Source organism: Kocuria sediminis (assembly GCF_009735315.1).
Lineage (GTDB): Bacteria > Actinomycetota > Actinomycetes > Actinomycetales > Micrococcaceae > Kocuria > Kocuria turfanensis.
Genome location: NZ_WOGU01000008.1, coordinates 56,190 through 112,565, shown reverse-complemented (window position 1 = coordinate 112,565; position 56,376 = coordinate 56,190). Strand labels below are relative to the sequence as shown.

The following is a 56,376-nucleotide window of genomic DNA, read 5'->3' as shown; positions in this document are numbered from 1 at the left end:
GCGCCGCCAGCGGCTGCTCGACGCGCACAAGGTCGCGGCCGAGTTCTTCCAGCGCCACCTCTACACGCGCCAGGCCGCACCCGCCCAGCAGTTCCTGGGGGAGCGCGGCTTCGACGGCGAGGCGGCCAAGCGCTACGGGGTGGGCTACGCCCCGCGCGGCTGGGACCATCTGCTCAAGCACCTGCGCGAGCGCGGCTTCACCGACCAGGAGCTCAAGCTCACGGGGATGTTCTCCGAGGGCAACCGCGGGCTCTACGACCGCTTCCGCGGGCGGCTGGTGTGGCCGATCCGCGCGGTCGCCGGCGAGGTCATCGGCTTCGGCGCCCGCAAGCTCTTCGACGACGACCCCGGCCCCAAGTACCTCAACACCCCCGAGACGGCGCTCTACAAGAAGTCCCAGGTGCTCTACGGGATCGACCTCGCCAAGCGGGAGATCGCCAGGCAGCGCCGGCTCGTCGTCGTCGAGGGCTACACGGACGTCATGGCCTGCCACCTCGCCGGGGTGACCACGGCCGTGGCCACGTGCGGCACCGCCTTCGGTCCTGAGCACATCAAGATCGTCCGCCGGTTCCTCTCCGACGACGGCGGCGGGGGCGAGGTGGTATTCACCTTCGACGGCGACGCCGCCGGGCAGAAGGCGGCCCTGCGCGCGTTCGAGGAGGACCAGAAGTTCGTGGCCCAGACCTACGTGGCGGTCGAGCCCCACGGGATGGACCCGTGCGACCTGCGGCTGGCCCGCGGCGACGCCGCCGTGGCCGAGCTGGTGGAGAACCGCCGGCCCCTGTTCGAGTTCGCCATCCGGGCCACGCTGAAGAACTACGACCTCGACACCATCGAGGGCCGGATCCGGGCGATGCGGGCGTGCGCGCCCATCGTCGCGCGGATCCGGGACCGCTCCCTGCGCCCCGCCTACGCCCGCCAGCTCGCGGGCTGGCTCGGCCTGGACCCCGCCGAGGTCCAGCGCGCCGTCGACGCCGCCGGCCGCGCCCCCCGGGAGGGGCGGGCGGAGCCCCCGCGGCAGGAGCCGGAGACCTCCGGCCCGCCCGCGGTCGAGCTGCCCGACCCGCGCGAGCCGGTGGCCCGGATGGAGCGCGAGGCGCTGGAAGTAGTCATCCAGTGTCCGGACCTTCTGGGGGAAGAGCACTGGAAACAGTTTGGGATGTACACCTTCCGATACCCAGTCCATGCCGAAGTGCGTGACGCCGTCTTCACGGCACGCACGGACATGGAGCACAATCCCGGGGCGGTCGTTGGTCAACCATGGGTCGACGCGATCCGCCGGGGTCTGCCCGAGCCACTGCACGGGTACCTGGCCGAGCTCGCAGTGGCACCCCTGCCGGCGGCCAACCAGAAGCAGTTAGAAGGATACGTGATCGGCATCCTGATCCATCTTTTCGAACTGCAGATCGACCGTCGTCGTTCCGACCGCATGTCAGAGATGCAACGCATGGACATCAATGCCGATCCGGAGCGTTATCGACAACTGCACCGGGAGCTTCTGGAGCTGGATGCCCAGCGGCGCAGCCTGCGCCAGGACTGAGCGGCGCGCCGCGCGCGCAATTTGTCGAACCCTGCCCGGGACGGTACAGTAGTGGCTCGTTGCATGCGTGCGTGCACGGTCCCCCGTAGCTCAATTGGCAGAGCATTCGACTGTTAATCGAAGGGTTACTGGTTCGAGTCCAGTCGGGGGAGCCACCCGGAAGGCCCTCGTCGGCGGAAACGCCGACGAGGGCCTTCGTCGTTCCCGGAGATCGCCGGACCAGGACCCGCCGGTGTCGGGCAGGTGCTGCTGGTGCATCCTGTCGTCGTCGAGGCACCGGAGCCTCCGGGGGGGGGGCGGCAGTGGGGGAGGCCGGGGCGGGGAACTTCACGGCCGACGTGCTGGGGGCCGGGGTGGACCCTGGTCCGGCGTCGTCTGCTGGGTCGCGGGGTTCGTGGTCCTGGCCGTCGGGTACCCGCACGTGTTCGTGATCGGTCCCGTCGTCGGCACCACCGCTGTCCTGGCCGGTCGGATGGAGTTCGCCCACGCCCGCGCCATGGACGCCCGCCGTGGAATGCCGCCGTCGACCGCCCACGGTTGAGGGGTCGGACCGACCCGGCCGCTTCGTGGCAGGATGCGAGGACCACCACGGCGATCCAGGAGGTCCACGTTGTCCGGACGGGCCAAGCTGCTGACGCTGGACGTTGCCGTCCTCATCGCCTGGGTGATCGGGATCCGGCTGATCCTCGGGGAGTGGAACTGGTTCATCACCGGCATCGGCATCGTGTTCCTGGGCACCCGCATGGCCTGGGACGCCCGGCCCCGCCGCGACCCCGGGACGGAGATGGCGCGATGAGCCAGGACCGGCATTGACCAGGCGCCGGCTCGCGGCCGGGCTGCTGGTGGCCATGTGGCTGGGTGCTGCCGGGATGATCGTCGTCCTTGTCGCCACGTGGCCGCCGGACCTGCCCTGGGAGCTGGTGCGCTGCGCCCTCATCGCCCTGTGGCTCGCATGGCTCACCGGGACGTCTCGCACCTTCCTCCGGCAGGCACAGCCGCGCGGCGACGGCCGGCGGGAGTAGGTCGTGTCGACGGTGACGACGTGGCGGGTGCTGCAGGTGCTCCTCGGCATGGGCACGGTGGCGGCGCTGTGGTGGGCGCTGCGCAGCGGCGAGTCGGCCGGCTGGGCGATCTTCTTCTGTCTGGGCTCGATCAACATCTCGGTGGCTGTTGTGGCCGGCCGCGCGGCCCGGGGCCAAGGAGTAGGCGGTGTCGCGAAACGGTCCGGGTCTCCTGACGGGGCGCCGAAGAGGTCTCCAGCAGGGGGCCAGGCGTCATGAACCCACCACGAGTCACGAGCCGGCGACGATCCGGACACACCCGTTGGTCCCGTCGTCGGGCGGTGCCTACCGTCGAGTGCCGGCGCCGCCGTGCGGGTGGAGGCGGTGCACAACAGAAGGGGGATCACCATGAGCGACACCCACACCTCCGTCGTCGGACCGATTCCTGGCGCGGGCGGCGACCGCCGGGAACAGGTCGAGCAGACCATCGCGGCCCTCAACGCCCACGACGCCGCGGGATTCGCGGCCACCTACAGCCCGGACGCGATCGTCTACACCGCAGCCTCACCGGAACCCGTGCGCGGCCGAGCAGCCATCCAGCAGGACACCCAGCAGTGGATCACCGCGATGCCGGACATGACCATAGAGATCGAGGAGGTGGCGGTCGACGGCCCCACGGCAGCGATGCGGCTGCTGTTCGTGGGCACCCACACCGGCCCGCTGGTGACGCCGTCCGGGGAGGTCCCGCCCACCGGCCGACGGGTGTCCGTGCCCATGGCGGTGTTCAACCGGCACGACGGGAGCGGAACGACCGAGGTGGAGCACAGATACCTCGACATGATGTCCATGGCCCAGCAGCTCGGCCTCGTCTGAGCCCGGGGCGGCGCAGGCCCCGGGCTCCGTCGTGATGCCGAGCAGCTGGAGGAGCGGTACTACCGCCAGGACTGAGAGGCGCGGCCGGCGACCTTGCCTGCCCCGCGGCCCTCGAGCACGTGGCAGATCTCCACGTCGTCCCCGTGGGAGCGCGGGAACACCTCGCTGCCGAGGTCGCGCTCCCCGCCGGTCAGCGCAGCGGCTCGGACCGCCCCGGAGGCGCGGATGCCCGCCGGCTGCCGGAGGAGATCGAGGAGCCGCCCACCCCGCTGGCCGACGAGCCGCCCGACGGGGTGGGCGGCCTCTCGCCCGGACCACGACGCACCGTGCTCGACCTGTGGCACGTGCTGGTGGTCGCGGAGGCGGGCGGCACGACCCGCTGATGCCGGTCGACGAGATCCTCCGGCCGGCCGGCTGCCCTCTGCTGCTGGCCGGGTTCTTGTTCACCGTCCGCCGGTGGGTGGAGACTCGCGGCAAGGACCGCCACAGCCGGGACCGGCGGATCGCGCTCGTGCTGCTGACCGCCTCGATGCTCTGCGCGCTGTTCGCGATCCTCCTCGGCGGGAAGGGCGGCAGAACGGAGGCACCCGGTGCGGACATCAATGGGGCTCCACCTGATCGCCCTCGGGTTCCTGACCGTGGGACTGGCCTACCTGGCCCGCGGCATGGCGCACGGGAAGGGCACGATGCCCAAGGGCCGTGACCGGCGGGTCGCCGCAGCGCTGCTGGCGGTGGCGGCCGCGCTCTTCCTGGCCGCCGGCGGATTCCTCATGGCCGGGGACTGAGCGCCTGTGCTGCCGCGGCTCCGTGGCGGCCCCGCTGCAGGTCGGGGCCGCCACGGGCGGCGCGCGCCGACAGGGGCGCTGCGAGAGTGGCGGAGCCACGCCCCCCGACGTGGCCCCGCGCTGTCGGGCCGCCACGAGGCGGCTCTCCGACAGGAGTCAGCCTACGGAGCGGGCCGTGTCTTCAGCAGCCCCACTTCTGTGCACAGACATGGGTTCAGCGGCGCACCGTCTCCCCGGTGTCGTCCTCGGGGTGGGCGGCGGCGGTGATCCGAGGCCGAGCGGCCGTGGCCCGGCTCCTCCGGTGCGGCGCCGTGACGGGCTCTGCGCCGAGGACCCGCATCGTCGACCAGGGGCCTCGGGACCCGTCGTGACGCCGGGGGCCTTCCTCGTGCCCGCCGCCGGACGGTCCTTGACGCGGAAGCCGTCCCACCACAGTCTGTAGGCTGATGAACGGTAGCGCAGCACGAAGGACCGCGGGGGATGCGGAACTCGTGCCCGGACCGAGGATCTGGGGGAACGTTGGGGGAAACGGAACTTCTGCGGGCAGTCCCTGCCCGAGGACACGGGGAGCGCCGGACCGACGTCCTGCGCGAGGCAGGACTGCTGGGTACGTTCCCGGAGGAGCGGTTCGACCGCATCGTCCGGCTGGCGGCGAGGCTCACCGGCGTCCCGATGGCGATGATCAACCTGGTCGGTGAGCAGCAGTGGACGCGCGCCAGTCACGGGATCGACGGGGGCGTCACCCCGCTGGTCGACAGCATCTGCCGCCACGCGGTCGACCAGGGCAGCCGCCTGGAGGTGCCGGATCTGCGCCGCGACGACCGGTTCGTGGAGAACAGGTTCGTCACCGGGAGCCCAGGAGTCCGCTTCTACGCCGCGGAGACCCTCCAGGTGGCCGGTGAACCGGTCGGCACCCTCTGCGTCCTCGACACGCGGCCGCGCGAGCTCAGCAGGGACCAGCACGAGGTCCTGGGGGAGCTCGCGGCGTGGGCCGAGGCGGAGCTCAACAACAAGGCCCTCAACGACGCGGCCCGCGAGGCCCAGCAGAGCGACGCGCTGACGCGGGCGATCCTGCAGAGCGCGGGCGACGGCATCGTGGCCAGCGGCCCGGACGGCTCCGTCCTCCTCGTCAACCAGGCAGCGGCCGACATGCTCGGGTGGAGCCCCGCGGACCTCGAGGGACGCACCCTCCACGAGGTGGCCCACCACACCCGGCCGGACGGAACGACGTACCCGGTGACGGAGTGCCCCAGCCACCGGGCGATCGACGAGGGCCTGTCGCTGCCGCCCCACGAGGACCTGTTCTGGCGGCGCACGGGAGAAGCGCTGCCGATCGAGATGACCGTGACGTGCCTCGAGGACGTCACCGGCCACGGCGGGGCGGTGTCGGTCTTCCGGGACATCTCCGGACGCCGCGAGGTGCAACGGCTCAAGGACGAGTTCGTCGGCGTGGTCTCGCACGAGCTCCGCACCCCGTTGACGTCCATCGTGGGCAGCCTGAAGCTGCTCCACGCAGAGGTCGCGGCGCCCCTGGACGAGCGGCAGCGCCCGCTGGTCGACATGGCACTGCGCAACGCCCAACGGCTCGGCACGCTCGTCGACGACATCCTCGACATGGACCGGCTCGACGCGGGGCGCATGCCGCTGCGCGCCGTCGTGGTCGACGCCGTGGACCTCGCCCGCGGCGTCGTCGAGCAGCTCCAGGGCACCGCCGCCCTGGAGCAGGCCGAGCTCGTGCTCGATGCGCCCGCCACAGGGCTGCTCGTCCGGGCGGACCCGGCACGCCTGACCCAGGCCGTCACCAACCTGGTCGGCAACGCCCTCAAGTTCACCACCGGCGGCCGGGTGCGGGTCGGGGCACGCCGTGCAGGACCCGAGGTCCGGATCGAGGTGGCCGACACCGGGGTCGGCATCGCTCCCGAGGACATCCCGCTGCTCTTCGAGCGCTTCCGGCAGGTGGGCGGTGCGGATTCCGGCCCGCGCAAGGGCACCGGACTCGGACTCGCCATCACGAAGGCCATCGTGGAGCAGAGCGGGGGGCGGATCGAGGTGGTCAGCGCGGTCGGTGAGGGCAGCGTGTTCACCGTCGTCCTCCCCGCCGCGGAGCCGGGCACCGCACCGAAGGGGGGACGCGACGCATGACACGCACTCTTCTCGTCGTCGACGACGAGGCCGACATCCGTGAGCTCGCGAGGATGAGCCTCGAGCTCGTCGGCGGCCACCGTGTGCTCGTGGCGTCGTCCGGCCCGGAGGCTCTGGCCGCGGTCGCGGCGCACCGGCCGGACGCCGTGGTGATGGATGTGCAGATGCCGCACATGGACGGTCCCGCGACCTTGCACGCTCTGCGCGCCGCGGGGGGCCACGTGCCCCCGACCGTCTTCGTCACCGCGTCGGTGCTGGAGAACGAGCTGGCCGCGCTGCGGCAGATGCCGGTGGCCGGCGTGCTGACCAAGCCGTTCGATCCGATGACCTTCGCGGCGGAGCTCGAGCAGCTGCTGGGGTGGAGCCGATGACCGCGGTGAGCAGCCGCCCGGAGGAGCGGCTTCCGTACGGCGGCCGCCGGGCTCTCGTGGTCGACGACGACGACATGGTCGCCGAACTGGTCCGGCTGGGCCTGGAGACACAGGGCATCGAGGTGGTCACCGCGGCCGACGGCCACGAGGCGGAGGAACGGCTCACGGAGATGGTGCCGGACGTGGTCGTCTCCGACATCAACATGCCCCGCATGGACGGGTTCGCCCTCGTGAGCAGGCTGCGCGCCGATCCGCTCACGCGCAACGTCCCGCTCATCTTCCTCACCTCGCTCGACGGCTCGGAGGACGTGGCCCACGGCCTGCGTCTCGGGGCGGACGACTACGTCCGCAAGCCGTTCTCGCTCGACGAGGTCGTCGCCCGGGTGGTCGCCAAGCTGGACCGGCCCTCCGTGTCGGTGGACACCATGGTCAACGATGTGCGCACCAGCCTGCTCGGCCGCGCGGCGATGGAGAACGAGGTGCACCGCGAGATCGAGCGCGTCCGCCGCACCGGTCGCCCCTCGGCCCTGGCGCTGATCGACGTCGACGAACGGGCGCTGCTGCGCGAGCGACTGGGGCAGCGGGCCGACGAGGAGCTGGGGATGCAGATCGCGGAGGCGGTCACGAACGCGGCCTCCCCGCTCGACCGGCTGGGGCGCGACGAGGCGGGACGCCTGCTGTTCCTGGTGTCCGACGAGCACGAGTCCGGCACGCGGACCAGGCTGCGGGACCTGGCCGAGGCACTGGCGGGGCAGCGCCTGGTGGTGGCCGGGGAACCGGTGCGGGTCACGCCCGTGGTCGGCTGGGTGAGCCTGGACGACGCGAGCTCCGAGCTCGCCGCTGCGGAGGTCCTCGACAGGGCCCTGGCCGCCGCCGACGCCGCGAGCATGCACCTGGACCTCCAGCCGGTGCGGTGGAGCACCGATCTCGTGCCCACGGAGCCCCGGCAGCCCGGTGGCCTGCGTCGACGGATGACCGCTCTGCGCGCGACGCTCCGCACCCCGGCCCAGGTGCTGCTGTCGTTGCTGCTGGGCGTCGTGGCCCCGTTCTTCCTCTACACAGGCCTGTACCTGCTGGGCCTGGACGTGAGCGGTGTCATGTACCCGGCCGTGGTGGCGGCTCTCCTCATCACCGCGGTGTCCATCTGGACGGAAGGATTTCTCGCGCTGAAGCCGGACCGGCCGCCGGAGGAGCCCGCGACCCCGTACCCTGCCGCCTCCGCCGTCATCGCCGCCTACCTGCCCAACGAGGCGGCGACGATCGTGGAGACGGCCGAGGCCTTCCTGCGCCAGGACTACCCGGCCGACCTGCAGGTCATCGTCGCCTACAACACGCCTCGCCCCCTGCCGGTGGAGGAAACCCTGCGCGAGATCGCCGCCCGCGACCCGCGGCTCGTGCCCTACAAGGTGGAGGGGTCGACCAGCAAGGCGCAGAACGTCAACGCCGCCCTGGCGCGGGTCACCGGGGAGTTCGTGGGTGTCTTCGACGCGGACCACCATCCCGACGTCACGTCCTTCCGCCGCGCGTGGCGCTGGCTCTCCTCCGGCTACGACGTCGTGCAGGGGCACTGTCTGATCCGCAACGGCGACGCGTCCTGGGTGGCGCGCACCAACGCCGTCGAGTTCGAGTCCATCTACGCGGTCAGTCATCCGGGCCGCGCCCGGCTCCACCGGTTCGGGATCTTCGGCGGCTCGAACGGCTACTGGCGCACGAACCTGCTGCGCATGATCCGGATGCACGGGTCCATGCTGACCGAGGACATCGACTCCAGCCTGCGGGTCGTGGAGTCGGGGGGACGGATCGCCAACGACCCCGGCCTGATCTCGCGCGAGCTCGCACCGACCACGCTGCAGGCGCTGTGGAACCAGCGGATGCGCTGGGCACAGGGCTGGTTCCAGGTCTCGATGAAACACATGTCGCGGGCCTGGCGGTCCGATGCCCTGACCCTGCGGCAGAAACTGGGCATGAGCTTCCTGCTCGGGTGGCGGGAGGTGTACCCATGGATCTCGTTGCAGATGTTCCCGCTGCTCGGGTTCCTGGCCTGGCGCGAGGGCGGGCTGGCGGACCTGGACTGGCTCATCCCGTTGTTCGTGCTCAGCACGCTCTTCACGCTGTCGGTGGGACCGGGCCAGACCGTGTTCGCCCGGAAGCTGGGCGCGCCGGAGATCAAGCGGCAGCGCTTCTGGTTCCTGCGCTATCTGATCGTCTCGTCGGTCTTCTACACCGAGTTCAAGAACGTCATCGCCCGGGTGGCGCAGCTCAAGGAGTTCTCGGGCGAGCGGGAGTGGAAGGTCACGCCCCGTCCCGTCTCCCGCCCGGCACAGGGGGTCGAGGATGACTGAGCAGCCCGTTCATGACGCCGTCGCGGCGCTCTGGGAACGCTTCCGTCCCCTGGTGAGCTCACGCATCGAGACCCTCGAACGCTTCGCGGAGGGCGATCCCCGCCTCGGGGCGGGAGAGGCGGCGCGGGCGGCGCACAACCTGGCCGGCGCGCTGGGCAGCTACGGCCGCCACGACGGCTCCCGGACCGCGCGGCGGATCGAACAGGCCCTGCGCGCCGACACGCCGCTGCCGGAGGCATGGCTGCGCAACGAGGTCGCCCGTCTTCGGGCGGAGGTCCAGTAGGCGGTCGGTCACCAGGTGGCGGTGGCCACCGATTCCGCCGGCAGGTGCAGTCGGGCGGCCTGGCCGTTCCACCGCACGGTCACGGTCCGGGCGACGGCGGTGTCGTTGAGCAGCAGCAGCACGCGGCGGTCGTCGGGGGTGACGAACGCGGCCGTCTCGACGCCGTGGGGGCCGCCGGTGCTCTCCACCCGCTCCGAGCCCCGGGGCAGGTGGGCTCCGACGTGGGCCAGCAGCCAGAACTCCGTGGTCGGGGTGACCTCGGCCGTGCCCGGGTCGACGGTGAGCACGCCGCGGCAGTCCTGGCAGCCGCCGTTCCTCGGCCCGGCGGCCGGGTCCAGGGCGAGGTTCCACCACAGCACGGCCTGGGAGTGGTTGCGGAAGGCGCCGATGAGCATGTGCCGCATGCCCCAGCGCAGGTCCCCGGAGAACCCGCTGGTGCCGTCCCGTCCCGTGCACTCGGTGGTCCAGACCCGTGCCCAGGGGTATGCGCGAGCCACTGCCGACTGCTCCGAGACGTCCCCGGCGTAGCAGTGGAAGCCCGCCCCTGCGTAGGTGCCCGCCGGGGCGGTGGCGAGAGCCTCGACAGGTGCGGCGGCGTCGGCCCAGTTGTCGTCGTGGGCCAGGATCCCGACCGTGCTCAACCCGCGGGCGTCGAGCTCGGCACGCAGCCTGGTGGCGACGCGGACCTGCTGGTCGACCGGCATCCGGGTGGAGGGGTAGTCGGCGGTGGAGTGGCCGGGCTCGTTGACCACCGTCATGGCCGCGACCTCGAGACCCGCGGCGTGGAAGCCCGCGGCGGCCCGGGCCAGGTACACGGCGTAGAGCGACTCGTGGTCGGACAAGAGGCGGCCGCCGTGCGTGGTCCCGGAGTCCTTCATCCACGCGGGAGGGCTCCAGGCGCTCAGCACCAGGCGCAGGGAGGGATTGACGGCCTGGGCCTCGCGCAGCAGGGGGACGACGTGCTCGTGCTCCCGGGCGATGGAGAAGCCGTACAGTCCCCGGTCGGCCTCACCGGCCGGGAGGTCGTCGTAGGTGTAGTCGTCCAGGGCGAAGTCGCTGGCCCCCAGCGGGACGCGCACCACCGAGATGCCCGCCCCGTCGGTGGGGTGGAAGAGGTCGCGCAGGGCCGCCGAGCGGGCCTCGGCCGGCAGCCGGGAGAGCAGCCAGGCGGAGGACTCCGTCATGGCCGCCCCGACTCCCACGAAGCGCTGGTGCCTGGTGCCGTCGTCGACCACCACCGCGGCGGGGTTCTGCTCGTCCCGGCCGAACGCCACGCCCGGTTGCGTGGCCGCGCGTTCCTGCTGATCCCCGGTGGTCACCACCCAGCTGATCTCCGTGGACGAGGAGTCCCCTCGGGGCTCCGGCGGTGGCGTGGAGCAGGCTGCGGTCAGCAGCACGGTGCACAGCAGGACCGTGACGGTCCTCCTCCGGATCCTGATCAGCCGTCCGCCCACCGTGCCCTCCTCCGCCCACAGGAGTCTAGGCGCCCGGGCCGCCGCAGCCGGAACGGTCGGGACCGTGCGGTTCAGCCGCCGATGTACTCCCCGGTGATCGCGTCGACGGTGCCGGCCTCGATGCCCTCGCACTGGGAGACGCCTGCGGGGGTGACGGGGGTGTAGTTGAGGCAGAAGGCGTCGTAGTAGGGCATCCCGGACTGCCAGGCGGCGTAGGCCTCGTCGTAGCTGAAGTCCTGGGCCGGGAGCGCCCCGGGGCCGGGGTTCGCGCCGGGAGCGGTGGCGCAGGCGGCCGGGTCGGCGCTGTTGGTGGCGAGGTACTGGCCGAGGGCGTCCACGACGTCGACCTGCTGGCGGCCGGTGCCCATCTCCGTGCGGTAGCTGTCACAGAGCGCCACGGCCACGCCGGGGTCGTAGAGGTTCGTGCTCAGCCGGTGCACCGTGGGCCCGTCGCCGGTCCCGCCCAGGATGTCGATGCCGGTGAGCGCCCCGGCGAACCTCGCGCCGGCGTCCGTGCCCGTGAAGGCCGCCAGCGGATCGGCCGCCGGCGGATCCGCCGGCGGGTTGTTCGCGGAGCCGGCCTGGGTCGGCTCCGGCTCGGGGGCCGGGGCGGCCGCCTCCTCCGTGGGCTCCGAGGCCTCGGAGGTCTCGGTCGCCTCCGGGGTCCCCGAGGCCTCGGGGGCCGTGGCGGATGCGGACGGCGGCGCGGCCGGGGTGCTGGAGGAGCTCGCCTCGTTCCCCGGCTCCTCGGCTCCGTCGGAGCAGGCGGTCAGGGCGAGGCCGGTGGCGAGGACCAGGGCGACGAGGGGGGCCTTCTTGCGCACGGAGGACTCCTGCAGGGGCGGGGGCGGGGGACGTACTGCACACTGTAGGGCGCGCCCGCCCGGCAGCGGCGGAGGACGCCCCGCCTCCGTGTCAGCCGTCGAAGCGGATCCGGACCCCGTCGACCGGCTCGGGGAGCCCGTGGACGGCCGTGTGGTTGAGCACGGTGTTCCACACGGCGATCCGGACCTCCGTCTCCGTCAGGGCGGCCGGGCGGCCGGAGACGACCACGGCCCACTCCCGGCCCTCGCAGAGCACGTCGGCGCTGGCCACGGCGATGCCCCGGGCGGACAGGGAGCGGAGGACGTCGTCGCGCACCGGGGTCGCGGCGGTACGGGCAGTGCGGGCGATGACGGTCATGGCGGGTTTCCTTCCGGGAGAGCACGAGACGGCGCACTTCCTATTCAGCCGCATGGAATCGATTCTGTGATGCCCGCTCTTTGCAGGACAGCGCGGGGACACCGCTGTGGGCCCCTCGGCGGACGGGCGCACCGCGGAGCCGAATCCGAGCCGTTCGGCCCCGGTGGGCCGGGGAACCGCAGGGGCGTCTGGCCCGCGCCCGGGACCCGGCGGTCTGCCGACCCCGCGAGCGCCCGCCGGCGGGCGGCCCGATGGTAGCTTGGTGCTCAGTCCACGTACTTTTTCTCATCATCAACGGAGGCGGGCATGAGTCATTCGGTAGGCCCCAGCACGGGCGGCACCTCGGGAGCGGGGGCGGAGCGCACCGACCCCGGGACGGCGTCGATCCTGGATGTCGTCAAGGTCTTCGGCCGCCTGCTGCCCAAGCAGCTCAAGGACGAGGCGCAGCTCGCCAAGATCGAGCTCACGGAGAAGGCCAAGACGCTCGGGAAGGGCGCGGCCTTCGTCGTCGTCGGCCTGGTCTTCCTGCTGCTGGCCACCATCGCGCTCGTCGGCGCCGCCATCGCCGGCCTGTCGCAGGTGATGCCGGCGTGGCTGGCGGCGCTGCTGCTGGGCGTGCTGTTCCTGATCGTCCTGGTGGTCGCGGCGCTCATCGGAGTGGCCACGATCAAGAAGGCCATGCCGCTCGTCCCGCGCAAGGCCGTCTTCGGGCTGAAGTACGACCTCGGGGTGGTCAAGGAGGGCTCCGCCTACACGGAGGGCCGTGTCCAGCGCGAGGAGCAGCTGGCCCGCGAGCGCAAGGAGCAGGAGCGGCGCGAGGCGGCCCAGGACCCGTCCCGCCAGAAGCCCCCGGCGCCGACCGAGGAGCAGCTGCGGCACCGGCTGAAGCTGCGCCGCGAGCACCTCAAGACGCTGCGTGACGACGTCCAGGGCCGCGCCGAGACGATCCAGTCCACGACCAAGGGCTTCGTGGACCGCACGAGCCGCACGGTCCGGACCACGCCCAAGGACGTCAAGAGCCTCCTGGCCCAGGGCGGCGGGACCCGGTCCGGCGCGGGTCAGTCCGGTCTGGGGGAGCGCTGGCAGCCGCTCACCGTCCTGGCCGTGGCCGGCAGCGCGTTCCTCGTCTTCCTGCGCAGACTGTTCCGGTGACCACGGCGTCCACGGCCACCCCGTGGGCGCGGACACCGGCCGAAGGCCCGGAAGCCACCGGCTTCCGGGCCTTCGCCGTGCGTTCACCCGGCGGCCACGCGCCACGCGGACGGTCTCCGGCGGGCCTCGCTAGAATTCCGGGCGTGAGCACAGGTCGGTGGAAGTGGTGAGCCAGTGGTTGGCCGTGGTGCTGGCGCTGCTCTCGGCCCTGTGCCTGGCCGTCGGCACGCAGAAGCAAGGCAGCGCCGTGTCCGACCGCGCGCACGGCCGGCTGACCCCGCGGACCCTGGCGGCGCTGCTGCGCAACCACCGCTGGCTCCTCGGGCTGGGCCTGCTCGGGCTCGGCACCGCCCTCAACGTGGCGGCCCTCGGCCTCGCCACCGTGACGGTGGTCCAGCCGATCGGCGTCGTCGCCCTGGTGGTCACCACCTTGCTGCACGCCCGCCACCGCCGGCTGCGGATCAACCGGCGGACCTGGGCGGCGATCGGTCTGTGCACCGCCGGCGGCGCGGTCTTCGTCACCTGCGCGGTCGCGGCGACGGATCCGGCCCACGGGATCTCGGCGTGGGCGGAGCGCACCGTGGTCGTCATGCTCGTGGTCCTCGTCTGCGTCCTCGGCGTCGCCGCGGCGCTGTTCCGCCACGGCCTCGGCGGGACGTTCTACGTGGTGGCCGCCGGCATCCTCTACGGGTTCGTGGCGGTGCTGGTCCGGCTGACCATCACCCGGATCCAGGGCAGCACCGGTGGCCCGCTGGACGACGTCAACTGGCTCGCGATCGGCGCCGCCGCGGCGGCCGCCGCGCTGGGCGGGTGGTTCGTGCAGATCGCGTTCGCCTCCGGACCCCCGGACCTGGTCATCGCCGGTCTCACCGTGATCGACCCGATGGTGGGCGTTCTCCTGGGGCTGCTGGTGCTCGGCGAGGCCGGCCCCGGCTTCTCCGTGCTGACCGGCGTGCTCATGGCGCTGGCGGGAGGCGTTGCTATAGTCGGGGTCGCCGTGCTCTCGCAGCACCACCCGGAGGTGCTCGCACGCCGTGCAGAGCTCGCGCACCGGGACCGGCGCGCACCCAGCCGGCCGGGGCCGTGACCCGCAGGACCTGACCGACCAGCCGACCATCGACCGGGAAGCCACGCTTGAGCGCCGAGACCACGACCACCGACCGCCCCCTGACCGTGCTGCTGGGCGCCGAGACGTACCCGCCGGACGTCAACGGGGCCGCGCAGTTCGCCCACCGGCTCGCCCGGGGCCTGCACGAGCGGGAACACCGGGTGCACGTGGTCTGCGCCCGGACGGGCCGTGGGCCGTCCGTGCGCGCCGACGACGACGGCGTCGTCGAGCACCGCCTGCGCTCCCACCGCGCCTTCACCCACCCGTACTTCCGGCTCTGCTTCCCGTGGCAGGTGGCGGGGGACATCCGCCGGGTGTTCGACGAGGTGGCCCCCGACGTCGTGCACGTGCAGTGCCACTACATCCTGGGCCGGCTGCTCGTGCGCGAGGCCCGGCGGCGGGGCATCCGGACGGTGGGCACCAACCACTTCGTCCCGGAGAACCTGGAGCCGTTCCTGCCGTTCCCGCAGTGGTTCCTCGACCTCTACCGCAAGGTCTCCTGGCGGGACATGGTGCGGGTCTTCCGCCGGTGCGACGTGGTGACCGCCCCCACGCCGCTGGCCGTGCAGACCATGGTCCGCAACGGCTTCCCGGACACCGTGCTCGCCGTGTCCAACGGGATCCGGATCTCCGACTACGAGGCCCACCCCGGGGAGGGTGCGCACCGCGGTGCGCACCCGACCGTCCTGTTCACCGGCCGTCTCGCGGTGGAGAAGAACGTGGACGTCCTCATCGAGGCCATGTCCCTGCTCCCGGCCGAGCTCGGCGCCCATCTGGAGCTCGCCGGGGACGGGGAGCAGCGCGCAGGGCTGGAGAAGCTCGCGCGGGCCCTGGGCGTCGGCGACCGGGTGCACTTCCTCGGCTACGTCTCCGACGAGGAGCTGCGCGCCGCCTACCTGCGGGCCGACATCTTCTGCCAGCCCGGAACGGCCGAGCTGCAGTCGCTGGTCACCCTGGAGGCGATGTCGGCGTCCCGCCCGGTCGTCCTGGCCGACGCCCGGGCCCTGCCGCACCTGGCCGAGGACGGCGTCAACGGCTGGCTGTTCCGCCCCGGGGACGCCCGCGACCTGGCGCACAAGCTGGGCCTCGTGCTCGGGGCCGGCGCGGAGGAGCGGGCCCGGATGGGGCGGGAGAGCCGCCGCAAGGTGGCCCAGCACAGCTTCCCGCGCACGCTGGAGACCTTCCAGCGGATCTACCGCGGGGAGCAGCCCGATTCCGGTTCCGACCGCGGCGGGCGGCCGCGCCGGCTGCGGACCCGGCTGGGCGCCCTGGTGCGGTAACGTGGTCTGCGCCGCCGGCCCGCCCGGCGCGGGGCCGTAGCTCAGCTGGTCAGAGCAGAGGACTCATAATCCTTCGGTCGTGGGTTCAAGCCCCACCGGCCCTACTCCCGCACCCCTGTCACCGCGTTTCGCCGGTGGGAGGGGCGCTTCGCCGTCCCCGGCCGGGTGCGCGCCGCGGCCGGATGTGGTGCACTGGTGCTGCGAAGCACGCACCACCGACCGAGGGGATGACCGGATGACCCGCCACAGGCTGTGGAGGCCCCTGTCCCTCGCGGCGCTCGCGCTCGCCGCGCTGACCGGCTGCGACCTCGGCGCCGAGGAGATCCGGCAGGACGTCGAGCAGGGCGCCGAGGAGATCCAGCAGGAGGTCGAGCAGGGCGCGGAGGACGTCCAGCAGGGCGCCGAGGAGGGCGTCGAGGACGTCCGGCAGGGCCTCGAGGACGCCCAGGACGAGATCGGACAGAACGGGGGCGCTCAGGACCAGGGCGGCGACGACGGCTGAGCCGCCGCGCGCGGCCGCTCGGGAACGGGCAGCAGCACCGAGGGCTCCAGCGCACCGACGAACTGCAGCGGATTGAGATAGTCCCCGCCCCGGCGCACGCCCCAGTGCAGGCAGACTGCGGCCCCGCAGTGGTCGCGCCCGCGCAGCACGCCCAGCACCTGCCCGCGGCGGACCCGTTCCCCGCGCAGCAGAGCCGACTCGACGGGCTCGAAGCTCGAGCGCAGGCCGCCGCCGTGGTCCACCGTGAGCACCGGGCGGTCCACCACGAACCCCACGAAGCTCACGGTGCCGTCCGCGGGGGAGCGCACGGCCGCGCCCGGGGCCGCGGCCAGGTCCACGCCGCGGTGCCCCCGGCCCCAGCGCTGCGCCGGGGCGGCCCACTCGCCCACCACCGCCGGCCGCGGCACCAGAGGCCAGGCCCAGCTCCGCTCCCCGGAGGCCGGCAGCGGTGTCCCCACCAGGACGACGACGAGGGCCAGGACCACGGCGATCGGCAGGCGCGGCCGGCGGGTCGTGCGGGACCGGGGCGGGACGGGTGTCATGACCCCACCCTCGGCCGCGACGGCGCCGCGCGCGGGCCCACCCCGCCGCCTGTGGACGGTCCCGGGCGAAGCCCCGTCCGCGGCCGTGGGTGTGCAGGGGCAACGGGGCCCGTGTAGTACAGTTGACCCCGCAGTGTGCTCTCTGCGCCCCTCGCGGCGCGCCCTCGTGACCACTCCGGACCCGGCTCCGCGCCGGACCCGACGGCGCGGTGGCGAGCAGCTGACTTCGCGCGCAGCGCCGCCGGGATCTCCTGTCCCGGCCCGGCCGCCCCGGTCCGCGTTCCCCGTCCCGGCGGGGTGCGGTACGGCGGCCCGGCAGCGGATCCGCCTCGGTTCCGCTCACCGCTGCGCCAGGGGCTCGTCCGCCGGACGCAGCCGATAACCGTACCCGCGGGCCGGGCGTCGTCGCACGCCCTCCCGCACGAGAACAAGGAGACGACATGTCCGTCGTTACCATGCGCCAGCTCCTCGACAGCGGCGTGCACTTCGGCCACCAGACCCGCCGCTGGAACCCGAAGATGAAGCGCTTCATCTTCACCGAGCGCAACGGCATCTACATCATCGACCTCCAGCAGTCGCTGTCCTTCATCGACCGCGCCTACGAGGCCGTCAAGACCACCGTGGCCCACGGCGGCACCATCCTGTTCGTCGGCACGAAGAAGCAGGCGCAGGAGGCCATCGCCGAGCAGGCCACCCGCGTCGGCATGCCCTACGTGAACCACCGCTGGCTGGGCGGCATGCTCACCAACTTCACCACGGTCTCCAAGCGCATCGAGCGCATGAAGGAGCTCGAGGAGATCGACTTCGACGACGTCGCCGGCTCGCAGTACACCAAGAAGGAGCTGCTGCTCCTGCGCCGCGAGAAGGAGAAGCTGGAGCGCACCCTCGGCGGCATCCGCAACCTGACCAAGGCCCCGTCCCTGGTCTGGATCGTGGACACCAAGAAGGAGCACCTGGCCGTGGACGAGGCCCAGAAGCTGGGCATCCCGGTCGTCGCGATCCTCGACACCAACTGCGACCCCGACGAGGTCGCCTTCCCGATCCCGGGCAACGACGACGCCATCCGCTCCGTCAACCTGCTGACCCGCGTGATCGCCGACGCCGTGGCCGAGGGCCTCATGGAGCGCCACAACAAGAAGTCCGGCGGCGCCGAGCAGGCCGCCGAGCCGATGGCCGAGTGGGAGCGCGAGCTGCTCGAGCAGCACGCCGCCGAGCAGACCGCCGCCCCGGAGGCCTCCGCCGAGGCCCCGGCCGAGGCCGCCGCTCCCGCCGAGACCGCCGCCGAGACCGAGACCGCCGCCGAGTAGTCTCCGTTCATCGTCCGTTTTCCCCGGTGGGGCACCATCTCCACCGGACGCCGGCCGGGGCGCCCGCGCGCCCCGGCCGGCACCACCGACTACGTGAGGAGTTCACATGGCGAACTACACCGCCGCTGAGATCAAGGCCCTGCGGGAGCGCACCGGCGCCGGCATGCTCGACGTCAAGAAGGCCCTCGACGAGGCCGACGGCGACCTGCAGAAGGCCCAGGAGATCATCCGCGTCAAGGGCCTGAAGGGCGTCACCAAGCGCGAGGGCCGCGCCACGGCCGAGGGCCTCGTGGCCGCGCGCGTCGAGGGCAAGGTGGGCTACCTGGTCGAGGTCAACTCCGAGACCGACTTCGTGGCCAAGTCCGCCCCCTTCGTCGAGTTCGGCAACAAGGTCCTCGAGGCCGCCGTCGCCGCCGACGCGAGCTCCCTCGAGGAGCTCATGGAGGCCCAGGCCGACGGCAAGGCCGTCTCCGAGCTCGTCACCGAGACCGGCGCGCTGCTCGGCGAGAAGGTCGTCGTCCGCCGCCTCGCCCGCGTCGAGGGGGAGAACGTGGCCGTGTACCTGCACAAGACCTCCAAGGACCTCCCGGCCCAGGTCGGCGTGCTGCTGGCCGCCTCCGGCGCCCAGGCCGACCAGGTCGCCCACGACGTGGCCGTGCACATCGCCGCGATGTCCCCGACCTTCCTCTCCGAGGAGGACGTGCCCGCCGCGACCGTCGAGTCGGAGAAGCGCGTGGCCGAGGAGACCGCCCGCGCCGAGGGCAAGCCGGAGAAGATCATCCCGAACATCATCAACGGCCGCCTGAAGGGCTACTACAAGGACGTCGTCCTGCTCGACCAGGACTTCGCCAAGGACTCCAAGAAGACCGTCGGCAAGGTGCTCGAGGAGGCCGGCGCGACCGCCACGGCCTTCGCCCGCTTCCGCGTCGGCGCCTGACCGGACCCGTCCGGGCGCCACGGCGCCCCGCCGGAGGGAGGCGACCCTGCACCGCAGGGTCGCCTCCCTTCGTCATACTCGCTCCCACCTGCGGCGATGTCCCGGTGACCGCCGGCACCGGCGGAGGGGGAGCCGGGGGTTCTGTATGCTGAGGGAGGCCCGGGTCCGCTCCGCCCCACCCACGCGGGACCGTGCCCGTCCAGCAGCACCGTCGTCGCCGGGAGGAACCATGCCCACCACTTCAGCGTCCGAGATCCAGGACGAGGCCCTGCGCCTGAGCCGTGGCCCGCGGGTCACCCCCACGCGGCGCCGGGTCCTGCTGAAGCTCTCGGGCGAGGTCTTCGGCGGCGGCTCCATCGGCGTGGACACCCGGGTGATCCGCGACATCGCCGAGCAGATCGCCGCGACGGTCGGTCGGGTGGAGACCGCGATCGTCGTCGGCGGCGGCAACTTCTTCCGCGGTGCGGAGCTCTCCCAGGCCGGCATGGACCGCTCCCGCGCCGACTACATGGGGATGCTCGGCACCGTCATGAACTGCCTGGCCCTGCAGGACTTCCTCGAGCAGTGCGGGGTCGACACGCGGGTGCAGTCCGCGATCAAGATGGAGCAGGTCGCCGAGGCGTACATCCCGCGGCGCGCCATCCGCCACATGGAGAAGGACCGCGTGGTGATCTTCGGCGCCGGGGCCGGGCTGCCCTACTTCTCCACCGACACCGTCGCCGCCCAGCGCGCCCTCGAGGTGCACGCGGACGAGGTGCTGATGGCCAAGAACGGGGTGGACGGCGTCTACACGGCCGACCCGCGCACGAACCCGGACGCCCAGCGGCTGTCCGCGCTGACCTACGACGAGGCCCTGGCCCGCGACATCCGCGTGATGGACCAGACGGCCTTCAGCCTGTGCCGCGACAACGACGTGACGATGCGCGTGTTCGGCATGCAGGGGGAGGGCAACGTCTCCCGCGCGATCCTCGGGGAGCAGATCGGCACCCTCGTCACCGCCTGATCCGGCGCCCCGCGGCCCGACGCTAGACTGGGGCCAGCATGCCCGGGACGGGCGCCCCCGGCGCCGTTCCCGGCGGAACCGACCCCGCGCGGAGGACTCCGTGCGACCCGACGAAGGAGCTCCTACGTGATCTCAGACATCCTGTCCGAAGCGAAGACCAAGATGGGCAAGGCCGTGGACGGCGCCAAGGAGGACTTCGCCGGCATCCGCACGGGGCGGGCCAATCCCTCCCTGTTCTCCAGCGTCCTCGTCGAGTACTACGGCACGCCCACCCCCCTGCAGCAGCTCGCCTCCTTCCAGAACCCCGAGGCCCGCACCCTGCTCATCACCCCCTACGACCGCTCGGCCCTGACGGACATCGAGAAGGCGCTGCGCAACTCGGACATCGGCGCCAACCCGGCCAACGACGGCAACGTGATCCGTGTGGTCATGCCGGAGCTGACCCAGGAGCGCCGCAAGGAGTACGTAAAGATCGTCGGGCACAAGGCCGAGGAGGCCCGGGTGTCGGTGCGCAACATCCGCCGGCACGCCAAGGACCAGATCGAGAAGACCGTCAAGGACGGCGACATCGGCGAGGACGAGGGCAAGCGCGCCGAGAAGGACCTCGACGCCGTGACCAAGAAGCACATCGAGCAGATCGACGAGATGCTCAAGAACAAGGAAGCGGAGCTGCTGCAGGTCTGATGCCGGACCCGCGACCCCCGCACCAGGAGCTGAAGGCTTCCCCGGGACCCGCCGGGGAGGCCTTCCCCTCTCGTGCCCCCGGCACCCGCGGCGCGGCGCCGGGGCCGGGCCACCACCGGGAGCGGCGGCACACCGCCCCCTCGCGCGCCGGACGGAACCTGCCGGCCGCCGTGGGCGTCGCCGTGGTGCTCATCGGGACCCTGCTCGTGGGCCTGTTCGTCCAGCCCGTCGTGCTCGCCCTGCTCGCCGGCACGGCCGCCGGGATCGGGGTCTGGGAGGTCGGGCGGTCGCTGCGCTACCGCGGCATCTCCATCCCGCGCGTCCCGGCGGTCACGGCCGGGGTGCTCATGCCCCTCGCCGCGTTCGCCGGCGGGGGAGAGGCCCTCATGATGGCCGTGGTCGTGGGCCTGACCCTGGTGATCGTGTGGCGGGCGCTGGGTGACCGGGACGGGATGATCCTGTCCATCATGGGCTCGGTCTTCGCCCTCGTCTGGGTCGGGTTCCTCCTCAGCATCGCCCTGCTGCTCTACCACACGGACACCGGGGCCCTGAAGGTGCTCACCGTCATCCTGCTGGCCGTCGGCTCGGACACGTGCGGCTACGCCGTGGGGGTGGTCTGGGGCCGCCATCCCATGGCCCCGAGGATCAGCCCGAAGAAGTCCTGGGAGGGCTTCGCCGGCTCCCTGGGCGGCTCCGTGGTCATCGGGATCCTGTGCGCCGTGCTGCTGCTCGACCACGCCTGGTGGGAGGGCGCCGTCCTGGCCGTGGCCCTCGTGCTGGCCGCGACCCTCGGCGACTTCTCCGAGTCCATGGTCAAGCGCGAGCTGGGGATCAAGGACATGGGCACGCTGCTGCCCGGCCACGGGGGCGTGATGGACCGGATCGACTCCATCCTCTTCGCGGTTCCGGCCGGGTACCTGCTCTTCGAGCTCTTCGCCACGAGCGCCTGACCGGGCTTCCCAGGACCGCCCGCCCATGCCCCCCGAGCAACCAGCAGCCCGCATCCCTGCGACCCGCATCCCCCGCTGCGCCGAGGGCGCCCCGGGCTACGACGTCGCCGAGGTGGACGCCTTCCTGACCCGCGTGCGGGAGACCCTGGAGGCGCCCGGCCCCGCCCCGGGGGAGGAGCGGGCCCTGCTGCTGAGCACGCAGGTGCGCGCGGCCGTGTTCTCCAGGGCGCGGGGCGGCTACCGGCCGGAGGCCGTCGACGAGGTCCTGGACACCGCCGAGGACGCCCTCGCGGCCGCCGAGCGCGAGCAGGTCCTGCGCCTGCGCGGGCCCGAGGCCTGGCAGCAGCACGTCGACGCCCTGGCGGGGCTGCTGCGCGGGCGGATCGAGCGGCCGCGCACCCAGCGCTTCCGGCACCCGGCGCGGTCCCGGGCGCAGGGCTACTCGGCCGCCCACGTCGACGTGCTCTGCGAGCGCCTCGGCGCCCGGCTCAGGGACGCCGCCCCGCTGGCTCCGGCCGAGCTGCGCGGTGCCGTCTTCCCGCCCGCGCACGGCGAGCGCAGCTACGAGGAGCAGCAGGTGGACGCCTTCCTGGACCGCGCCGTCCAGCTCCTGCTGGCGCTGCGCTGACCCGACCGCCGCGGACGGCTGTGTATACAGCTTGCGACACGAATCGGCCGGATTGCCGCTCCCGTGTCACATTTCCACCCCATTCTGGGAATTCCCGGTGCTTCGTCTTGCCCCTCTGCATACAACGGCCTAGTGTGGTCCGCATCACATGAGGAGGTAGCCCATGTCCAACCAGCCACCCATCGACGCCGACGACCTCGTCGCCGACGTCGACTTCCCTGCGGCCCAGAGGTCGCCCGAGTTCCAGGAGCTGCGCCGGACCCACCGCGGCTTCGTCTTCCCGCTCACCGTCGCCTTCCTGGTCTGGTACCTGCTGTACGTGGTGCTCGCCATGTACGTCCCGCAGCTCTTCGCGATCCAGGTGGTCGGCAACGTCAACCTGGGCGTGATCCTGGGGCTGCTCCAGTTCGTCACCACCTTCGCGATCACGGGCGCGTACGTGTCCTTCGCCAACCGCAAGCTGGACCCGAAGGCCGAGGCCATCCGGGAACGCCTCGAGCCCAGCCTCGGGACCACCCGCGGCGTCCACGGACAGGAGAACTGACCGATGCACCACCTCCCCACCGCGCTCGCGCCCATGGCGACCGCCACCACGGAAACGGTCGGCACGCCCTGGATCAACATCTCCATCTTCGGGGCGTTCGTCGTGGTCACCATGGTGATCGTGCTGCGGGCCTCCAAGTCCACGGCCACGGCCGCCGACTACTACGCCGGCGGCCGTGGGTTCAGCGGCACGCAGAACGGCCTGGCCATCGCCGGCGACTACCTCTCGGCGGCGTCCTTCCTGGGCATCGTCGGCGCGATCGCGATCCAGGGCTACGACGGGTTCCTCTACTCCATCGGCTTCCTGGTGGCCTGGCTCGTGGCACTGCTGCTCATCGCCGAGCTCCTGCGCAACACCGGCAAGTTCACGATGGCCGACGTCCTGTCCTTCCGGCTGCGCCAGCGGCCGGTGCGCGTGGCGGCGTCCATCTCCACCCTCGCGGTCTCCGCGTTCTACCTGCTGGCGCAGATGGCCGGCGCCGGTGCCCTCGTGTCCCTGCTGCTGGGCATCGGGTCGCGGGCGGGGCAGTCCCTCGTGATCGTGGTCGTGGGCGTGCTGATGATCGTCTACGTGCTCGTGGGCGGCATGAAGGGCACCACCTACGTGCAGATCATCAAGGCCGTGCTGCTGATCTCGGGCGTGGCGCTGATGACCGTCTGGATCCTGGCGCTCTACGGCTTCAACTTCTCCTCCCTGCTGGGTGACGCGGTCGCCGTCTCCGGCAACCCCGCCATTCTGGAGCCCGGGCTGAAGTACGGCGTGAGCGAGACGAGCAAGCTGGACTTCATCTCCCTGGGGCTGGCCCTGGTCTTCGGCGCCGCCGGCCTGCCCCACGTGCTGATGCGCTTCTACACGGTGCCCACCGCCAAGGAGGCCCGCAAGTCCGTGGTGTGGGCGATCGCGCTGATCGGCCTGTTCTACCTCTTCACCCTCGTCCTGGGCTTCGGCGCGGCGGCCCTCATCGGCGCCGAGCGGATCCAGGCGGCCCCCGGCGGCGTGAACTCCGCGGCTCCGCTGCTGGCCTTCGAGCTCGGCGGCTCCCTGCTGATGGGCATCATCGCCGCCGTGGCGTTCGCCACGATCCTCGCGGTCGTCGCCGGCCTGGCCATCACGGCCTCGGCGTCCTTCGCCCACGACATCTACACCAGCGTCCTCAAGAAGGGGAACTCCGACCCCCGCCAGGAGCTGCGGGTCGCCAAGACCACCGTGGTGGTCATCGGCATCGTCTCCATCGCGGGCGGCATCGGGGCGCAGGGGCAGAACGTCGCGTTCCTCGTGGCGCTGGCCTTCGCGGTGGCGGCCTCGGCGAACCTGCCGACCATCGTGTACTCCCTGTACTGGCGGCGGTTCACCACCCGCGGCGCGGTCTGGTCCATGTACGGCGGCCTGCTCATCTCGGTGGGCCTGATCATCTTCTCCCCGGTGATGTCCGGCGCCGAGACCTCGATGATCCCCACGGCCGACTTCGCGTGGTTCCCGCTGCAGAACCCGGGCATCGTCTCCATCCCGGCGTCCTTCCTCCTGGGCTTCATCGGTTCCATGACGGAACGGCGCCTGGAGGACCCGGTCAAGCAGTCCGAGATGGAGGTGCGTTCGCTCACAGGCATCGGTGCGGAGAAGCCCGTCGCCCACTGACGCCGACCCCGCTCCCACCTGGGAGGACCCTCGGCCCGTCCGAAGCTCCGGCTTCGGGCGGGCCGAGGTCGTTCTCCGGAGCCGCACCGGGGATTCACGAAAGGGAAAAGACAGAGGCCTGACGGTCCGGTAGGGTGGCTGCAGAAGCCGGCTCAGGGTATTCCTGGGAAACTCGCCGGTTGCTTACAATGAAAGTCCCTCCCGGGACGGATAAGGAGCAATCATGGGAATCATCAGCTGGATCGTTCTCGGTCTCATCGCGGGCGCACTCGCGAAGCTCATCATGCCGGGCAACCAGGGTGGCGGCATCATCGTCACCATCGTCCTGGGCATCGTCGGCGCCCTCCTCGGAGGCTTCCTCGGCTCGCTGATCGGCATCGGTGACCTCGAGTCCGTGTTCGACATCGGCACGATCATCACCGCCGTCGTGGGAGCGCTCATCGTGCTCTTCATCTGGGGCGCGGTCGCCGGCCGCCGCGGCCGCACGCACTGACCCGCACCCCAGCGCCACCCGAGGCCCCGGCCACCGGAAACGGTGACCGGGGCCTCGGTCCGTCCGGACCCGCCGCGCCCGGGCGCCGGTCCGGCTGGGGGATACTGGGGCCATGATCTCCCCCTCCACCGCCCCCCGACCCCGTCCGACCCCCGAGCCGACCCCCGAGCTGCGCGCGCTGGCCGCCGCCGGCCCCCGCCGGGTCGTCGTGCTGGGCTCGACGGGCTCGATCGGCACCCAGGCGCTCGACGTCGTGCGGGCGGCGAACGGGCTCGACGGCGGGGCGCCGTTCCGCGTGGTGGCCCTCGCGGCCGGCCGGGGCCGGCTGCCGCTGCTGGCGGAGCAGGCCGTGGAGACCCGCGCCGCCGTGGTGGCGACGAGCGGCGGCGGGGGGGACGCCCGGGAGCTGGCCCGGCTGATCGGTGCGCGCGCCGCGGCCGCCGGCGCCGGGGACTACCGGCCCGAGATCCTGCACGGCCCCGAGGCCGCCACGGCGGCCGCGGCGCACCCCGAGGCCGACCTCGTGCTCAACGGGATCACCGGCTCGATCGGTCTCGCCCCCACCCTGGCGGCCCTGCGGGCCGGGCACCGGCTGGCGCTGGCGAACAAGGAGTCGCTGATCGCCGGAGGAGTCCTGGTGAAGGAGGCGGCCGCGGCCTCGGGCCGCTCGGACGCGCTGATCCCCGTGGACTCCGAGCACTCCGCCCTGGCGCAGGCGCTGCGCGGCGGGAGCGCCGCCGAGGTGGACCGGCTCGTCCTGACGGCCTCGGGCGGGCCGTTCCGCGGACGCACGCGGGCGCAGCTGGAGGCGGTCACCCCGCGCGAGGCCCTGCGCCACCCCACCTGGGACATGGGCGTGATGGTCACCACGAACTCGGCCTCCATGGTGAACAAGGCCCTGGAGGTGCTCGAGGCGCACCTGCTCTTCGACGTGCCCCTCGAGCGCATCGACGTGGTCGTCCACCCCCAGTCGGTGGTGCACTCCATGGTCCAGTTCGTGGACGGGTCGACGCTGGCCCAGGCCTCGCCGCCGGACATGCGCCTGCCCATCGCCCTCGGCCTCGCCTGGCCGCACCGGGTGCCCGGTGCCGCCGCCGCGTGCGACTGGACCCGCGCGACCGAGTGGACCTTCGAGCCGCTGGACCGGGACGCGTTCCCCGCCGTCGAGCTGATCAAGGCCGCGGGGGAGCGCGGGGGCACCCACCCGGCCGTGTTCAACGCCGCCAACGAGGAGGCGGTGCACGCCTTCCACGACGGGCGGATCCGGTTCCCGGCGATCGTGGACACGGTGGAGACGGTCCTGGGCGAGCACCAGGACGGCGGCGGCCTGGACCTGGACGCCGTCCTGGAGGCCGAGCGCTGGGCCCGGCGGCGGGCCCAGGAGGTCCTCGCCCGCTGACCGGACCCTGCCCGGCTCCCGGCGCACGTGCTAGTCTGTCGGGCGGATGACGAGTCCCAGCGTGCAGCCCTGGCTTGCTGGGCGGCAACCCTCTCCCGTAGTGGGGTGCCCCAGGTGAACCATCCGGCACCGGCCATCGTGGGCCGGCGGCAAGTACGGTTCGACCGCGGACGCGCCCTCCGGCGCGCCCTCGACCGTGGCCGTCGGGCCCGGTGGTCCCGGTGGGAACTCCCGACATCCTGGATCCACGGAAAGGCACGACATGCGATCGCAGCGCCTCACCCTCCTCGCCCTGGCCACCACCCTCGGCCTCACCCTCACCGCCTGCGGCGGCTCCGACCAGGCCGCCGGCGAGGGCGCCCTGGCCGACGGCAAGGTCAGCATCGGCGTCGTCGGCTCCCACCCGACCCACGACGTCCTCAAGCAGCTGGCCGAGGAGCAGGGCATCACCGTCGAGTACGTCGACTTCTCCGACTACAACCAGCCCAACCCGGCCACCGAGTCCGGCGACGTGGACATGACCTGGTTCCAGCACGTCCCCTTCCTCGCCGACTACAACAACTCCGCCGGGGGCTCCATCACCCCGATCGGCTCGACGTCGATCTACCCGCTGGGCCTGTACTCCAACGGGTACGACTCCGTGGACCAGTTCCAGAAGGGCGACGAGATCGCCGTGCCCAACGACGCCGTGAACCTCTCCCGGGCCCTGCTCGTGCTCGAGTCGGCCGGTCTCGTGGAGCTGAAGAGCGACACCCTCATCCCCACCGAGCTCGACGTCGACACCGATGCCTCCACGGTGCGGGTCACCCCCGTGTCGGCCGAGCAGACGGTGCTCTCCCTGGACTCCGTGGCCGGCTCGGTGATCAACAACGACTTCCTCGCCCGCGCCGACATCGACCCGAAGTCCGCCCTGGCCCAGGACGACCCCGAGGCGGAGGGCTCCCGCGCCTACGTCAACCTCTTCACCACCACCGAGGAGCTCGCCGACGACGAGACCCTCCGGAAGGTCGCGGACCTCTACCACGAGCAGGCCGTGATCGACGCCGAGATGGAGGAGACCAAGGACACGGCCGTGCCGCTGCAGCTGGAGCCGGAGGAGCTGCAGGAGCTGACCGCGCGCTACCAGCAGGAGCTGAAGGACCAGGACCAGTGAGCGCGGCGGTCCCCTCCGGGCCGCCCGCACGCGGGCGCCCGGACGAGGTGCTCGTCTCCTTCCGCAACGTCTCGAAGTCCTTCCGCACCGGCTCCGGGCGGGCCGCGCGCGAGGTGCTGGCCGTCGACGACGTCAGCCTCGACGTCCACCGCGGCGAGATCTTCGGCGTGATCGGCTACTCCGGGGCGGGCAAGTCCACCCTGGTGCGGCTGATCAACGGGCTCGAGCCCGTCTCCTCCGGGTCCCTGACCGTGGAGGGCTTCGAGGTCGCCGGCCGCAAGGAGACCGAGCTGGCGCCCGTCCGGCGGGAGATCGGGATGATCTTCCAGCAGTTCAACCTGTTCACGTCCCGGACCGTGGCCGGCAACGTCGAGTACCCGCTCAAGCGGGCCGGCTGGCCCAAGGAGAAGCGGCAGGCGCGGGTCGCCGAGCTGCTGGAGTTCGTGGGCCTGTCCGCGCGCGCCGGCAACTACCCGGAGCAGCTCTCCGGCGGGCAGAAGCAGCGCGTGGGCATCGCCCGCGCGCTGGCGACCAGCCCGAAGCTGTTGCTCGCCGACGAGTCGACGAGCGCCCTGGACCCGGAGACCACTCAGGAGGTGCTGCAGGTGCTGCAGCGGGTCAACCGGGAGCTGGGCATCACGATCGTGATCATCACCCACGAGATGGACGTGGTCCGGGCGATCGCCGACCGCGTGGCCGTGATGCAGGACGGCAAGGTGGTGGAGCACGGCTCGACCGTGGACATCTTCGCCCGGCCGCGCACCGAGACCGCACGCCGCTTCGTCTCCTCCGTCCTGCACTCGGTGCCGGACGAGCGCGAGGTCGAGCGGCTGCGCCGGGCCCACCACGGGCGCCTGGTGATCGTGGACGTCGGCGACGGCGTGGACATCGGCGGGGTGCTCTCCGACGGCGCCGCCCGCGGGGTCCGCTTCACCATCGCCTACGGCGGGATCAGCGTGCTCCAGGAGCAGTCCTTCGGGTCCCTGACCTTCGAGCTGACCGGTGAGGACGCGGCCGTGCAGGCCGTGGTCGACGAGCTGTCCCGCATCACGACCCTGAGAGAGGTGGCCGCGTGAACGACTGGTCCGTGCTGGGCCCCGAGCTGCTCTCCGCGCTCGGCGAGACCCTCTACATGGTGTCCGTCACCCTCGTCCTCGCCGGGTTCCTCGGGATGCTCGTGGGCGTGGGCCTCTACGTGACCCGCCGGGGCAACATCCTGGAGAACCGCGTGGTGCACGAGGGGCTCAACCTCGTCGTGAACTTCGTCCGGCCGATCCCCTTCATCATCCTCCTGGCGGCGCTCGGGCCGCTGACGCAGCAGGTCGTCGGGACCCGTCTGGGCCCCAACGCGGCGATCTTCGCGATGACCATCGGGGCGATGTTCGCGGTGGCCCGCATCGTCGAGCAGAACCTGATGAGCGTGGACCCCGGCGTGGTGGAGGCCGCCCGCTCGATGGGCGTCTCGCGGGGGAGGATCATCACCACCGTGATCCTGCCCGAGGCCCTCGGGCCCCTGGTGCTCGGCTACACCTTCCTGGTCATCGGCATCACGGACATGTCCGCGATGGCCGGGGCCATCGGCGCCGGGGGACTGGGCGACTTCGCCCTGCGCCTGGGCTACCAGCGGTTCAACGACGAGGTCACGTGGGCGGCGGTCGCCGTGATCGTCGTCCTCGTCCAGCTCGTCCAGCTGGTGGGCAACCGGCTGGCCCGGCGCATCCTGCGCCGCTGACGCCCCGGCGCCCCGGCGCTGCCCGCGACGGCCGGTCCCTCCCCGGAGGCGACCGGCCGTCGTCGTGCGCGGGACCGTGACACCGTCCGTCCAGGATCGTGGTGCACACTGGTCCTCGCCGCGCACGCGCGGCCCTGCCGTCCCCGGCGCCCGCCGGGGACGACCCGACGATCCCCGGAGGTCCCCGGATGGGCGTGGTCCTGTTCCTGGTGGGCGTGCTGCTCGCCGCCGTGGCCATCGCGGTCTCCATCGCCCTGCACGAGCTCGGCCACCTGGTCCCCGCCAAGCTCTTCGGCGTGCGCGTCACCCAGTACATGGTCGGCTTCGGCCGCACCGTGTTCTCCCGCCGCCGCGGGGAGACCGAGTACGGGCTCAAGGCCGTGCCGCTGGGCGGCTACATCTCCATGGTCGGGATGTACCCGCCCGCCCGGGCGGGGAGCACAGCGCGGACCGCCGGCACCGGGGTCCTCCAGCAGCTCGCCGCCGAGGCCCGCAGCGCCTCCGCCGTGCAGCTGGCCCCCGGGGACGAGGCCCGCGTCTTCTACCGCCTGCCCGTGTGGAAGCGGATCGTGATCATGCTCGGCGGGCCCGTGATGAACCTGCTGCTGGGCACCGTGTGCCTCGCCGTGCTGCTCACCGGGTTCGGCACGGCGACCCCGACCACGACGGTCGCGTGGGTCTCGGAGTGCGTGGTGCCCGCCGAGCGGCAGGCCGCCGGGCAGAGCGAGTGCCGTGCGGAGGACCCCGAGGCGCCGGCCAACGCGGCCGGACTGCGCCCCGGGGACGTCGTCACCGCCGTCGCCGGCGCCCCCGTGGCCACGTGGGAGGAGCTCACCGCGCGGATCCGCGACCGCGCCGGGGAACGGATCCCCGTGGTGGTCGAGCGCGACGGGGCGGAGGTGCGGACCGCGCTCACCCCGATCCTCACCTCCCGGCCGGTGGTCGACGACACCGGCGCCGCCGTGACGGGCCCCGACGGCGCGCCCCGCTACGAGGAGGTGGGGTTCATCGGGATCAGCCCCACCGCCGTTCCCGTCCGGCAGCCGCTCACCGCGGTGCCCGGCGCGGTGCTCGACGGCCTGGAGCAGATCGCCGGGGTCGTGCTGCACCTGCCGCAGCGGATCTACGAGGTGGGGCAGGCGGCGTTCTCGGACGCGCCGCGGGACCCGGACGGGCCCATCTCCGTGGTCGGGATCGGCCGGATCTCCGGGGAGATCGCCGCCCACGAGGAGATCGAGCTGCGGGACAAGGCGGCCTCCCTGGTCGGGCTGATCGGATCGGTGAACCTGGCGCTGTTCGTCTTCAACCTGCTGCCCCTCCTGCCCCTGGACGGCGGGCACGTGGCCGGCGCCCTGTGGGAGGGCCTGCGGCGGGGCGTCGCCCGGCTGCTGGGCCGCGCCGACCCGGGCCCGTTCGACCCGGCGCGGCTGCTCCCGCTGACCTACGCCGTGGCCGTGCTGATGATCGGGATGTCGGTCCTGCTGGTCTACGCGGACATCGTGAAGCCCGTGCAGCTGTTCTGAGCCGTTCGGCCACGGCGGAATCCGGGGACCGCGCCCAGGAACCGTCCCGGGGCATGGGGCACAATGGGAGGCGACGACGGACCCGGCGACCGGGTCCGCCCGCCACCGTTCCCGCACCTGTCCGCGAACTCCTCGGAGGAACCCTTGACCCCGGTCAGCCTCGGCATGCCCGCCGCACCCCCGCCCGTCTTGTCCCCGCGCCGGAAGACCCGGCAGATCCGGGTCGGGTCCGTGGGCGTCGGTTCCGACTCGCCGGTGAGCGTGCAGTCCATGACGACCACCCCGACCACGGACATCAACGCCACCCTGCAGCAGATCGCCGAGCTGACCGCCTCCGGGTGCGACATCGTCCGGGTGGCCTGCCCGTCCCAGGACGACGCCGACGCCCTGCCGATCATCGCCATGAAGTCCCCGATCCCGGTGATCGCCGACATCCACTTCCAGCCGAAGTACGTGTACAAGGCCATCGAGGCCGGGTGCGCCGCCGTGCGCGTGAACCCGGGCAACATCCGCAAGTTCGACGACCAGGTCGCCCAGATCGCCCGCGAGGCCAAGGCCGCCGGGGTGTCCATCCGGATCGGGGTGAACGCGGGCTCCCTGGACCAGCGGATCATGGACCGGTTCGGGAAGGCCACCCCGGAGGCGCTCGTGGAGTCCGCGGTGTGGGAGGCGTCCCTGTTCGAGGAGCACGACTTCCACGACTTCAAGATCTCGGTCAAGCACAACGACCCCGTCACCATGGTCCGGGCCTACCAGCTGCTGGCCGAGCGCGGCGACTGGCCCCTGCACCTGGGCGTGACCGAGGCCGGCCCGGCGTTCCAGGGCACCATCAAGTCCGCGACCGCCTTCGGCGCCCTGCTCTCCCAGGGCATCGGCGACACCATCCGGGTCTCGCTCTCCGCGCCCCCGGTCGAGGAGGTCAAGGTGGGCAACCAGATCCTGCAGTCCCTGGGCCTGCGCCCGCGCAAGCTCGAGATCGTCTCCTGCCCCTCGTGCGGACGCGCCCAGGTGGACGTCTACACGCTCGCGGACGAGGTGACCGCGGGCCTGGAGGGTCTCACGGTCCCGCTGCGCGTCGCCGTCATGGGCTGCGTCGTCAACGGCCCCGGTGAGGCCCGCGAGGCCGATCTCGGGGTGGCCTCCGGCAACGGCAAGGGCCAGATCTTCGTCAAGGGCGAGGTCGTGAAGACCGTTCCCGAGGACCGGATCGTGGAAACCCTGATCGAGGAGGCCAACCGCATCGCCGCCGAGATGGACGCGGACGGGGACGGGGAGAGCGCCGCCGGCAGCCCCGTGGTGAGCGTCAGCTGACGGGCCGGTGACGATCGGGTGAGGACGCAGCGGAGGACGGCGCCGCGGCTCGTGCCGGCGGGGGAGGTCGACCCCGCCGACCTGGACCGCCTGCTCGGGGCGGACCCCGTCGCCCACGCCTTCGTGGCCGCCCACGTGGAGTCCCACCGCCGCGGCAGCGGCTCCCGGGTGCCGCCGGTGGTCGGCACGGCGGGCCCGGACGGGCAGCTCACCGGGGCCTGCTGGACGGGCACCAACGTGGTCCCCATCGCCCTCGACGAGCCGGGCCTCGACCTCGTGGCCGGGCACCTGCGCCGGGGCGGGGCCCGGTACGCCTCCGTCTTCGGCCCGGCCGAGCCGGTGCTCGGACTGTGGTCCCGGCTCGAGCGCTCGTGGCCGCGGCCCTTCGACGTCCGCCCGGTGCAGCCCCTGCTGGCGATCGACCACGACCCGGCGCCCGCGCCGCACCCCGGCGTCCGGTTCGCCACGAGCGCCGACCTGCCCGCCGTGCTCCCGGCCAGCGCCGCGATGTTCGAGGAGGAGGTCGGCTACTCCCCGTACTCCGGCGGGGACCGCGGCTACCGCGACCGGGTGGCCGCCCTCGTCGGCTCGGGACGCTGCCTCGTGCTGACCGACGAGCGGGACCGGGTGGTGTTCAAGGCCGACCTCGGCTCGGTCGCCCGCGGGGTCGCCCAGGTGCAGGGGGTGTGGGTCGACCCGGCGCACCGGGGCCGGGGGCTGGCGGTGCCGTGCATGGCCGCCGCGGTGCGCCTGGCCCGCCGCACCACCCCGGTGATCAGCCTCTACGTCAACGACTACAACACCCGCGCCCTGGCCACCTACGAGCGGGTCGGCTTCCGCCGGGTCGGGACCTTCGCGACCGTCCTGCTCTGAGCCCGGCACCGGGCGAGCCGTCCGGTGCGGCGCCGGGGGTGTAGATTTGACCGGAATCCGCGGCGCCGTCGGTGCCGCACCCCCTCTCGACGCCCCGGGCCCGGCCGCACCTCGCCGCGCTCCCCGGGAGAAACGGAGCCCACGTGGCGCTGCGCCTCTCCTCCCTGTTCCTGCGGACCCTCCGCGAAGACCCGGTCGACGCCGAGGTGGACAGCCACCGGCTGCTCGTGCGCGCCGGCTACATCCGCCGCGCCGCTCCGGGCATCTACACCTGGCTGCCGATGGGCCTGCGGGTGCTCGCGAAGGTGGAGCGGGTGGTGCGCGAGGAGATGGACGCGATCGGCGCCCAGGAGGTGCACTTCCCGGCGCTGCTGCCGCGCGAGCCCTACGAGGTGACCAACCGGTGGACGGAGTACGGCGAGAACCTCTTCCGCCTGAAGGACCGCAAGGAGGCCGACTACCTCCTCGCGCCCACGCACGAGGAGATGTTCACCCTGCTCGTGAAGGACCTGTACTCCTCGTACAAGGACCTCCCGGTCACCCTCTACCAGATCCAGGCCAAGTACCGTGACGAGGCCCGCCCGCGCGCCGGCCTGCTGCGCGGGCGCGAGTTCGTGATGAAGGACTCCTACTCCTTCGACGTCGACGACGCCGGCCTCGACGAGTCCTACGCCCGCCACCGCGAGGCCTACGTCCGGATCTTCGAGCGCCTGGGCCTGCCCGTGGTCGCCGTGTCGGCGCAGTCCGGGGCCATGGGCGGCTCCCGCTCCGAGGAGTTCCTGCACCCCACGCCGATCGGGGAGGACACCTTCGTCCGCTCGGCCGGGGGCTACGCGGCCAACGTCGAGGCGGTCACCACGGTGGTGCCGCCCGAGCGCGCGCTCGACGACGCGCCCGAGGCGCGGGTGCTCGACACCCCGGACAGCCCCACCATCGACACGCTCGTGGAGCGCTCGAACGAGCTGCACCCGCGCGCCGAGGGTCCCTGGACCGCCTCCGACACGCTCAAGAACGTGGTGCTGGCCGTCGTCCTGCCCGACGGCGGGCGCCGGCTCGTGGCGGTCGGCCTGCCCGGGGACCGTGCGGTGGACCTCAAGCGCATCGAGGCCGGCGTGGGCGCCGCCCTGGAGGTCTCCGGGGAGGTGCTGGTGGAGCAGGCCACCGACGAGGACCTGCGCACCTGCCCGCTGCTGGTGAAGGGCTACATCGGCCCGGGCCTGGGTCTCGACCAGGCCGTGCTCGGCGAGGACTCCTCCACCGGGATCCCCTTCTTCGTCGACCCGCGGGTGGTCCGCGGCACCCGCTGGATCACCGGGGCGAACGTGGCCGGCAAGCACGTCTACGACCTCACGGCCGGGCGCGACTTCGCCTGGGACGGCGTCCTCGAGTGCGCCGAGGTCCGGGCCGGCGACCCCGCGCCGGACGGCTCCGGCCCGCTCGAGGCGGCCCGCGGCATCGAGATGGGCCACATCTTCCAGCTGGGCCGCAAGTACGCCGAGGCCCTCGGGCTGAAGGTCCTGGACCGCAACGGCAAGCTCGTCACCGTGACCATGGGCTCCTACGGGATCGGCGTGACCCGCGCGGTGGCCGCCCTGGCCGAGGCCTACCACGACGACAAGGGCCTGCTCTGGCCCCGTCAGGTCGCCCCGGCCGACGTCCACGTGGTCGCCACCGGCAAGGGGCCCGAGGTGCTCGAGGAGGCCGAGCGGATCGTCGCCGAGCTCGAGGCCGAGGGCATCGAGGTGCTCTTCGACGACCGCCCCAAGGTCTCCCCGGGCGTGAAGTTCGGCGACGCCGAGCTGCTCGGCGTGCCCACCGTGCTGGTGGTCGGCCGCGGGCTCAAGGACGGCCTGCTGGAGCTCAAGGACCGCGCGAGCGGCACCAGCGAGGACGTGGCCCGGGACGGCATCGCCGCGGTGGTCTCCGCAGCCGTGCGCGGCTGAGCCCGTGGACCAGCTCGAGGGCTGGCTGGGGGCCTCCGGCCTGGAGCAGGTGGAGCCCGGCGTGGTGGTCCTGCTGGTCGCCGCCGGGCTCGCCGCCGGGTTCATCGACGCCGTGGTCGGCGGCGGCGGGCTGCTGCAGCTGCCCGTGGTGCTCATGGTGCCCGGGATCAGCCCGGTCCAGGCGCTGGCGACCAACAAGATGGGCTCCGTGTTCGGCACGGCCACCAGCGCGCTGACGTTCTACCGCCGCACCTCCCCGGACCTGCGCACGGCCCTGCCCATGGCCGGGGTCGCGCTGGCCGGCAGCTTCGGCGGCGCGGCCCTGGCCGCGTCCCTGCCGGAGGAGGTGTTCCGGCCCATCATCCTCGCGGCGCTGGTGGCCGTGCTGCTCTTCACCGTCGCCCAGCCGACCGTCGGTCAGCTCACCGAGCTGCGCCACAGCGGGGCGCGGCACTACGGGACGGCCATGGTGATCGGCACGGTCATCGGCTTCTACGACGGCGTGATGGGCCCGGGCACCGGGTCGTTCCTGGTGATCGCCATGATCACGCTGCTGGGCTACAGCTTCCTGGCCGCGAGCGCGAAGGCGAAGATCGTCAACCTGGCCACCAACGTGGGCGCCCTGCTGTTCTTCTTCGGGCACGGCTCGGTGCTGTGGGGCCTGGGGCTGCTGCTGGGCCTGTCCAACATGGTGGGCGGCTACCTCGGGGCGCGCACCGCCGTGGCCCGCGGCAACCGGTTCATCCGGGTCGTGTTCCTGAGCGTGGTCTCGCTGCTGATCCTCAAGCTGGGCGTCGACGTGCTCCGCGGGGCCTGACGCCCGGGCCTGCCTCCCTGGCCTGATCCCGGGGGCCTGATCACCGGGTCTGCCCCCGGCGGGGCGGTGGCCCGGCCGGCTCCCTGCGGCGGGACACCCGGGCCGCCCCGGGGCGATGCCGGGGCGAGGCCTGCCGCGCGTCACGGTGCGCGGGACGCGGTGGAACGGTCGTCGGGGAGCACCCCGGGCAGGGCGTCCACCTCGCCGCCGAGCTCCGCGCGGAGCGTGCCGGCCCGCTCGAGCGCCTGCAGCGCCCAGCAGCGTGTCGCCGGCTCGCCCTGGGCGAGGGCGTGCGCGGCGGCCTCCTGCACGTCGCCGGCCGCCGCTGCGGCACCCCGCAGGGGGTCCTCCGCGATGTCCCCGGGCAGGACGTAGGCGCCGGCCCGCAGCCCGGGCTCGGCCGCGAGCACGCCGCGCGCCACGGGTGCCCCCAGCAGGTCCGCCACGTCCGCGCGGGCCTGCCGCAGCGGACCGTCCGCCGGCGCGCCGGCCGGCGCGGCGCGGGCGGCCAGCGCCTCGAGGGTGTAGCCGGCCCGGTCCAGCGCGGACCACAGTGCCGCCGCGGCGGGCGTCGTCGCCCCGGAGCCGGGGTCCGCGCCGGGCGTGCACAGCTCCGGGGCCCCGGCGTCCCCGCCCAGCTGCCCGGCCGTGGTCGCCCGCGAGGCCGCGACGGCGCCGAGGACGCGGGCCAGGGCGGGGTCCTCGGCGTCCAGGGCGTCCCGGGCCAGGGCGCCGGCCGAACGCGCCAGGGCGCCGGCGAGGTCCTCGGTGTCCGCCGGAGCGCCGGGTCCGGCGGCGTCCGCGGGGGCGAGGTGCGCGGCCCGGCCCCCGGGCGCCGGGCCGAGGGCGGCGAGCTGGCGGTCCAGGTCGGCGCGCACGGCAGCCCCCTCCTCGAGGGCCTCCAGGGACGGGTGCGCCAGCAGCGCCTCCGTGCGCGACCACGCGTCCGCCCGCGCCACCTCGTCCGGGGGCACCGGCCGCGCCGCGCCGAGCCACCAGCCGCCGACCGCGGCGAGGAGCACCACCAGCACCGCGAGCAGCGGCGGGAGCGCCCGGCGGGCGGGCGTGCGGGGATCGGTCACCGGGGGCTCCTGGGCGGGGGGAGGGGGAAGGGCGGGGTCCCGGTTCATCATAGGATCTGCAGGAGCGACCCCGCCCGACCCGACAGCACCAGGAGATCCCCGTGAGCGAGCAGAGCAGCACCGGACCCGACGACCGCCGGCGGCTGGCCGAGCTGATCGGACCGGTCGTGGAGGAGGCGGGCCTGGTCCTGGAGGACGTCGCCCTGAAGCCGAGCGGGACCGGGCTGGTGCTGCAGGTGCTCGTCGACCTCCCCGAGGACCGCACCGACAGCGTGGACATCGACCGGATCGCCGAGGTGGCCCGCGCGGTCTCGGACGCGCTGGACCGCGACGACCCCGTGCCCGGGTCCGCCTACGAGCTGGAGGTCTCCTCCCCGGGGGCCACCCGGGAGCTCACCGAGCCCCGGCACTGGCGGCGCTCGCTCGGGCGGCTGGTGCGCGTCACCCCCCTGGAGGGGGAGAAGTTCACCGCCCGGCTGCTGGAGGTGGCGCCGGACGGCGTGGTCCTGCAGCGCAGCCACCAGGCGAAGAAGGGCATGCCCGCCCGGCTGCTCGACCCGGAGCGGTGGCCGTTCGACCGCGTGCGCCGGGCCAAGGTGGAGGTCGAGTTCACGGACTGAGCGCCCCGGAGCACCCCCGGGCGAGTGTAAGATGTGCCGTTGACGCCGCGGCGCCCACCGGCGCCGCGGTCCGCAGTGCGACGACAACCGAGTACAACGAACGAGTGTGCGAACACGACCCGTGGCAGCGCTCCGTCCTCACCGACGGCGCGCTGTTTCGTCCCCGGGGTCGACACGTGAGGAAGGCCGGACATGGACATCGATATGAGCACCCTCCGACTGCTGGAGCGTGAGCGCGACATCCCCGTGGACCTGCTCATCCCCACGATCGAGCAGGCCCTCCTGCTGGCCTACCAGAAGAGCCCCGGGGCGCTGCCGGGCGCCCGCGCCGAGATCGAGCGCCGGACCGGGCACGTGACCATCTGGGCCCCCGAGCTCGACGAGGACGGCGAGGCGATCGGGGAGTTCGACGACACCCCGGCCGGCTTCGGGCGGATCGCGGCCTCCACGGCCCGCCAGGTGATCCTGCAGCGCCTGCGCGACGTCGAGGACGACGCCGTGCTGGGTCACTTCAAGGGCCGCGAGGGCGAGATCGTCTCCGGGCAGATCCAGCAGGGCCACAACCCGCACATGGTGCAGGTGGACCTCGGCACCGTGGAGGGCGTGCTGCCCCCGCACGAGCAGTCCCCGGGCGAGAAGTACCTGCACGGGTCCCGGATCCGGACCTTCGTGGTGGAGGTCAAGCGCGGTATGAAGGGCCCGTCCATCACGCTGTCCCGCTCCCACCCCGACCTCGTGCGCCGGCTCTTCGAGATGGAGGTGCCGGAGATCGCCGACGGCTCCGTGGAGATCATGGCCGTGGCCCGCGAGGCCGGGCACCGCACCAAGATCGCCGTGCGCGCCACCCAGGGCGGGATCAACGCCAAGGGCGCCTGCATCGGCGAGATGGGCTCCCGGGTGCGCGCGGTGATGAGCGAGCTGCACGACGAGAAGATCGACATCGTGGACTGGTCCGACGACCCGGCCCGCTGCATCGCCAACGCCCTGTCCCCGGCCAAGGTGTCCCGGGTCACCGTGCTGGACGAGCGCGCCCGCTCCTCCCGCGCCGTCGTCCCCGACTCCCAGCTGTCCCTGGCCATCGGCAAGGAGGGGCAGAACGCCCGCCTCGCCGCGAAGCTCACCGGCTGGAAGATCGACATCGTCCCCGAGTCGAAGGCGGCAGCGCGGGCCTGAGCCCGCCCCCGGGGACGGGCCGCGCGCCGCCGTGCGGGGTCCCGTCCCGGGTCCTCCCCCGCCCGGTTTCGGCTCAGGGCCGTCCCCGGGATAGACTGGTCCACGGTCAGATCGTTGGTGGTCCCTGTCCGGCGCCGGATCCCCGGCCCGCGCGAGCCGTCCCGACGTCCCGCCGCGAGACGAGGAGCCCTGAGTGAGTGCGGACTCCCGTCGCACGTGCATCGGATGCCGGGCCACCGACCACCCTGACCAGCTCGTACGCGTGGTGACCGAGCCGGACGACGGCGGCCGAAAGGCCGTGCTCGACCGGACCGGGCGCCTCGGCGGTCGTGGAGCCTGGCTCCACCCCTCACGCGAGTGCCTGGACACGGCCCTGCGCCGGCGCGCCTTCCGGCGCGCGTTCCGGGCCCCCGTGGACACCGAGGGGATCGCCCCCGAGCTGGACGCCCTGCTGTCCTCACGGACGGCCCGGCGACCGGGCGCACGAGTGCCGACCACAGCCGTCCCCGGACGGCAGCCCGCGCGGTCCGACCGGACCGGTGACCACGTCCGCACGCGGGTCAGAACTGGAAAGCGAGTCAGAGAACCGATGGAAAACCGATGAGTGCCCAGCGATGAGTGCTTCGTTGTGCTCTGCCTACGGCCTCCTGGGCCGGCGCGCCGTCGTCGACGGCCGACACCCCGGGAGCCTCAACGGAAAATAAGTGGTTCGTGCCTGTTTCGGTGCGGACCGAGACAGGAGAGAAGTGGCCAAGCCCCGCGTTCACGAGCTCGCGAAAGAGCTCGGAATAACGTCCAAGGAAGCGATCACCACGCTTCAGACCCTGGGTGAGTTCGTCCGAGGCGCGTCCTCGACCGTCGAGCCCCCCGTCGCCAAGAAGCTGCGCTCGGCGTTCGCCGACAAGGCGGACAAGGCCGCCGCGGCCCCCGCCCGCCCGGCCGGCGGCAGCGCGCCGTCCCCCGCGAAGTCGGGCCGTCCCGCACCCCGGCCCGGCACGCCCGCCAAGCCGGGCTCCGCCGCGCCCAGCCCGGGCACGGCCGCCGAGAAGCCGGCCGAGAAGCCGGCCGCCAGGCCCGCCCAGCAGGCCCCCGCGCAGCCCCAGCAGCCGGCGGCCCGCGCCGAGCAGCCGCCCGCCGCGGAGCGTCCCGCGCCGCAGCGTCCCGCCTCGCCGGGCGCCAAGGCACCCAGCCCCGGGCCCCGCCCGGGCAACAACCCGTTCGCCACCCAGCAGGGGATGTCCCGCGGCGGGGCGCCCCGTCCGGGCGCTGCCGCGCCGCGCCCCGGCGCCGCCGCTCCCCGTCCGGGCTCGGCCGGGCCCCGTCCCGGCGGGCCCCGTCCCGGCGGTCCCCGCCCGGGCAACAACCCGTTCGCCGCCCAGCAGGGCATGCGCACGGGTCGCCCCGAGCGCCCGGGCGGTCCGCGCCCGCAGGGCCAGGGCGGTCCCCGTCCGCAGGGCCAGGGCGCGGCCGGCCCGCGTCCGCAGGGCCAGGGCGGTCCCCGTCCCCAGGGCGGCCCCCGCCCCGGCGGCGCCCGTCCCAGCCCGAACATGATGCCCGGCCACACCTCCGGCGTGGCCCCGATCGGCTCCCGGCCGGCCGCCGGCGGAGCCGGCCCCCGGCGCGGCGGTCCCGGCGGCGGCGGCGGGTTCTCCCGTCCCGGCGGCGGCCCCGGCCGCGGCGGCCGCGGCGGCACCCAGGGCGCCTTCGGGCGCGGCGGTGCGCGCGGCAAGCAGCGCAAGTCGAAGCGGGCGAAGCGCCAGGAGCTCGAGCAGATGAAGGCCCCGTCCGTCGGTGGCGTCTCCGTGCCCCACGGCGACGGCACCACGGTCGTGCGGCTGCGCCGCGGCGCGTCCCTGACGGACTTCGCCGAGAAGATCAACGCGAACCCGGCCTCCCTCGTCACGGTGCTCATCCACCTCGGCGAGATGGCCACCCAGACGCAGTCCCTCGACGAGGACACCTTCCAGCTGCTGGGCGCCGAGCTCGGGTACAAGATCCAGGTCGTCTCCCCGGAGGACGAGGAGCGCGAGCTCTTCGAGTCCTTCGACATCGACCTGGAGGCGGAGGCCGCGGCCGAGGGCGACGACGTGCTCGAGGCGCGCCCGCCGGTCGTGACCGTCATGGGCCACGTCGACCACGGCAAGACCCGCCTGCTCGACGCCATCCGCAACACCAAGGTGATCGAGGGGGAGGCCGGTGGCATCACCCAGCACATCGGCGCCTACCAGATCGAGACCGAGGTGGACGGCCAGGAGCGGCAGATCACCTTCATCGACACCCCGGGCCACGAGGCGTTCACCGCCATGCGTGCCCGTGGCGCCCAGGTGACGGACATCGCCGTGCTCGTGGTCGCCGCGGACGACGGCGTCATGCCGCAGACGGTCGAGGCGCTCAACCACGCCCAGGCCGCCGGTGTGCCGATCGTGGTGGCGGTCAACAAGATCGACAAGCCCGAGGCGAACCCGGAGAAGATCCGCGGTCAGCTCACCGAGTACGGCCTGGTCCCGGAGGAGTACGGCGGCGACACCATGTTCGTCGACGTCTCGGCCCGCCAGAACCTGAACATCGACGACCTGCTGGACGCGATCGTGCTGACCGCGGACGGTGCGCTCGAGCTGCAGGCGAACCCCAACAAGGACGCCCGCGGCGTGGCCATCGAGGCGAACCTGGACAAGGGCCGCGGTGCGGTCTCGACCGTGCTCGTGCAGTCCGGCACGCTGCGCGTCGGCGACGCGATCGTCGCCGGCGCCGCGTACGGCCGCGTGCGCGCCATGTTCGACGAGAACGGCAAGTCGGTCGAGGAGGCCGGTCCCTCGCGGCCGGTTCAGGTCCTCGGTCTGGACTCGGTGCCCCGCGCCGGCGACACGTTCCTGTCCACCCCGGAGGAGCGCACCGCCCGGCAGATCGCGGAGAAGCGCCAGGCGGCGGACCGCAACGCGCTGCTCGCCAAGCGCCGCAAGCGGATCACCCTGGAGTCCTTCGACGAGGCCGTGGCCGCGGGCAAGATCGACACGCTCAACCTCATCATCAAGGGCGACGTGTCCGGTGCCGTCGAGGCGCTGGAGGACTCGCTGCTCAAGATCGACGTGGGCGAGGAGGTCCAGCTGCGCGTCATCCACCGCGGTGTGGGCGCGATCACCCAGAACGACGTCAACCTGGCGACCGTCGACAACGCCATCATCATCGGCTTCAACGTCCGTCCCGCCGAGCGCGTGACGGAACTGGCCGACCGCGAGGGCGTCGAGATGAAGTTCTACTCGGTGATCTACAACGCCATCGACGACGTCGAGAGCGCGCTCAAGGGCATGCTCAAGCCGGAGTACGAGGAGGTGGATCTCGGCACCGCCGAGATCCGCGAGGTGTACCGCTCCTCCAAGTGGGGCAACATCGCCGGTGCCTACATCACCAAGGGCACCATCCGCCGCAACTCCAAGGCCCGGCTGGTCCGGGACGGCAGCGTCGTGGCGGAGAACCTCACGATCGACTCGCTGCGCCGGTTCAAGGACGACGCGACCGAGGTCCGCGAGGGCTACGAGTGCGGTATCGGGCTCGGCTCCTTCAACGACATCCGTGAGGGCGACCTCATCGAGACGTGGGAGATGCGCGAGAAGCCGCGCGCCTGACCCGTCCCCGGCCCCGCGCCCCGCGCGCGGGGCCGCCGCGGCGGCACGGACGGGCCCCGTGCCCGTCCGTGCCGCCGCCACCGTGTGCACCACAGCACCACTGAGCGACGGCACACCGAACGACAGCACCCCCGAGGAACCGAGGAGCACCCACCATGGCTGACGCAGCACGCGCCGCCCGACTCGCCGACCGGATCAAGGTGGTCGTGGCCCAGGCGCTCGAGCGCCGGGTCAAGGACCCCCGGCTCGGCTTCGTGACCATCACGGACGCCCGGGTGACCAACGACCTGCAGCACGCGACGCTGTACTACACGGTCTTCGGCACCGCGGAGGAGCAGGAGAGCACCCGCGCGGCCCTGGAGTCCGCCAAGGGCGTCCTGCGCAGCGAGGTCGGCCGCAACATCACGGCCCGCCTCACCCCGACCCTCACGTTCGTCCCGGACGAGATCCCCGTCAACGCCTCCCACCTGGAGGAGGTGCTGCGCGCCGCCAAGGAGAAGGACGCCGAGGTCGCCGCGCAGGCCGCCTCGGCCACCTGGGCGGCGGGGGAGGACCCCTACCGCAGGCCGGCCGAGGAGGACGACGAGTCCTCCCCGTCCCGCTGAGCGCGGCAGGCACCGGACCGGTGGCCCGCGCCCCGCACGACGTCCCGAGCCCGGACCCGTCCCTGCCGACGGTGTCCGGGCTCGTGGTCGTGGACAAGCCCACCGGCTGGACCAGCCACGACGTCGTCGCCCGGATGCGCCGGCTCGCCGGCACCCGGAAGGTCGGCCACGCCGGGACCCTGGACCCCATGGCCACCGGGGTCCTGGTGGTGGGCGTCGAGAAGGCCACCCGGCTGCTGACCTGGGTGGTCGGCCAGGACAAGACCTACGAGGCCACCCTGCGGCTGGGCCAGGCGACGGTGACCGACGACGCCGAGGGCGAGCTGGTCGCCGCGGCGGAGCCCGCCGCCGTCGAGGCCGTCACCGACGAGGCCGTGACCGCGGCGGTCGCCCGCCTCACCGGTGCCATCGAGCAGGTCCCCGCCAAGGTCAGCGCCATCAAGGTCGACGGCCGGCGGGCCTACGCCCAGGTGCGGGCCGGGCGGGACGTGGAGCTCGCGGCCCGTCCCGTGACGGTCTCGGCCTTCGACGTGCACCGCATCACCCGGACCCGCGACGACGCCGGCCGGCCCGTCCTCGACGTTGACGCCACCGTCTCCTGCAGCACCGGCACCTACGTGCGCGCCCTGGCGCGCGACCTCGGCGAGGCCCTGGGGGTCGGCGGGCACCTCACCGCCCTGCGCCGCACCCGCGTGGGCGCGCTGACCCTCGAGCACGCCTCCACCCTGGACCAGCTCGCGGCCGACGTCGCCGCGGGCCGCCCCCTGCCCGTGACCACCCTGGAGCAGGCCGCGGCCGGGCTCTTCCCCGTCCGCCGGCTCACGGCCGCCGAGGCCGGGGACCTCGCCGACGGGCGCCGGATCGGGCCCTCCGCCGGGGACCCGGAGGAGGGCCCCCTCGACAACGACGCCGTCACCGCCGGCCTCGCCCCGGACGGACGGCTCGTCGCCCTGCTCCAGGACCGGGGCGACCGCGGTGCCCGCATGGCCAAGCCCGTGCTCGTGTTCCTGCCGGGGGAGCGGTTTTCCGCCGCCCCCGGGACGACCGCCCGGCCGGGGCGGGACCGCTGATGCTGTGGGGCTACGACGGCTGGTTCTGGGCCGCGGTCCTGCTCGGCGGGGCGTCCTTCCTGGTGTGCGTGGTGCAGGCCCTGCGGGGCCGGCGGCCCGACGACTGGACCCAGGGCTCCGTGCTGCTGCTGGAGGCCTTCCTGCTCGCCTACGCGGTGGGCTCGGTCGTCATGCACGTGCTGGGCCCCGCGCCCACCGGCTCGGCCCTGGAGTACTGGGGCTACCTGCTGACCGCGCTGCTCATCCCCGCCGGGACCTTCGTGTGGTCGCTCGTGGAGCGCTCGGCCTGGTCCAACTACGTGCTCGCCGCCGCAGGGCCCGTGGTGGCGATCATGGTCTACCGCATGAACTTCATCTGGTACTACCAGTGAGCCCCCGCCCACCGTCCGCCCCGCCCGACCAGGAGACCGCCCGATGACCCACCACCCCGAGCCCGGCCGCACCCGGCTGCAGCAGCGCTTCGGCCCCCGGGAGGGCGGCGTGCGCGCCGACCGGAAGTCCTCGGGCTTCGGCCGTCTCGTCGTGGTGGTCTACGCGGTGTTCTCGCTGTCGGCCGGGGTCCGGTCCCTGTACCAGATCCTCACCGACTTCGGCGCCGCCCCGCTGCCGTACCTGCTCTCCGCCTTCGCCGCGGCGGTGTACGTGCTGGCCACGGTGGCCCTCGCCCGGCCCGGCGCCCGCTGGCACCGCGTGGCCGTGGCGGCGGTGCTGGTCGAGCTGTGCGGAGTGCTCGGCGTGGGGCTGCTCTCGGTGCTCGCCCCGCAGCTCTTCCCCGAGGCCAGCGTGTGGTCGCACTTCGGCCAGGACTACGGCTACGTGCCCCTGGTCCTGCCCCTGGTCGGCCTCGCGTGGCTGTGGCGCTCCCGTCCCCGGGCCGGCGCCCCGGGGGCCTGAACTCCCCGCCGGGGGCGCCCGGCCCGACCCCGCGCCGGGCGGCCGCCGGCAGCGGGTAGGCTCGTGCGCGGGCCGGAGCGCCCCGCGCCGCACCCCTCCCGAAAGGACCACGCCCATGCCCGCACGCCCCGACGGCGCCGGAGACTACGACGTCCCCGTCCTCACCGACGGGACCGTGGTCCTGCGCCGGCTCGACGAGCGCGACGTCCCGCAGCTGGCCCGCAACTGCGCGGATCCCGCGGCCGCCGAGTTCACCACCGTGCCGCTGGGCTACACGGAGTCCGACGCCCGCTGGTACGTCGAGCACTTCGTCCCCGAGGCCTGGCGGGCGGGCCGCGAGTACAACTGGGCCGCCGCCGACGCCGCGACCGACCGCCTCTACGGGACCGTGGGGTTCAACGCGCTGCGCGGCACCACCGCCGACGTCGGGCTCAACTTCGGCCCGCACGCCCGGGGCACCGGGGCCGCCGAGGCCGCCTGCCGGCTGCTGCTCGAGCACGGCTTCGAGCACCTGGGCCTGACCTATGCTTACTGGGTGGCGAAGGTCCCCAACTGGGCCAGCCGCAAGCTCGCGTGGAAGCTGGGATTCCGCTCGCCGGTGCGCATCGACGGGTTCATGGAGCAGCGCGGCGCCTCCGTGGACGCCTGGATCCTCACCCTCGGAGCCGACGACCCCCGCGCCCCCCGCACCCCCTGGGACGGCCCGCCCCCGCCCGGCGCCCCGCGCTGACCCCCGTCCCGTTCCTGCCTGCCCCGATCCTGCGAGGAGAACCGTGTTCCGCTGGCGAGATCTCTCTGACGTCCCCCCGGGCTTCGGCCCGTCGGTGGTCACCCTCGGCAACTTCGACGGCGTCCACCGGGGCCACCAGCAGGTGATGTCCCAGCTCGTCAGCTCCGCCCGCGAGCGCGGCTGGGCCTCGGTCGTGGTGACCTTCGACCCGCACCCCGCCCAGGTGCACCGGCCCGACAGCCCGCCGGGGCTGATCATGGGCACCGAGGACAAGCTCGACGCCCTCGAGCAGACCGGGGCGGACGCCGTGCTCGTGCTGCGGTACACCCTGGAGTTCGCCGAGCAGACCACCGAGGAGTTCGTGCTGGGCACCCTCGTCGGGCCGCTCGGCGCCCGCTGCCTGGTGGTCGGCTCCGACACCCGCCTGGGCCGGGGCAACTCCGGCAACATCGACACGCTGCGGGAGCTGGGGGAGCGGCACGGCTTCGAGGTGCGGGTGGTCGACGACCTGCTCGACCCGCTGGACGGCGAGGACTCCCGGCACGCCCCGCCGGGGGAGCGGCGCTGCTCGTCGACGTGGATCCGCTCCTGCCTGCAGGCCGGGGACGTGCGCGCCGCCGCCCGGCTGCTCGGGCGCAACCACCGGGTGCGCGGGGAGGTGGTGCACGGGGCGGCCCGGGGGCGGGAGCTGGGCTACCCCACGGCCAACCTGTCCGCGGCGACGGCCGGCTTCGTCCCCGCGGACGGCGTCTACGCCGGGTGGCTGGTCGACGCCCACGGCACCCGCTGGCCCACCGCGATCTCCGTGGGCTCCAACCCCACGTTCGAGAACGTCCCGCGCCAGGTGGAGGCCCACGTCATCGACCGCCCCGCGGAGCGGGTCGAGGACTTCGACCTCTACGGCCAGGACGTGGTCGTCGAGTTCGTGGAGCGGTTGCGCGGGATGGTCGCCTACGAGGGCGTCGACAAGCTCGTGGCGCAGATGGACGAGGACGTGGCCCGCACCCGGCGGATCCTGGCCGCCGAGAGCTGAGCCCCCGGCGGCCCGGCCCTACATCTCCTCGTGGGTGTTCGGGTCGAAGCCCGAGCCGCTGATCCCGGTGTGCAGCATCCGCAGCCGCTGCATCTGCTTTTCGTCGAGCTCCCAGTCGAAGACGTCCAGGTTCTCGGCCATCCGCCGGGTGTCGGAGGTCTTCGGGATCGGCACGGTCCGGGACTGCAGGTGCCAGCGCAGCACGACCTGCGCCGGGGTGCGCCCGGTCCGCCGGGCGATCCGCGCGATCCACTCGTGCTGGAGCACGTCCGTCTTGCGGCCCAGCGGCGACCAGGCCTGCGTGACGATGCGGTGCTCCTCGTGGAACTCCCGCAGCCGCTCCTGCTGGTACTGCGGGTGCATTTCGACCTGGTTCACCGCCGGGGTCGTCCCGGTCTCCGTCACGAGGCGGCGGATGTGCGCCGGGGTGAAGTTGGACACCCCCACCGAGCGGACCAGGCCCTCCTCCTGCAGCTCCAGCATGGTCCGCCACGTCTCCACGTACCGGTCCACCGACGGGTTCGGCCAGTGGATGAGGTAGAGGTCCACGTGGTCGGTGCCCAGCCGCCGCAGCGACCCGTCGAGGGAGCGGCGCACGGCGTCGGTGCCGTGGTCCCGGCCCGGCAGCTTGGTGGTCAGGAACAGCTCGTCGCGGGGCACTCCGGAGGCGGCGATCCCGCGGCCCACCCCGGTCTCGTTGCCGTAGTTCACGGCCGTGTCGACCATCCGGTAGCCGAGCATGAGCGCCTCGGCGACGTTGGCCTCCGCTTCGGCGTCGTCCATGGGGTAGGTCCCCAGGCCGATCGCGGGGATGCGCCGGCCGTCCCGCATCGTGTGCGTGCGGCCGGCGGGCTCGAGGCCCCGGCCCTCGTGGGTGTCCTTGCTCACGGGCTGCTCCTGGTGCTCCGTGCCCGGGCGCGCGTGCGCGCCGGGCCCTGGTCGTGGTGTCCCTCCCATCTTGGCCCACGGCCCCGGGAGCACCCAGCCCAGCGCGCCGCGGGCCGCCCCGCTGGGGTGATCTGCGCGCGTCCGGTAGACTTGACGGCGGTCCGACTGCAGTCCGTGGTTGTCGGACCCCCGGGAGCTCCCGGGACCCGGTGGCGAACCCGCCGACCGGGCCGCACGGTACTGACTCGAACGGAGTTACACGTGGCACTCGACGCCGCCGTCAAGCAGCAGATCATCCAGGACTTCGCCACCCACGAGGGCGACACCGGTTCGCCCGAGGTGCAGATCGCGGTCCTGACCCGCCGGATCGCCGATCTGACGGAGCACCTGAAGCAGCACAAGCACGACCACCACACCCGCCGCGGCCTGATGGCCCTGGTCGGTCGCCGTCGCCGCATGCTGACCTACCTGCACGACACCGACATCACGCGCTACCGCACGCTCATCGAGCGCCTCGGCCTGCGCCGCTAGTCGGCCCCCGGCGGCGTCCCCCCGGTCCCCGGGAGGGCGCCGCCGAGCACCACCCCCGTCCGCCCCGGACGGGTGAGCACCACCGCACACTGCACCACCGAACCCCAGACGGGGCCACCGCGCCGATCATTCGCGGTCCTCGGTAGTGATCTCCGGAAACCGGACGCCCCGCGGGGCCCCGGCGGTCCGTGGATCTCGATCGAAGACCGGGTGGCGCGCGGACCGCCCCGCCGACACGAAACGGAGGTGACCCTTGGAGGGTCCCGAGATCCAGTACGCCGAAGCCGTCATCGACAACGGCTCCTACGGAAAGCGCGTCGTGCGCTTCGAGACCGGCCGCCTCGCCAAGCAGGCCGCCGGCTCCACCCTCGTCTCCATCGACGAGGACACCACCATGCTCTCGGCCACCACGGTGGGCAAGTCCCCCCGCGAGGGCTTCGACTTCTTCCCCCTGACGGTCGACGTCGAGGAGCGCATGTACGCCGCCGGGCGCATCCCCGGCTCGTTCTTCCGCCGCGAGGGCCGCCCCTCCACGGACGCGATCCTCACCTGCCGCCTCATCGACCGCCCGCTGCGCCCGGCCTTCGGCAAGGGCATCCGCAACGAGGTCCAGGTCGTGGTGACGATCCTGTCCATCAACCCGGACGAGATCTACAACACCGTGGCGATCAACGCCGCGTCGATGTCCACGACCCTGTCCGGCATGCCCTTCCAGGGCCCGGTCGGCGGCGTGCGCATGGCCCTGATGGCGGGGGAGAACGGCCAGCACCAGTGGGTGGCCTTCCCGAAGCACTCCCAGCTCGAGAACGCCGTGTTCGACATGGCCGTGGCCGGCCGCGTCGTCACCGGCAGCGACGGCACCGAGGACGTCGCGATCATGATGGTCGAGGCCGAGGCCACCGACAACTCCTGGAACCTGATCAAGAACAACGGCGCCGTGGCCCCCACGGAGGAGCTCGTGGCCCAGGGCCTCGAGGCCGCCAAGCCCGCGATCAAGGCCCTGTGCGACGCCCAGGCCGACCTCAAGGCCCGCGCCGGCAAGCCCGCGATGGAGCTGCCGCGCTTCGGCGGCTTCGGCGACGACGTCAAGGAGGCCGTGGCGGCCGCCGTCGGCACCCGGCTCGCCGAGGTCTACTCGATCGCCGGCAAGCAGGAGCGGGAGGCCGCGACCGACGAGCTGCACCAGTCGACCCTCGCGGAGCTGACCGGGGAGGGCAAGCCCTTCGCGGACCGCAAGGACGAGGTCAACGGCGCCTACCAGGCCCTGACCAAGCAGACCGTGCGCCAGCGGATCCTCACCGAGCAGGTGCGCATCGACGGCCGCGGCCTGACCGACATCCGCCAGCTCACCGCCGAGGTGGAGGTCCTGCCCCGGGTCCACGGCTCGGCGATCTTCGAGCGCGGGGAGACCCAGATCATGGGCGTCACCACGCTGAACATGCTCAAGATGGAGCAGCAGATCGACTCGCTGTCCCCGGTCAAGCACAAGCGCTACGTGCACCACTACAACTTCCCGCCCTACTCCACCGGCGAGACCGGCCGCGTGGGCTCCCCCAAGCGCCGCGAGATCGGCCACGGGGCGCTGGCCGAGCGGGCCATCACCCCGGTGCTGCCCTCCCGCGAGGAGTTCCCCTACGCCATCCGCCAGGTCTCGGAGGCGCTGGGCTCCAACGGCTCCACGTCGATGGGCTCCGTGTGCGCCTCGACCCTGTCGCTGCTCAACGCCGGCGTGCCCCTGCGCGCCCCGGTGGCCGGCATCGCCATGGGCCTGGTCTCGGACGAGGTGGACGGGGAGACCCGCTACGCCGCGCTGACCGACATCCTGGGCGCGGAGGACGCCCTGGGCGACATGGACTTCAAGGTCGCAGGCACCGCCGAGTTCGTGACCGCCATCCAGCTCGACACCAAGCTGGACGGCATCCCCTCCTCCGTCCTGGACGCGGCCCTGACCCAGGCCCGCGAGGCCCGCCTGCACATCCTCGGGGTGCTCAACGCCGCCATCGACCAGCCGGACGAGATGAGCGAGTTCGCCCCGCGCGTGATCTCCGTGACGGTGCCCGTCTCCAAGATCGGCGAGGTCATCGGCCCCAAGGGCAAGATGATCAACCAGATCCAGGAGGACACCGGCACCGACATCTCCATCGAGGACGACGGCACCGTCTACATCGGCGCCACCGACGGCCCCTCGGCGGAGGCGGCCCGCGCGGCGATCAACGCGATCGCCAACCCGCAGGTCCCCGAGGTCGGCGAGCGCTACCTGGGCACCGTGGTGAAGACCACGACCTTCGGCGCCTTCGTCTCCCTGACCCCGGGCAAGGACGGCCTGCTGCACATCTCGGAGCTGCGCAAGCTCAACGAGGGCAAGCGCGTCACCGACGTCGAGGACGTCCTCGGCGTGGGCCAGAAGGTCCAGGTGGAGATCACCAAGGTCGACGACCGCGGCAAGCTCTCGCTGGCCCCGGTGGTCGCCGAGGAGCCCAACGTCTTCCCCGAGGACGACGTCGCGTCCGAGGTCTGAGCCGGGCCCGTCCCGCGCGCAGCCGAGCACGAGCACAGAAAGCAGCACAACTGGATGACGGCAGTCGATCTGCCGCTGGAGGCGGGCGACCGCGGCCCGGGGACCACCCCGGGCCCGGGCGCCCGCCTCTCGGCGGTCCTGAACAGTTCACCGACCACCACCGCCGGGGCGCTGACCGCCGCGGCCGGGGGGTTCACGCACACCCTGCACGAGGGCGAGGGCGGCAACGTGGTGCGGCGCACCGTGCTGCCGTGCGGCGCCCGCGTGCTCACCGAGCGGATGCCGGCCCAGCGCGCCGTGACGGTCGGCTTCTGGGTGGGCGTCGGCTCCCGCGACGAGCAGCCCGGGCGGCTGGGCTCCACCCACTTCCTGGAGCACCTGCTGTTCAAGGGCACCACGCGGCGCTCGGCGCTGCAGATCGCCGAGGCCTTCGACGAGGTGGGCGGGGAGTCCAACGCGGCCACGGCCAAGGAGCACACCTGCTACTACGCCCGGGTGCTCGCCGAGGACCTGCCGATGTCCATCGACGTCATCACCGACATGGTGACCTCGGCCGTCCTCGACCCGGAGGAGCTCGAGCGGGAGCGGGGGGTGATCCTCGAGGAGCTGGCCATGGACAAGGACGACCCCGAGGACGTCGCCTTCGAGGAGTTCACCCAGCGGGTGCTGGGCGAGCACCCGCTGGGGCGGCCGATCGGCGGCACGCCGGAGGAGATCCTGGCCGTGCCCCGCGACGCGGTGCTCGAGCACTACCGGCGGCACTACCGGCCCGAGGGCCTCGTGGTCACGGCCGCCGGCGGGCTCGAGCACGACGTGGTGGTGGCCCTCGTGGCGGAGGCCCTCGGCCGCGCCGGCTGGGACCCGGCCGCCCCGGCCGCCCCGGTGGCCCGGCGCGAGCGCACCCCCGCCCCTCTGGCTCCCGAGTGGGGCGAGCACTTCCTGGAGCGTCCCGTGGAGCAGACCAACGTGCTCGTGGGCCGGCCCGGGATCGTGGCCGGCGACGAGCGCCGCTTCGCGATGACCGTGCTCAACGCCGCGCTGGGCGGCGGGATGTCCTCCCGCCTGTTCCAGGAGATCCGCGAGAAGCGCGGGCTGGCCTACAGCACGTTCTCCTTCTCGGGGGCGTACTCGGACGCGGGCTACTTCGGGATGTACGCCGGGTGCCTGCCGGCGCGCACCGACGAGGTCGTGGCGCTGATGACCGGCGAGCTCGAGACCCTCGCCGCGGACGGGATCGGCGCCGACGAGCTGCGCAAGGTGGTCGGCCAGCTCGGCGGCGGCACGGTGCTCGCCCTGGAGGACACCGGCTCGCGGATGTCGCGGCTGGGCTCGGCGGAGCTGAAGTCGGGGGAGTTCCTCGACATCGACGAGTCGCTGGACCGGGTGCGCTCCGTGACCCCGGAGCAGGTCCGGGAGCTCGCCGGGTGGCTCGCCGAGGGCCCCGTGGTCACCACCATCGTGGCGCCCTCCCGCCGCTGACCGCCGACCCCGCACCCCGTGTGACCTAGAGTTGGAGCCATGACCGAGAGCACCGCCCCCGAGACCACCGACGCCGCGGCGTCCGTCCCCGCCGAGGTGCGGGTCGCCGTGCTCGGCGCCCGCGGCCGGATGGGCAGCGAGGCCGTGCAGGCGGTGCGCCGCGCCGAGGGCCTGCAGCTCGTGGCCGAGCTCGGGCGGGAGGACTCCCTGCAGGCCCTGGTCGCCGCCGGCGCCGAGGTGGTGGTCGACCTCACGGTCCCCTCCGCCACGGAGGCCAACGTCCGCTTCGCCGTGGAGCACGGCATCCACTGCGTGGTGGGCACCACCGGCTGGGACGCCGAGCGGCTGGACCGGCTCGAGGTGCTCCTGGCCGAGCACCCCGGGGTGGGCGTGCTGATCGCCCCCAACTTCTCGGTCGGGGCGGTGCTGGCCATGCGCTTCTCCGCCCAGGCCGCCCGGTTCTTCGAGTCGGTGGAGATCGTCGAGCTGCACCACCCGGACAAGGTCGACGCCCCCTCCGGCACCGCCGCGCGCACCGCGGCCCTCGTCGGCGAGGCCCGGCGGGCCGCCGGGGTGGCGCCGTCGCCCGACGCCACCGAGCACGACCCGGCCGGCGCGCGCGGGGCGCTCGTCGACGACGTCCGGGTGCACTCCGTGCGCCTGCGCGGGCTGGTGGCCCACCAGGAGACCCTGCTGGGCGGCGTGGGGGAACAGCTCACCATCCGGCACGACTCCTTCGACCGGATCTCCTTCATGACCGGCGTGGTCCTCGGCGTGCGCGAGGTGGGCTCCCACCCGGGGCTCACGCACGGCCTCGAGGGCTACCTCGACCTGGGGCTGTGACCGGATGAGCTCGTTGCGCCTCTGGGGCTGGCTGCTGCTCGCGGCGGGCGCCCTGACCCTGTGGCTGCTCCCCGTCCCGGACGGCTCGAAGCTGTGGATCCTCGCGGTGCTCGTCTTCGCCGGCGTCTTCACGCTGCTGGAGTCCACGAGCCGGGCCAAGGCGCTGGCCGCGGCCATGACCGCCCTGCTCGTCGTCTACCTCGCCCTGAGCCTGCACCGCGCGGCCCTGCTGCTGGGCACCGAGGGCTGGATCCCCAAGGCCTTCGGCCTCGCCCTGCTGGTGCTGCCGGCCGTGGGCGTCTGGGCGCTCGTGCGCGAGGTCCTCTTCGGCGTCCGCACCGAGCAGCTCGGCCGCACCCTGGAGGCGGAGGGCGGTCTGCCGGCGGACGACCTGCCGCGCACCCCGGGCGGCCGGATCGTGCGCGAGGCCGCCGACGAGCGGTTCCACGTCCACCGCGCGCAGACCGAGGAGGACCCCGGGGACTGGCGCAACTGGTACCGGCTCTCCCTGGCCTACGCCGCCGCCGGGGACCGCCGCCGCGCCCGCTCGGCGATGCGCGACGCCGTGGCCCTGTCCCGCGGGCGCCCGGCCCGCAACGTGGAGGCCGCCGGCCCGGCCGGCGACGGCCAGGACTGATCCGTGGCCGCCGCGACCCGCCCCGACGGCGGCCCCGGGCTCCGCCCGCCCCGGAGCGGAGCCCGGCACGGAGACGGTAGCCTGGGCCCATGACTGACTTCGCCACGTCCTCCGCCGCCGACCGCCCCGCCACCCCGGACAAGCCCCTGTTCGGGACGCTGCTCACCGCGATGATCACCGTCTTCGCCGAGGACGGCTCCGTGGACCTGGAGGGCACCGCGGCCGTGGCGGAGCGCCTCGTCGACGACGGCTGCGACGGCCTGGTGGTCTGCGGGACCACGGGCGAGTACTCGACCATGACCGACGAGGAGAACCTCTCCGTGTTCCGCGCGGTCAAGGACGCCGTGGGCTCCCGCGTGCCGCTGCTGGCCGGCACCGGCTCCAACGACACCGAGCACTCCCGCTACCTCTCTCGCGCGGCCGAGAAGATCGGCATGGACGGGCTGCTCATCGTCACCCCGTACTACAACAAGCCCACCCAGACCGGCGTCGAGGCGCACTTCCGCAGCCTCGCCGACTCCGTGGACCTGCCGATCATGCTCTACGACATCCCCGGCCGCGCCGGCGTCCCCATCGCCACCGAGACGCTGATCTCCCTCGCGGGCCACCCCAACATCGTGGCCGTCAAGGACGCCAAGGCGGACCTCTTCGCCGCCACCCGGGTGCTGGCCGAGACCGACCTGCTCTACTACTCCGGCGACGACGGGCTGACCCTGCCGTGGATGTCCATCGGCGCCGCCGGCCTGGTCGGTGTCACCACGCACGTGGCCACCGGCGAGTACCGCCGGCTCATCGACGCCGTGCGCGCCGGCGACCTCCGCACGGCCCAGCGCATCAACCTGGACCTCGAGCCCGTGGTCCGCGCCACCATGACCCGCGCCCCCGGCGCCGTGGCGGCCAAGACGATCCTCATGTGGCAGGGCAAGCTGCCGCACAACACCGTGCGGCTGCCGCACGTCCCACCCACGGAGGCCGAGGCCGCCCTGATCCGCGCGGATCTGGAGGGCTCGATCGTCTCCGGCACCATCGAATGACGAAAGAGTCACATGACCCAATGGCACACTGACCTGTCCGCTCCCCCCGCCCTCGGCAAGGACGCGCTGCGCGTCGTCCCACTGGGCGGGCTGGGCGAGGTCGGCAGAAACATGACGGTGTTCGAGATCAACGGGCAGCTGCTCGTGATCGACTGCGGGGTCCTCTTCCCCGAGGAGACCCAGCCCGGCGTGGACCTGATCCTGCCGGACATCAACTACATCATCGACCGGCTCGACGACGTCGTGGCCGTCGTGCTCACGCACGGGCACGAGGACCACATCGGCGCCGTGCCCTACCTGCTCAAGCGCCGGCCGGACATCCCCGTCATCGGCTCCCAGCTCACGCTCGCGCTCATCGAGGCGAAGCTGCAGGAGCACCGCATCAAGCCCTACACCATGGCGGTGCGGGAGGGGCAGGTCGAGCGGCTCGGCGAGTTCGAGGTCGAGTTCGTCGCCGTGAACCACTCCATCCCCGACGCGCTGGCCGTGTTCCTGCGCACCCGGGCCGGCACCGTGCTGCACACCGGCGACTTCAAGATGGACCAGCTGCCCCTCGACGGCCGGATCACCGACCTGCGCCACTTCGCCCGGCTCGGGGAGGAGGGCGTGGACCTGTTCCTCACCGACTCCACCAACGCCGAGGTCCCCGGCTTCACCCCCACGGAGAAGCACATCGGCCCGGTGCTGGCCGACGTGATCGGCCGGGCCCCCAAGCGCGTGGTCGTGGCGTCCTTCTCCTCCCACGTCCACCGGGTGCAGCAGGTGCTCGACGCCGCCGCCGAGCACGGGCGCAAGGTCGTCTTCATGGGCCGCTCCATGGTGCGCAACATGACCATCGCCGAGAAGCTCGGCTACCTCGAGGTCCCGCCGAACACCCTGGTCGACCAGAAGAGGATCGACGACCACGCCGACTCCCAGCTGGTCATCATGTGCACCGGCTCGCAGGGCGAGCCGATGGCCGCGCTGTCGCGGATGGCCAACGGGGACCACAAGGTCCAGCTCACCGAGGGGGACACCGTGATCCTCGCGTCCTCGCTCATCCCGGGCAACGAGAACTCCGTGTTCCGGATCATCAACGGGCTCATGCGCCTGGGCGCGAACGTCGTGCACAAGAGCAACGCCAAGGTCCACGTCTCCGGGCACGCCGCCGCCGGGGAGCTGCTGTACTGCTACAACATCATCGAGCCCGAGTACGTGATGCCGGTGCACGGCGAGGTCCGCCACCTCATCGCCAACGGCAAGCTCGCCGAGGAGACGGGCGTCCCGACCGACCACGTGCTGCTGGCGGAGAACGGCACCGTGGTGGACATGACCGCCGGCCAGGTCCGGATCACCGGGCAGGTCGAGTGCGGGGACGTCTACGTGGACGGCTCCTCCGTGGGCACCATCACCGACGCCGACCTCAAGGACCGCCTGGTGCTGGCCGAGGAGGGCTTCATCTCGGTGATCACCGTGGTCAACCGCGACACCGGCAAGGTCGTCTCCGGCCCCGACGTGCACGCGCGGGGCGTGGCCGAGGACGACGAGGTCTTCGAGGACATCAAGCCGAGGATCACCGCCGCCCTCGAGGACGCGATCAACCACTCGGGCAAGAACCACACCACCCAGCAGCTCCAGCAGGTGGTGCGCCGCACCATCGGCTCCTGGGTCAGCCGCAAGCTGCGCCGCAAACCCATGATCGTCCCGGTGGTCATCGAGGCCTGAGCCCCGGCCCCCCCGCCCGTGCGGCACCGCGGGCGGGGGGAGGCCGTGGTCTACCCTGGGAGCATGGCGACTCGTACTTCCCCTGCCCGCAAGGGCGCCTCGACGTCGCGTGGCAAGAACAGCACGTCTTCCGCGCGGTCGTCGGGAACCAACCGGAAAACTCCCACCCGCCCCGCCACCGCGGCACGGGGCTCCTCCGCGCGCCCGGCCGACAGCTCGCCGGGAGCCCTGCACGCCCTCGGCGCCGCCCTGCTGTGGTGCGCCCGCGTGATCGGGGGCGCCTGGACGGCCGTCGCCCACGTGGTCGGCGGCGCGGTGCGCCGGATGGGCACCCTGCGCACCGACGTGCCCGCCGAACGGCTGCGGGACGGCGGGGCGCTGTTCCTGCTGCTGCTCGGGCTGCTCAGCGCCGCCGTCGAGTGG

General features: G+C 73.1%; 58 protein-coding genes, 2 tRNA genes and 1 riboswitch (2 of these 61 running past the window's edge). Of the genes, 54 read left to right on the top strand and 6 right to left on the bottom strand.

The genetic code is table 11. The annotated features are described in order from the left end of the window. From dnaG to GMA12_RS10925, 13 genes are all read left to right on the top strand, one after another. On the top strand, window positions 1-1,540 hold the 3' portion of the coding sequence (gene dnaG / locus GMA12_RS10985) for a DNA primase (RefSeq protein ID WP_162459742.1). It extends 335 nt beyond the left edge of the window; only the last 1,540 of its 1,875 coding nucleotides appear in the window; the start codon falls outside the window, past its left edge; its stop codon occupies window positions 1,538-1,540. 79 nt (window positions 1,541-1,619) lie between these two features. Then, a tRNA-Asn gene (locus GMA12_RS10980) sits at window positions 1,620-1,695 on the top strand. A gap of 239 nt (window positions 1,696-1,934) precedes the next feature. Beyond that, a complete protein-coding gene (locus tag GMA12_RS10975; protein WP_156269547.1) occupies window positions 1,935-2,081 on the top strand; it encodes a hypothetical protein in 147 nt (48 codons plus the stop codon). Between the two features lie 69 nt (window positions 2,082-2,150). Further along, window positions 2,151-2,336: a hypothetical protein gene (locus tag GMA12_RS10970; RefSeq protein WP_156269546.1), complete on the top strand. Its 186-nt coding sequence runs from the start codon at window positions 2,151-2,153 to the stop codon at window positions 2,334-2,336. A 13-nt stretch (window positions 2,337-2,349) separates the two neighbouring features. Then, window positions 2,350-2,562: a hypothetical protein gene (locus GMA12_RS10965; RefSeq protein ID WP_156269545.1), complete on the top strand. Its 213-nt coding sequence runs from the start codon at window positions 2,350-2,352 to the stop codon at window positions 2,560-2,562. Window positions 2,563-2,565: 3 nt separating this feature from the next. Beyond that, window positions 2,566-2,820 carry a TMEM199/VMA12 family protein gene (locus GMA12_RS10960; protein ID WP_156269544.1) on the top strand — a complete coding sequence of 85 codons (255 nt, stop codon included), beginning with the start codon at window positions 2,566-2,568 and terminating at the stop codon, window positions 2,818-2,820. A gap of 129 nt (window positions 2,821-2,949) precedes the next feature. After that, window positions 2,950-3,414: an ester cyclase gene (locus tag GMA12_RS10955; protein ID WP_156269543.1), complete on the top strand. Its 465-nt coding sequence runs from the start codon at window positions 2,950-2,952 to the stop codon at window positions 3,412-3,414. Between the two features lie 119 nt (window positions 3,415-3,533). Beyond that, window positions 3,534-3,797 carry a hypothetical protein gene (locus tag GMA12_RS10950; protein WP_156269542.1) on the top strand — a complete coding sequence of 88 codons (264 nt, stop codon included), beginning with the start codon at window positions 3,534-3,536 and terminating at the stop codon, window positions 3,795-3,797. 219 nt (window positions 3,798-4,016) lie between these two features. After that, window positions 4,017-4,199, top strand: a complete 183-nt coding sequence (locus GMA12_RS10945) for a hypothetical protein (protein ID WP_156269541.1) — start codon at window positions 4,017-4,019, stop codon at window positions 4,197-4,199. A gap of 519 nt (window positions 4,200-4,718) precedes the next feature. Beyond that, a complete protein-coding gene (locus GMA12_RS10940) occupies window positions 4,719-6,341 on the top strand; it encodes a sensor histidine kinase (protein ID WP_162459741.1) in 1,623 nt (540 codons plus the stop codon). Continuing rightward, window positions 6,338-6,712 (top strand): response regulator, encoded by a 375-nt coding sequence (locus GMA12_RS10935; protein ID WP_156269539.1) that lies wholly within the window; start codon window positions 6,338-6,340, stop codon window positions 6,710-6,712. Before GMA12_RS10940 ends, GMA12_RS10935 begins: the two co-directional genes overlap by 4 nt. Then, window positions 6,709-9,054: a response regulator gene (locus GMA12_RS10930; protein ID WP_156269538.1), complete on the top strand. Its 2,346-nt coding sequence runs from the start codon at window positions 6,709-6,711 to the stop codon at window positions 9,052-9,054. Before GMA12_RS10935 ends, GMA12_RS10930 begins: the two co-directional genes overlap by 4 nt. Continuing rightward, window positions 9,047-9,337 (top strand): Hpt domain-containing protein, encoded by a 291-nt coding sequence (locus tag GMA12_RS10925; protein ID WP_156269537.1) that lies wholly within the window; start codon window positions 9,047-9,049, stop codon window positions 9,335-9,337. The genes GMA12_RS10930 and GMA12_RS10925 overlap by 8 nt, the downstream gene beginning before the upstream one ends. 8 nt (window positions 9,338-9,345) lie before the next feature. Here the strand turns inward: GMA12_RS10925 and GMA12_RS10920 are convergent, their stop codons facing one another. The 3 genes from GMA12_RS10920 to GMA12_RS10910 form a co-directional block, all read right to left on the bottom strand. Then, entirely contained in the window at window positions 9,346-10,791 is a 1,446-nt protein-coding gene (locus tag GMA12_RS10920; RefSeq protein ID WP_156269536.1) for a glycoside hydrolase family 30 protein, read from the bottom strand. Window positions 10,792-10,862: 71 nt separating this feature from the next. Next, window positions 10,863-11,615 (bottom strand): hypothetical protein, encoded by a 753-nt coding sequence (locus GMA12_RS10915; protein WP_156269535.1) that lies wholly within the window; start codon window positions 11,613-11,615, stop codon window positions 10,863-10,865. Between the two features lie 91 nt (window positions 11,616-11,706). Further along, on the bottom strand, window positions 11,707-11,973 hold the full coding sequence (locus tag GMA12_RS10910) for a hypothetical protein (RefSeq protein WP_156269534.1): 267 nt from the start codon (window positions 11,971-11,973) through the stop codon (window positions 11,707-11,709). A gap of 306 nt (window positions 11,974-12,279) precedes the next feature. Here GMA12_RS10910 and GMA12_RS10905 point away from each other — a divergent pair, with 306 nt between their 5' ends. The 5 genes from GMA12_RS10905 to GMA12_RS10885 all read left to right on the top strand — a co-directional run bounded on the left by GMA12_RS10905 (window position 12,280) and on the right by GMA12_RS10885 (window position 16,015). Next, window positions 12,280-13,125, top strand: coding sequence for a phage holin family protein (locus tag GMA12_RS10905; protein WP_156269533.1), 846 nt, complete (start codon window positions 12,280-12,282; stop codon window positions 13,123-13,125). Window positions 13,126-13,291: 166 nt separating this feature from the next. Continuing rightward, entirely contained in the window at window positions 13,292-14,212 is a 921-nt protein-coding gene (locus GMA12_RS10900; RefSeq protein ID WP_370831246.1) for a DMT family transporter, read from the top strand. A 47-nt stretch (window positions 14,213-14,259) separates the two neighbouring features. Further along, entirely contained in the window at window positions 14,260-15,513 is a 1,254-nt protein-coding gene (locus GMA12_RS10895; protein ID WP_156269532.1) for a glycosyltransferase, read from the top strand. 30 nt (window positions 15,514-15,543) lie between these two features. Then, window positions 15,544-15,617 (top strand) — tRNA-Ile (locus GMA12_RS10890). A 131-nt stretch (window positions 15,618-15,748) separates the two neighbouring features. Then, window positions 15,749-16,015, top strand: coding sequence for a hypothetical protein (locus GMA12_RS10885; RefSeq protein WP_156269531.1), 267 nt, complete (start codon window positions 15,749-15,751; stop codon window positions 16,013-16,015). On the opposite strand, the gene GMA12_RS10880 is transcribed toward GMA12_RS10885, so the two are convergent. Then, window positions 15,988-16,557 carry a M23 family metallopeptidase gene (locus tag GMA12_RS10880; protein ID WP_156269530.1) on the bottom strand — a complete coding sequence of 190 codons (570 nt, stop codon included), beginning with the start codon at window positions 16,555-16,557 and terminating at the stop codon, window positions 15,988-15,990. The two genes, GMA12_RS10885 and GMA12_RS10880, sit on opposite strands and share 28 nt — an antisense overlap. Before the next feature lie 440 nt (window positions 16,558-16,997). Here GMA12_RS10880 and rpsB point away from each other — a divergent pair, with 440 nt between their 5' ends. The 18 genes from rpsB to GMA12_RS10790 all read left to right on the top strand — a co-directional run bounded on the left by rpsB (window position 16,998) and on the right by GMA12_RS10790 (window position 35,489). Further along, window positions 16,998-17,864, top strand: coding sequence for a 30S ribosomal protein S2 (gene rpsB, locus GMA12_RS10875; protein WP_156269529.1), 867 nt, complete (start codon window positions 16,998-17,000; stop codon window positions 17,862-17,864). 106 nt (window positions 17,865-17,970) lie between these two features. Then, entirely contained in the window at window positions 17,971-18,801 is an 831-nt protein-coding gene (gene tsf / locus GMA12_RS10870) for a translation elongation factor Ts (RefSeq protein WP_156269528.1), read from the top strand. A gap of 229 nt (window positions 18,802-19,030) precedes the next feature. Further along, the gene (gene pyrH, locus GMA12_RS10865; protein ID WP_240898775.1) at window positions 19,031-19,804 is read left to right on the top strand and encodes a UMP kinase; all 774 of its coding nucleotides are present in this window, start codon (window positions 19,031-19,033) and stop codon (window positions 19,802-19,804) included. 126 nt (window positions 19,805-19,930) lie between these two features. Next, window positions 19,931-20,488, top strand: coding sequence for a ribosome recycling factor (gene frr, locus GMA12_RS10860; protein WP_047801870.1), 558 nt, complete (start codon window positions 19,931-19,933; stop codon window positions 20,486-20,488). Beyond that, window positions 20,488-21,438, top strand: a complete 951-nt coding sequence (locus tag GMA12_RS10855) for a phosphatidate cytidylyltransferase (RefSeq protein ID WP_156269527.1) — start codon at window positions 20,488-20,490, stop codon at window positions 21,436-21,438. Before frr ends, GMA12_RS10855 begins: the two co-directional genes overlap by 1 nt. Window positions 21,439-21,463: 25 nt before the next feature. Then, window positions 21,464-22,066, top strand: a complete 603-nt coding sequence (locus GMA12_RS10850; protein ID WP_156269526.1) for a DivIVA domain-containing protein — start codon at window positions 21,464-21,466, stop codon at window positions 22,064-22,066. A 163-nt stretch (window positions 22,067-22,229) separates the two neighbouring features. Beyond that, the gene (locus tag GMA12_RS10845) at window positions 22,230-22,610 is read left to right on the top strand and encodes a DUF485 domain-containing protein (protein WP_156269525.1); all 381 of its coding nucleotides are present in this window, start codon (window positions 22,230-22,232) and stop codon (window positions 22,608-22,610) included. Between the two features lie 3 nt (window positions 22,611-22,613). Continuing rightward, the gene (locus GMA12_RS10840; protein WP_206064675.1) at window positions 22,614-24,245 is read left to right on the top strand and encodes a monocarboxylic acid transporter; all 1,632 of its coding nucleotides are present in this window, start codon (window positions 22,614-22,616) and stop codon (window positions 24,243-24,245) included. Between the two features lie 223 nt (window positions 24,246-24,468). Beyond that, window positions 24,469-24,738, top strand: a complete 270-nt coding sequence (locus GMA12_RS10835) for a GlsB/YeaQ/YmgE family stress response membrane protein (RefSeq protein WP_156269524.1) — start codon at window positions 24,469-24,471, stop codon at window positions 24,736-24,738. A gap of 112 nt (window positions 24,739-24,850) precedes the next feature. Further along, complete coding sequence (gene dxr / locus GMA12_RS10830) at window positions 24,851-26,137, top strand: 1-deoxy-D-xylulose-5-phosphate reductoisomerase (protein ID WP_156269523.1); 1,287 nt, start codon at window positions 24,851-24,853, stop codon at window positions 26,135-26,137. A gap of 45 nt (window positions 26,138-26,182) precedes the next feature. Continuing rightward, a riboswitch (SAM riboswitch) is annotated at window positions 26,183-26,299 on the top strand. A gap of 100 nt (window positions 26,300-26,399) precedes the next feature. Then, window positions 26,400-27,290: a MetQ/NlpA family ABC transporter substrate-binding protein gene (locus GMA12_RS10825; RefSeq protein WP_156269522.1), complete on the top strand. Its 891-nt coding sequence runs from the start codon at window positions 26,400-26,402 to the stop codon at window positions 27,288-27,290. Further along, a complete protein-coding gene (locus GMA12_RS10820) occupies window positions 27,287-28,366 on the top strand; it encodes a methionine ABC transporter ATP-binding protein (RefSeq protein WP_162459740.1) in 1,080 nt (359 codons plus the stop codon). The genes GMA12_RS10825 and GMA12_RS10820 overlap by 4 nt, the downstream gene beginning before the upstream one ends. A gap of 56 nt (window positions 28,367-28,422) precedes the next feature. Further along, window positions 28,423-29,022, top strand: a complete 600-nt coding sequence (locus tag GMA12_RS10815) for a methionine ABC transporter permease (RefSeq protein WP_156269610.1) — start codon at window positions 28,423-28,425, stop codon at window positions 29,020-29,022. 188 nt (window positions 29,023-29,210) lie between these two features. Further along, window positions 29,211-30,545 (top strand): M50 family metallopeptidase, encoded by a 1,335-nt coding sequence (locus GMA12_RS10810; protein WP_156269609.1) that lies wholly within the window; start codon window positions 29,211-29,213, stop codon window positions 30,543-30,545. A gap of 144 nt (window positions 30,546-30,689) precedes the next feature. After that, window positions 30,690-31,856, top strand: coding sequence for a flavodoxin-dependent (E)-4-hydroxy-3-methylbut-2-enyl-diphosphate synthase (gene ispG, locus GMA12_RS10805; RefSeq protein ID WP_156269521.1), 1,167 nt, complete (start codon window positions 30,690-30,692; stop codon window positions 31,854-31,856). 18 nt (window positions 31,857-31,874) lie between these two features. Beyond that, window positions 31,875-32,729, top strand: coding sequence for a GNAT family N-acetyltransferase (locus GMA12_RS10800; protein ID WP_370831233.1), 855 nt, complete (start codon window positions 31,875-31,877; stop codon window positions 32,727-32,729). A gap of 143 nt (window positions 32,730-32,872) precedes the next feature. After that, the gene (locus GMA12_RS10795; protein WP_162459739.1) at window positions 32,873-34,672 is read left to right on the top strand and encodes a proline--tRNA ligase; all 1,800 of its coding nucleotides are present in this window, start codon (window positions 32,873-32,875) and stop codon (window positions 34,670-34,672) included. Window positions 34,673-34,676: 4 nt separating this feature from the next. Next, complete coding sequence (locus tag GMA12_RS10790) at window positions 34,677-35,489, top strand: TSUP family transporter (protein WP_370831229.1); 813 nt, start codon at window positions 34,677-34,679, stop codon at window positions 35,487-35,489. 140 nt (window positions 35,490-35,629) lie between these two features. On the opposite strand, the gene GMA12_RS10785 is transcribed toward GMA12_RS10790, so the two are convergent. Continuing rightward, the gene (locus GMA12_RS10785) at window positions 35,630-36,571 is read right to left on the bottom strand and encodes a hypothetical protein (protein ID WP_156269520.1); all 942 of its coding nucleotides are present in this window, start codon (window positions 36,569-36,571) and stop codon (window positions 35,630-35,632) included. A gap of 101 nt (window positions 36,572-36,672) precedes the next feature. Here GMA12_RS10785 and rimP point away from each other — a divergent pair, with 101 nt between their 5' ends. The 10 genes from rimP to GMA12_RS10735 all read left to right on the top strand — a co-directional run bounded on the left by rimP (window position 36,673) and on the right by GMA12_RS10735 (window position 46,319). Then, window positions 36,673-37,191, top strand: a complete 519-nt coding sequence (gene rimP, locus GMA12_RS10780) for a ribosome maturation factor RimP (protein ID WP_162459738.1) — start codon at window positions 36,673-36,675, stop codon at window positions 37,189-37,191. 192 nt (window positions 37,192-37,383) lie between these two features. Then, complete coding sequence (gene nusA, locus GMA12_RS10775; RefSeq protein WP_156269518.1) at window positions 37,384-38,364, top strand: transcription termination factor NusA; 981 nt, start codon at window positions 37,384-37,386, stop codon at window positions 38,362-38,364. Between the two features lie 193 nt (window positions 38,365-38,557). Beyond that, on the top strand, window positions 38,558-38,968 hold the full coding sequence (locus tag GMA12_RS10770) for a YlxR family protein (protein ID WP_370831224.1): 411 nt from the start codon (window positions 38,558-38,560) through the stop codon (window positions 38,966-38,968). Between the two features lie 142 nt (window positions 38,969-39,110). Continuing rightward, window positions 39,111-41,987: a translation initiation factor IF-2 gene (gene infB / locus GMA12_RS10765; protein WP_162459737.1), complete on the top strand. Its 2,877-nt coding sequence runs from the start codon at window positions 39,111-39,113 to the stop codon at window positions 41,985-41,987. A gap of 155 nt (window positions 41,988-42,142) precedes the next feature. Beyond that, window positions 42,143-42,592 carry a 30S ribosome-binding factor RbfA gene (gene rbfA, locus GMA12_RS10760; protein WP_047802801.1) on the top strand — a complete coding sequence of 150 codons (450 nt, stop codon included), beginning with the start codon at window positions 42,143-42,145 and terminating at the stop codon, window positions 42,590-42,592. A 20-nt stretch (window positions 42,593-42,612) separates the two neighbouring features. Then, complete coding sequence (gene truB, locus GMA12_RS10755) at window positions 42,613-43,662, top strand: tRNA pseudouridine(55) synthase TruB (protein WP_162459736.1); 1,050 nt, start codon at window positions 42,613-42,615, stop codon at window positions 43,660-43,662. After that, window positions 43,662-44,033, top strand: a complete 372-nt coding sequence (locus tag GMA12_RS10750) for a hypothetical protein (protein ID WP_062736733.1) — start codon at window positions 43,662-43,664, stop codon at window positions 44,031-44,033. The genes truB and GMA12_RS10750 overlap by 1 nt, the downstream gene beginning before the upstream one ends. Window positions 44,034-44,076: 43 nt before the next feature. After that, window positions 44,077-44,556 (top strand): hypothetical protein, encoded by a 480-nt coding sequence (locus tag GMA12_RS10745; protein WP_156269516.1) that lies wholly within the window; start codon window positions 44,077-44,079, stop codon window positions 44,554-44,556. Window positions 44,557-44,671: 115 nt separating this feature from the next. Continuing rightward, window positions 44,672-45,286: a GNAT family N-acetyltransferase gene (locus GMA12_RS10740; protein ID WP_156269515.1), complete on the top strand. Its 615-nt coding sequence runs from the start codon at window positions 44,672-44,674 to the stop codon at window positions 45,284-45,286. 43 nt (window positions 45,287-45,329) lie between these two features. After that, complete coding sequence (locus GMA12_RS10735) at window positions 45,330-46,319, top strand: bifunctional riboflavin kinase/FAD synthetase (protein ID WP_162459735.1); 990 nt, start codon at window positions 45,330-45,332, stop codon at window positions 46,317-46,319. 18 nt (window positions 46,320-46,337) lie between these two features. Here the strand turns inward: GMA12_RS10735 and GMA12_RS10730 are convergent, their stop codons facing one another. Further along, a complete protein-coding gene (locus GMA12_RS10730) occupies window positions 46,338-47,207 on the bottom strand; it encodes an aldo/keto reductase (RefSeq protein ID WP_370831211.1) in 870 nt (289 codons plus the stop codon). A gap of 261 nt (window positions 47,208-47,468) precedes the next feature. Between GMA12_RS10730 and rpsO the strand changes: the two genes are divergently transcribed. The 8 genes from rpsO to GMA12_RS10690 form a co-directional block, all read left to right on the top strand. Further along, window positions 47,469-47,738 carry a 30S ribosomal protein S15 gene (rpsO, locus tag GMA12_RS10725; RefSeq protein ID WP_162459734.1) on the top strand — a complete coding sequence of 90 codons (270 nt, stop codon included), beginning with the start codon at window positions 47,469-47,471 and terminating at the stop codon, window positions 47,736-47,738. A gap of 253 nt (window positions 47,739-47,991) precedes the next feature. Continuing rightward, window positions 47,992-50,256, top strand: coding sequence for a polyribonucleotide nucleotidyltransferase (locus GMA12_RS10720; RefSeq protein ID WP_156269514.1), 2,265 nt, complete (start codon window positions 47,992-47,994; stop codon window positions 50,254-50,256). Between the two features lie 54 nt (window positions 50,257-50,310). Beyond that, complete coding sequence (locus tag GMA12_RS10715; protein WP_156269513.1) at window positions 50,311-51,735, top strand: M16 family metallopeptidase; 1,425 nt, start codon at window positions 50,311-50,313, stop codon at window positions 51,733-51,735. Window positions 51,736-51,774: 39 nt separating this feature from the next. Further along, on the top strand, window positions 51,775-52,578 hold the full coding sequence (gene dapB, locus GMA12_RS10710; protein ID WP_156269512.1) for a 4-hydroxy-tetrahydrodipicolinate reductase: 804 nt from the start codon (window positions 51,775-51,777) through the stop codon (window positions 52,576-52,578). Between the two features lie 4 nt (window positions 52,579-52,582). Beyond that, the gene (locus tag GMA12_RS10705) at window positions 52,583-53,215 is read left to right on the top strand and encodes a hypothetical protein (protein WP_240898774.1); all 633 of its coding nucleotides are present in this window, start codon (window positions 52,583-52,585) and stop codon (window positions 53,213-53,215) included. 89 nt (window positions 53,216-53,304) lie between these two features. Further along, window positions 53,305-54,249: a 4-hydroxy-tetrahydrodipicolinate synthase gene (gene dapA / locus GMA12_RS10700; protein ID WP_156269511.1), complete on the top strand. Its 945-nt coding sequence runs from the start codon at window positions 53,305-53,307 to the stop codon at window positions 54,247-54,249. A 12-nt stretch (window positions 54,250-54,261) separates the two neighbouring features. Beyond that, complete coding sequence (locus GMA12_RS10695) at window positions 54,262-55,953, top strand: ribonuclease J (protein WP_156269510.1); 1,692 nt, start codon at window positions 54,262-54,264, stop codon at window positions 55,951-55,953. A 63-nt stretch (window positions 55,954-56,016) separates the two neighbouring features. Then, window positions 56,017-56,376, top strand: the start of a protein-coding gene (locus GMA12_RS10690; RefSeq protein WP_156269509.1) for an FtsK/SpoIIIE family DNA translocase. The gene runs 2,628 nt beyond the window's last position; the window shows 360 of its 2,988 coding nt (coding positions 1-360); the start codon lies at window positions 56,017-56,019; its stop codon lies off the right edge, out of view.

Bases quoted from the DNA above. Each gene is read 5' to 3' on its own strand.
- GMA12_RS10705 (WP_240898774.1), top strand. From the start codon at position 52,583: ATGAGCTCGTTGCGCCTCTGGGGCTGGCTGCTGCTCGCGGCGGGCGCC.
- dapA (WP_156269511.1), top strand. From the start codon at position 53,305: ATGACTGACTTCGCCACGTCCTCCGCCGCCGACCGCCCCGCCACCCCG.
- GMA12_RS10825 (WP_156269522.1), top strand. From the start codon at position 26,400: ATGCGATCGCAGCGCCTCACCCTCCTCGCCCTGGCCACCACCCTCGGC.
- GMA12_RS10955 (WP_156269543.1), top strand. From the start codon at position 2,950: ATGAGCGACACCCACACCTCCGTCGTCGGACCGATTCCTGGCGCGGGC.
- GMA12_RS10750 (WP_062736733.1), top strand. From the start codon at position 43,662: ATGCTGTGGGGCTACGACGGCTGGTTCTGGGCCGCGGTCCTGCTCGGC.
- dxr (WP_156269523.1), top strand. From the start codon at position 24,851: ATGATCTCCCCCTCCACCGCCCCCCGACCCCGTCCGACCCCCGAGCCG.
- pyrH (WP_240898775.1), top strand. From the start codon at position 19,031: ATGCCCACCACTTCAGCGTCCGAGATCCAGGACGAGGCCCTGCGCCTG.
- nusA (WP_156269518.1), top strand. From the start codon at position 37,384: ATGGACATCGATATGAGCACCCTCCGACTGCTGGAGCGTGAGCGCGAC.
- dapB (WP_156269512.1), top strand. From the start codon at position 51,775: ATGACCGAGAGCACCGCCCCCGAGACCACCGACGCCGCGGCGTCCGTC.
- GMA12_RS10855 (WP_156269527.1), top strand. From the start codon at position 20,488: ATGCCGGACCCGCGACCCCCGCACCAGGAGCTGAAGGCTTCCCCGGGA.
- GMA12_RS10880 (WP_156269530.1), bottom strand. From the start codon at position 16,557: ATGACACCCGTCCCGCCCCGGTCCCGCACGACCCGCCGGCCGCGCCTG.
- GMA12_RS10905 (WP_156269533.1), top strand. From the start codon at position 12,280: ATGAGTCATTCGGTAGGCCCCAGCACGGGCGGCACCTCGGGAGCGGGG.
- GMA12_RS10815 (WP_156269610.1), top strand. From the start codon at position 28,423: ATGGTGTCCGTCACCCTCGTCCTCGCCGGGTTCCTCGGGATGCTCGTG.
- GMA12_RS10740 (WP_156269515.1), top strand. From the start codon at position 44,672: ATGCCCGCACGCCCCGACGGCGCCGGAGACTACGACGTCCCCGTCCTC.
- GMA12_RS10810 (WP_156269609.1), top strand. From the start codon at position 29,211: ATGGGCGTGGTCCTGTTCCTGGTGGGCGTGCTGCTCGCCGCCGTGGCC.
- GMA12_RS10715 (WP_156269513.1), top strand. From the start codon at position 50,311: ATGACGGCAGTCGATCTGCCGCTGGAGGCGGGCGACCGCGGCCCGGGG.
- GMA12_RS10840 (WP_206064675.1), top strand. From the start codon at position 22,614: ATGCACCACCTCCCCACCGCGCTCGCGCCCATGGCGACCGCCACCACG.
- GMA12_RS10835 (WP_156269524.1), top strand. From the start codon at position 24,469: ATGGGAATCATCAGCTGGATCGTTCTCGGTCTCATCGCGGGCGCACTC.
- GMA12_RS10845 (WP_156269525.1), top strand. From the start codon at position 22,230: ATGTCCAACCAGCCACCCATCGACGCCGACGACCTCGTCGCCGACGTC.
- rbfA (WP_047802801.1), top strand. From the start codon at position 42,143: ATGGCTGACGCAGCACGCGCCGCCCGACTCGCCGACCGGATCAAGGTG.
- GMA12_RS10885 (WP_156269531.1), top strand. From the start codon at position 15,749: ATGACCCGCCACAGGCTGTGGAGGCCCCTGTCCCTCGCGGCGCTCGCG.
- GMA12_RS10910 (WP_156269534.1), bottom strand. From the start codon at position 11,973: ATGACCGTCATCGCCCGCACTGCCCGTACCGCCGCGACCCCGGTGCGC.
- tsf (WP_156269528.1), top strand. From the start codon at position 17,971: ATGGCGAACTACACCGCCGCTGAGATCAAGGCCCTGCGGGAGCGCACC.
- GMA12_RS10745 (WP_156269516.1), top strand. From the start codon at position 44,077: ATGACCCACCACCCCGAGCCCGGCCGCACCCGGCTGCAGCAGCGCTTC.
- GMA12_RS10930 (WP_156269538.1), top strand. From the start codon at position 6,709: ATGACCGCGGTGAGCAGCCGCCCGGAGGAGCGGCTTCCGTACGGCGGC.
- GMA12_RS10850 (WP_156269526.1), top strand. From the start codon at position 21,464: ATGCCCCCCGAGCAACCAGCAGCCCGCATCCCTGCGACCCGCATCCCC.
- GMA12_RS10925 (WP_156269537.1), top strand. From the start codon at position 9,047: ATGACTGAGCAGCCCGTTCATGACGCCGTCGCGGCGCTCTGGGAACGC.
- GMA12_RS10945 (WP_156269541.1), top strand. From the start codon at position 4,017: ATGGGGCTCCACCTGATCGCCCTCGGGTTCCTGACCGTGGGACTGGCC.
- rpsB (WP_156269529.1), top strand. From the start codon at position 16,998: ATGTCCGTCGTTACCATGCGCCAGCTCCTCGACAGCGGCGTGCACTTC.
- GMA12_RS10935 (WP_156269539.1), top strand. From the start codon at position 6,338: ATGACACGCACTCTTCTCGTCGTCGACGACGAGGCCGACATCCGTGAG.
- GMA12_RS10695 (WP_156269510.1), top strand. From the start codon at position 54,262: ATGACCCAATGGCACACTGACCTGTCCGCTCCCCCCGCCCTCGGCAAG.